The organism is Sphingobacterium bovisgrunnientis (assembly GCF_009829085.1).
Taxonomy (GTDB): domain Bacteria; phylum Bacteroidota; class Bacteroidia; order Sphingobacteriales; family Sphingobacteriaceae; genus Sphingobacterium; species Sphingobacterium bovisgrunnientis.
The window spans coordinates 57,672-113,758 of sequence record NZ_WUQY01000008.1 but is presented as its reverse complement, the minus strand read 5'-3'; the positions used below and the strand labels follow the sequence as shown (position 1 = coordinate 113,758).

General features: G+C 35.9%; 55 protein-coding genes and 1 pseudogene (1 of these 56 only partly in view). 19 read left to right on the top strand and 37 right to left on the bottom strand.

Annotation, left to right across the window (positions count from 1 at the left end):
• Positions 1-370 precede the first annotated feature (370 nt).
• From GOQ16_RS06180 to GOQ16_RS06170, 3 genes are all read left to right on the top strand, one after another.
• Positions 371-724: a BlaI/MecI/CopY family transcriptional regulator gene (locus GOQ16_RS06180; protein WP_160068490.1), complete on the top strand. Its 354-nt coding sequence runs from the start codon at positions 371-373 to the stop codon at positions 722-724.
• Positions 725-733: 9 nt separating this feature from the next.
• Complete coding sequence (locus GOQ16_RS06175; RefSeq protein ID WP_160068489.1) at positions 734-2,293, top strand: M56 family metallopeptidase; 1,560 nt, start codon at positions 734-736, stop codon at positions 2,291-2,293.
• 119 nt (positions 2,294-2,412) lie between these two features.
• A complete protein-coding gene (locus GOQ16_RS06170) occupies positions 2,413-3,033 on the top strand; it encodes a trimeric intracellular cation channel family protein (RefSeq protein WP_149915168.1) in 621 nt (206 codons plus the stop codon).
• On the opposite strand, the gene GOQ16_RS06165 is transcribed toward GOQ16_RS06170, so the two are convergent.
• The 7 genes from GOQ16_RS06165 to GOQ16_RS06135 form a co-directional block, all read right to left on the bottom strand.
• Complete coding sequence (locus GOQ16_RS06165; protein WP_160068488.1) at positions 3,028-4,323, bottom strand: UDP-N-acetylmuramoyl-tripeptide--D-alanyl-D-alanine ligase; 1,296 nt, start codon at positions 4,321-4,323, stop codon at positions 3,028-3,030. The two genes, GOQ16_RS06170 and GOQ16_RS06165, sit on opposite strands and share 6 nt — an antisense overlap.
• Before the next feature lie 77 nt (positions 4,324-4,400).
• Entirely contained in the window at positions 4,401-5,231 is an 831-nt protein-coding gene (locus GOQ16_RS06160; RefSeq protein ID WP_160068487.1) for an SMP-30/gluconolactonase/LRE family protein, read from the bottom strand.
• Positions 5,232-5,284: 53 nt separating this feature from the next.
• Positions 5,285-6,028 carry an acyl-[acyl-carrier-protein] thioesterase gene (locus GOQ16_RS06155; protein ID WP_160068486.1) on the bottom strand — a complete coding sequence of 248 codons (744 nt, stop codon included), beginning with the start codon at positions 6,026-6,028 and terminating at the stop codon, positions 5,285-5,287.
• 13 nt (positions 6,029-6,041) lie between these two features.
• Entirely contained in the window at positions 6,042-6,629 is a 588-nt protein-coding gene (locus GOQ16_RS06150) for an LOG family protein (protein WP_160068485.1), read from the bottom strand.
• A gap of 75 nt (positions 6,630-6,704) precedes the next feature.
• Positions 6,705-9,116, bottom strand: coding sequence for a TonB-dependent receptor domain-containing protein (locus tag GOQ16_RS06145; RefSeq protein ID WP_160068484.1), 2,412 nt, complete (start codon positions 9,114-9,116; stop codon positions 6,705-6,707).
• A gap of 196 nt (positions 9,117-9,312) precedes the next feature.
• Positions 9,313-11,076, bottom strand: a complete 1,764-nt coding sequence (locus GOQ16_RS06140) for a PspC domain-containing protein (RefSeq protein ID WP_160068483.1) — start codon at positions 11,074-11,076, stop codon at positions 9,313-9,315.
• A 17-nt stretch (positions 11,077-11,093) separates the two neighbouring features.
• On the bottom strand, positions 11,094-11,438 hold the full coding sequence (locus GOQ16_RS06135) for a PadR family transcriptional regulator (protein ID WP_160068482.1): 345 nt from the start codon (positions 11,436-11,438) through the stop codon (positions 11,094-11,096).
• A 166-nt stretch (positions 11,439-11,604) separates the two neighbouring features.
• Here GOQ16_RS06135 and GOQ16_RS06130 point away from each other — a divergent pair, with 166 nt between their 5' ends.
• Positions 11,605-11,994 (top strand): VanZ family protein, encoded by a 390-nt coding sequence (locus GOQ16_RS06130; protein ID WP_160068481.1) that lies wholly within the window; start codon positions 11,605-11,607, stop codon positions 11,992-11,994.
• A 110-nt stretch (positions 11,995-12,104) separates the two neighbouring features.
• Here the strand turns inward: GOQ16_RS06130 and GOQ16_RS18125 are convergent.
• Both GOQ16_RS18125 and rlmN read right to left on the bottom strand, forming a co-directional pair.
• Positions 12,105-12,371, bottom strand: a pseudogene (locus GOQ16_RS18125) (ComF family protein); the annotation flags it as partial.
• A 459-nt stretch (positions 12,372-12,830) separates the two neighbouring features.
• The gene (gene rlmN / locus GOQ16_RS06120; RefSeq protein ID WP_149915159.1) at positions 12,831-13,886 is read right to left on the bottom strand and encodes a dual-specificity RNA methyltransferase RlmN; all 1,056 of its coding nucleotides are present in this window, start codon (positions 13,884-13,886) and stop codon (positions 12,831-12,833) included.
• A gap of 152 nt (positions 13,887-14,038) precedes the next feature.
• Between rlmN and GOQ16_RS06115 the strand changes: the two genes are divergently transcribed.
• Positions 14,039-14,863 carry an N-acetylmuramoyl-L-alanine amidase gene (locus tag GOQ16_RS06115; RefSeq protein WP_149915158.1) on the top strand — a complete coding sequence of 275 codons (825 nt, stop codon included), beginning with the start codon at positions 14,039-14,041 and terminating at the stop codon, positions 14,861-14,863.
• Positions 14,864-15,022: 159 nt separating this feature from the next.
• Here GOQ16_RS06115 and rimO read toward each other — a convergent pair whose 3' ends face one another.
• From rimO to rpmB, 5 genes are all read right to left on the bottom strand, one after another.
• Positions 15,023-16,357 carry a 30S ribosomal protein S12 methylthiotransferase RimO gene (gene rimO / locus GOQ16_RS06110; RefSeq protein WP_149914074.1) on the bottom strand — a complete coding sequence of 445 codons (1,335 nt, stop codon included), beginning with the start codon at positions 16,355-16,357 and terminating at the stop codon, positions 15,023-15,025.
• Between the two features lie 119 nt (positions 16,358-16,476).
• Complete coding sequence (gene ftsY / locus GOQ16_RS06105; protein ID WP_149914075.1) at positions 16,477-17,439, bottom strand: signal recognition particle-docking protein FtsY; 963 nt, start codon at positions 17,437-17,439, stop codon at positions 16,477-16,479.
• 145 nt (positions 17,440-17,584) lie between these two features.
• Positions 17,585-17,746 (bottom strand): DUF4295 domain-containing protein, encoded by a 162-nt coding sequence (locus GOQ16_RS06100; protein ID WP_149914076.1) that lies wholly within the window; start codon positions 17,744-17,746, stop codon positions 17,585-17,587.
• Between the two features lie 48 nt (positions 17,747-17,794).
• Positions 17,795-17,977, bottom strand: coding sequence for a 50S ribosomal protein L33 (gene rpmG / locus GOQ16_RS06095; RefSeq protein WP_002998409.1), 183 nt, complete (start codon positions 17,975-17,977; stop codon positions 17,795-17,797).
• A gap of 70 nt (positions 17,978-18,047) precedes the next feature.
• Positions 18,048-18,281, bottom strand: a complete 234-nt coding sequence (gene rpmB / locus GOQ16_RS06090; RefSeq protein WP_149914077.1) for a 50S ribosomal protein L28 — start codon at positions 18,279-18,281, stop codon at positions 18,048-18,050.
• A gap of 307 nt (positions 18,282-18,588) precedes the next feature.
• Here rpmB and recO point away from each other — a divergent pair, with 307 nt between their 5' ends.
• Both recO and GOQ16_RS06080 read left to right on the top strand, forming a co-directional pair.
• A complete protein-coding gene (gene recO, locus GOQ16_RS06085; protein WP_160068479.1) occupies positions 18,589-19,311 on the top strand; it encodes a DNA repair protein RecO in 723 nt (240 codons plus the stop codon).
• A gap of 72 nt (positions 19,312-19,383) precedes the next feature.
• Complete coding sequence (locus tag GOQ16_RS06080) at positions 19,384-19,671, top strand: DUF1129 domain-containing protein (protein WP_160068478.1); 288 nt, start codon at positions 19,384-19,386, stop codon at positions 19,669-19,671.
• A gap of 61 nt (positions 19,672-19,732) precedes the next feature.
• Here GOQ16_RS06080 and GOQ16_RS06075 read toward each other — a convergent pair whose 3' ends face one another.
• Positions 19,733-19,924, bottom strand: a complete 192-nt coding sequence (locus GOQ16_RS06075; RefSeq protein ID WP_149914080.1) for a cold-shock protein — start codon at positions 19,922-19,924, stop codon at positions 19,733-19,735.
• 139 nt (positions 19,925-20,063) lie between these two features.
• Here GOQ16_RS06075 and GOQ16_RS06070 point away from each other — a divergent pair, with 139 nt between their 5' ends.
• The 5 genes from GOQ16_RS06070 (at position 20,064) to gcvT (ending at position 23,556) form a co-directional block, all read left to right on the top strand.
• Positions 20,064-20,777, top strand: a complete 714-nt coding sequence (locus tag GOQ16_RS06070; RefSeq protein ID WP_160068477.1) for an SIMPL domain-containing protein — start codon at positions 20,064-20,066, stop codon at positions 20,775-20,777.
• A 1-nt stretch (position 20,778) separates the two neighbouring features.
• A complete protein-coding gene (locus GOQ16_RS06065; protein WP_438865727.1) occupies positions 20,779-21,267 on the top strand; it encodes a DUF4112 domain-containing protein in 489 nt (162 codons plus the stop codon).
• Positions 21,268-21,291: 24 nt separating this feature from the next.
• Complete coding sequence (locus tag GOQ16_RS06060; RefSeq protein WP_160068475.1) at positions 21,292-21,660, top strand: hypothetical protein; 369 nt, start codon at positions 21,292-21,294, stop codon at positions 21,658-21,660.
• Positions 21,660-22,352, top strand: coding sequence for a pseudouridine synthase (locus GOQ16_RS06055; RefSeq protein WP_160068474.1), 693 nt, complete (start codon positions 21,660-21,662; stop codon positions 22,350-22,352). Before GOQ16_RS06060 ends, GOQ16_RS06055 begins: the two co-directional genes overlap by 1 nt.
• Positions 22,353-22,476: 124 nt before the next feature.
• The gene (gcvT, locus tag GOQ16_RS06050) at positions 22,477-23,556 is read left to right on the top strand and encodes a glycine cleavage system aminomethyltransferase GcvT (RefSeq protein WP_160068498.1); all 1,080 of its coding nucleotides are present in this window, start codon (positions 22,477-22,479) and stop codon (positions 23,554-23,556) included.
• A 42-nt stretch (positions 23,557-23,598) separates the two neighbouring features.
• On the opposite strand, the gene GOQ16_RS06045 is transcribed toward gcvT, so the two are convergent.
• From GOQ16_RS06045 to GOQ16_RS06035, 3 genes are all read right to left on the bottom strand, one after another.
• The gene (locus tag GOQ16_RS06045) at positions 23,599-23,829 is read right to left on the bottom strand and encodes a DUF6358 family protein (protein WP_149914084.1); all 231 of its coding nucleotides are present in this window, start codon (positions 23,827-23,829) and stop codon (positions 23,599-23,601) included.
• Positions 23,829-24,128, bottom strand: a complete 300-nt coding sequence (locus GOQ16_RS06040) for a hypothetical protein (protein WP_160068473.1) — start codon at positions 24,126-24,128, stop codon at positions 23,829-23,831. The genes GOQ16_RS06045 and GOQ16_RS06040 overlap by 1 nt, the downstream gene beginning before the upstream one ends.
• Positions 24,129-24,220: 92 nt before the next feature.
• Positions 24,221-24,535 carry a rhodanese-like domain-containing protein gene (locus GOQ16_RS06035; protein ID WP_149914086.1) on the bottom strand — a complete coding sequence of 105 codons (315 nt, stop codon included), beginning with the start codon at positions 24,533-24,535 and terminating at the stop codon, positions 24,221-24,223.
• 91 nt (positions 24,536-24,626) lie between these two features.
• On the opposite strand from GOQ16_RS06035, the gene GOQ16_RS06030 reads away from it, so the two are divergent.
• A complete protein-coding gene (locus GOQ16_RS06030) occupies positions 24,627-25,928 on the top strand; it encodes a M20/M25/M40 family metallo-hydrolase (protein ID WP_160068472.1) in 1,302 nt (433 codons plus the stop codon).
• 61 nt (positions 25,929-25,989) lie between these two features.
• On the opposite strand, the gene GOQ16_RS06025 is transcribed toward GOQ16_RS06030, so the two are convergent.
• The 12 genes from GOQ16_RS06025 to surE form a co-directional block, all read right to left on the bottom strand.
• Complete coding sequence (locus GOQ16_RS06025; protein ID WP_160068471.1) at positions 25,990-27,222, bottom strand: DUF4998 domain-containing protein; 1,233 nt, start codon at positions 27,220-27,222, stop codon at positions 25,990-25,992.
• 10 nt (positions 27,223-27,232) lie between these two features.
• Complete coding sequence (locus GOQ16_RS06020; RefSeq protein WP_160068470.1) at positions 27,233-28,435, bottom strand: DUF5000 domain-containing lipoprotein; 1,203 nt, start codon at positions 28,433-28,435, stop codon at positions 27,233-27,235.
• A 17-nt stretch (positions 28,436-28,452) separates the two neighbouring features.
• On the bottom strand, positions 28,453-30,417 hold the full coding sequence (locus GOQ16_RS06015) for a RagB/SusD family nutrient uptake outer membrane protein (protein ID WP_204987430.1): 1,965 nt from the start codon (positions 30,415-30,417) through the stop codon (positions 28,453-28,455).
• A gap of 17 nt (positions 30,418-30,434) precedes the next feature.
• On the bottom strand, positions 30,435-33,650 hold the full coding sequence (locus tag GOQ16_RS06010; RefSeq protein ID WP_160068469.1) for a SusC/RagA family TonB-linked outer membrane protein: 3,216 nt from the start codon (positions 33,648-33,650) through the stop codon (positions 30,435-30,437).
• A 454-nt stretch (positions 33,651-34,104) separates the two neighbouring features.
• Positions 34,105-34,590, bottom strand: coding sequence for a GNAT family N-acetyltransferase (locus GOQ16_RS06005; RefSeq protein ID WP_160068468.1), 486 nt, complete (start codon positions 34,588-34,590; stop codon positions 34,105-34,107).
• A gap of 1 nt (position 34,591) precedes the next feature.
• Positions 34,592-35,152 carry a thiamine pyrophosphokinase gene (locus tag GOQ16_RS06000; RefSeq protein WP_160068467.1) on the bottom strand — a complete coding sequence of 187 codons (561 nt, stop codon included), beginning with the start codon at positions 35,150-35,152 and terminating at the stop codon, positions 34,592-34,594.
• A 6-nt stretch (positions 35,153-35,158) separates the two neighbouring features.
• Complete coding sequence (locus GOQ16_RS05995) at positions 35,159-36,349, bottom strand: M20 metallopeptidase family protein (protein WP_160068466.1); 1,191 nt, start codon at positions 36,347-36,349, stop codon at positions 35,159-35,161.
• Between the two features lie 12 nt (positions 36,350-36,361).
• Entirely contained in the window at positions 36,362-36,820 is a 459-nt protein-coding gene (locus GOQ16_RS05990; protein ID WP_223225206.1) for an SPOR domain-containing protein, read from the bottom strand.
• 38 nt (positions 36,821-36,858) lie between these two features.
• Positions 36,859-40,140: a preprotein translocase subunit SecA gene (gene secA / locus GOQ16_RS05985; RefSeq protein WP_160068465.1), complete on the bottom strand. Its 3,282-nt coding sequence runs from the start codon at positions 40,138-40,140 to the stop codon at positions 36,859-36,861.
• 123 nt (positions 40,141-40,263) lie between these two features.
• On the bottom strand, positions 40,264-41,139 hold the full coding sequence (locus tag GOQ16_RS05980; protein WP_160068464.1) for a menaquinone biosynthesis family protein: 876 nt from the start codon (positions 41,137-41,139) through the stop codon (positions 40,264-40,266).
• A gap of 85 nt (positions 41,140-41,224) precedes the next feature.
• Positions 41,225-41,488, bottom strand: coding sequence for a hypothetical protein (locus GOQ16_RS05975; protein WP_160068463.1), 264 nt, complete (start codon positions 41,486-41,488; stop codon positions 41,225-41,227).
• On the bottom strand, positions 41,488-42,267 hold the full coding sequence (gene surE / locus GOQ16_RS05970) for a 5'/3'-nucleotidase SurE (protein WP_160068462.1): 780 nt from the start codon (positions 42,265-42,267) through the stop codon (positions 41,488-41,490). The genes GOQ16_RS05975 and surE overlap by 1 nt, the downstream gene beginning before the upstream one ends.
• A gap of 616 nt (positions 42,268-42,883) precedes the next feature.
• Between surE and GOQ16_RS05965 the strand changes: the two genes are divergently transcribed.
• Entirely contained in the window at positions 42,884-46,159 is a 3,276-nt protein-coding gene (locus GOQ16_RS05965; protein ID WP_240140968.1) for a SusC/RagA family TonB-linked outer membrane protein, read from the top strand.
• A gap of 70 nt (positions 46,160-46,229) precedes the next feature.
• Positions 46,230-48,134, top strand: coding sequence for a RagB/SusD family nutrient uptake outer membrane protein (locus GOQ16_RS05960; RefSeq protein WP_160068461.1), 1,905 nt, complete (start codon positions 46,230-46,232; stop codon positions 48,132-48,134).
• Positions 48,135-48,182: 48 nt separating this feature from the next.
• On the opposite strand, the gene GOQ16_RS05955 is transcribed toward GOQ16_RS05960, so the two are convergent.
• Positions 48,183-48,371, bottom strand: coding sequence for a CsbD family protein (locus tag GOQ16_RS05955; RefSeq protein WP_160068460.1), 189 nt, complete (start codon positions 48,369-48,371; stop codon positions 48,183-48,185).
• A gap of 171 nt (positions 48,372-48,542) precedes the next feature.
• Here GOQ16_RS05955 and kduI point away from each other — a divergent pair, with 171 nt between their 5' ends.
• From kduI to GOQ16_RS05940, 3 genes are read left to right on the top strand one after another with little or no spacing between them, the layout of a single operon-like run.
• Positions 48,543-49,388, top strand: a complete 846-nt coding sequence (kduI, locus tag GOQ16_RS05950; RefSeq protein WP_160068495.1) for a 5-dehydro-4-deoxy-D-glucuronate isomerase — start codon at positions 48,543-48,545, stop codon at positions 49,386-49,388.
• The gene (locus GOQ16_RS05945; RefSeq protein WP_160068459.1) at positions 49,388-50,509 is read left to right on the top strand and encodes a BT3233 family polysaccharide utilization protein; all 1,122 of its coding nucleotides are present in this window, start codon (positions 49,388-49,390) and stop codon (positions 50,507-50,509) included. Before kduI ends, GOQ16_RS05945 begins: the two co-directional genes overlap by 1 nt.
• A 2-nt stretch (positions 50,510-50,511) precedes the next feature.
• On the top strand, positions 50,512-51,282 hold the full coding sequence (locus GOQ16_RS05940) for an SDR family oxidoreductase (protein ID WP_160068458.1): 771 nt from the start codon (positions 50,512-50,514) through the stop codon (positions 51,280-51,282).
• A 33-nt stretch (positions 51,283-51,315) separates the two neighbouring features.
• Here the strand turns inward: GOQ16_RS05940 and nadD are convergent, their stop codons facing one another.
• The 6 genes from nadD to dnaN are packed head-to-tail and all read right to left on the bottom strand — an operon-like array spanning position 51,316 to position 55,865.
• Positions 51,316-51,897: a nicotinate (nicotinamide) nucleotide adenylyltransferase gene (gene nadD, locus GOQ16_RS05935; RefSeq protein WP_160068457.1), complete on the bottom strand. Its 582-nt coding sequence runs from the start codon at positions 51,895-51,897 to the stop codon at positions 51,316-51,318.
• Positions 51,897-52,466 (bottom strand): guanylate kinase, encoded by a 570-nt coding sequence (gene gmk / locus GOQ16_RS05930; protein ID WP_160068456.1) that lies wholly within the window; start codon positions 52,464-52,466, stop codon positions 51,897-51,899. The genes nadD and gmk overlap by 1 nt, the downstream gene beginning before the upstream one ends.
• A 5-nt stretch (positions 52,467-52,471) precedes the next feature.
• Positions 52,472-53,347, bottom strand: a complete 876-nt coding sequence (locus GOQ16_RS05925; protein ID WP_160068455.1) for a YicC/YloC family endoribonuclease — start codon at positions 53,345-53,347, stop codon at positions 52,472-52,474.
• Positions 53,348-53,398: 51 nt separating this feature from the next.
• A complete protein-coding gene (locus tag GOQ16_RS05920; protein WP_160068454.1) occupies positions 53,399-54,040 on the bottom strand; it encodes a DedA family protein in 642 nt (213 codons plus the stop codon).
• 27 nt (positions 54,041-54,067) lie between these two features.
• Positions 54,068-54,727: a DedA family protein gene (locus tag GOQ16_RS05915; protein ID WP_149913374.1), complete on the bottom strand. Its 660-nt coding sequence runs from the start codon at positions 54,725-54,727 to the stop codon at positions 54,068-54,070.
• A gap of 13 nt (positions 54,728-54,740) precedes the next feature.
• On the bottom strand, positions 54,741-55,865 hold the full coding sequence (gene dnaN, locus GOQ16_RS05910) for a DNA polymerase III subunit beta (RefSeq protein ID WP_160068453.1): 1,125 nt from the start codon (positions 55,863-55,865) through the stop codon (positions 54,741-54,743).
• A gap of 124 nt (positions 55,866-55,989) precedes the next feature.
• On the opposite strand from dnaN, the gene GOQ16_RS05905 reads away from it, so the two are divergent.
• On the top strand, positions 55,990-56,087 hold the 5' end (the start) of the coding sequence (locus GOQ16_RS05905; RefSeq protein WP_160068452.1) for a DNA polymerase III subunit. 1,048 nt of this gene lie beyond the right edge of the window; only the first 98 of its 1,146 coding nucleotides appear in the window; its start codon is at positions 55,990-55,992; its stop codon lies beyond the right edge, outside the window.

Genomic DNA, 56,087 nt, shown 5'->3' with positions numbered 1-56,087 from the left:
TTCCGTCGGGACTGCAAAGGTAGAAACTTTATTTTAATCCGCAAATTTTATTTGAAGATTTTTTCTTTTTTGTTTTTCCCGATTTCTCAGTTTAAACAGTCTCTAACCTCGTATTTCATTGCTGTTACCAGCGTTCCTCCCTTGCGGAGTGGTGCAAAGATAGAAACATTTATACATCACTTCAAAGCTTTAGCGCGAATTCTTTTTCCAATTTGAGTTAAGTCGCTGGAAGATTGAGGGATAAAATCATAAGAAGAATATAAAATTCTGCCTAATGTTAAATTTTACTAAAAATGCATTAATTATTTTTAAAATACGAAACCCTTCGTATATTTGATGTACGAAAAGATTCGTAGTTAAAGCAGCGATTATGAAACCGACAGAAAGTGAGTTGGAGATATTACAAGTACTATGGGACAGGCAACCATGCTCCGTAAGAGAGGTTCATGAATCCCTGAAAAGAAAAGATATAGGTTATACAACTACATTGAAATTGATGCAAATCATGCTTGAGAAGAAACTAGTAACTCGAGACACCAGTTTAAAAAGTCATTTATATAGCACGGCTATCAATAAAGAAGCTATAGAGCATCAATACCTTAATCGCATGATTGAAACCATTTATAATGGCAACACCTCGAGATTAATCATGCAAGTACTCGGTAATCATAAATCAAGTAAGGAAGAAATTGAATTGATAAAAAAGTATTTAGATAACTTATAAACCAATACTATGGAAAATATTTTTCAATTATTAATCAATGCTATGGGCTGGAGCATGGTTCACTCCCTATGGCAAGGCGCATCTTTATATATTATACTGTATGGGTTATTCCTTATATTTTATAATTGGAGTCCAGACACCAAGTACAAAGTTGCATATTTTTTTCAAAGTCTAATTTTTATTAGTTTCATCACAACATTTGTAAAAACTTTCAATATTTCAACAGGTGTAATCTTGCCAAATAGCACTTCACAAGAAGTGTTTTATAGTTATATTGACAAATTGCAAAACTCAAATTGGTCAATTACAAAACTCTTTCCTTACATGGTAATAATATATACCATAGGAATAATAGTACAAACATTCCTTTGCATCAAGAGCTTCGACTGGCTTAAGAAAATTAAACAAACAAGTTCACAGATAATTCCTACGGAATGGTTAAACATACTAGAAGAAATTAAGAACAACCACAACATATCTCCGAAAGTTCGCCTATTAACTTCACCTAAAATAGAAAGCCCAATAACCATCGGCTTTTTGAAACCTTTAATCATTTTTCCAACAGCATACATTAATAGTATTTCGACCGAAGAAGCGGAAGCCATTTTATTACATGAAATAGCTCATATTAGAAGACATGATTATCTCTTCAACATCATACTCATTAGTATTGAAACTACCTTGTTTTTTAATCCTTTTATTTGGCTTGTAAGTAGACATATTAAAGTCGAAAGAGAGCAGTCCTGTGATGATTTTGTAACTACACATATTCCTAACCCAATTATATATGCAAAGACATTATTGCATGTAGAAGTATTAAGAAATGCACACCAAACATCCCAAGCATTAGCATTGTCGGGAGACAATAAGTACGATTTATTAAATAGAATCAAAAGAATAAACAAACAAATTATGGAATCCAAATATACATCCTATAAACAGCAATTAGGAGTTATAATATGCGCATCCTTAACATTCATCTTTATTGCTTGGGCTAACCCTAATAATAAACAAAATCAACAGGTGGCAATCAATGAAATCGTGATTACGAAAATAGAAAATATCGAAACTATTGATACCACAATAGCTAGAGCAGAACAAAGGTCAATGCCAGTAAAAAAGAAAACACTATTAAAAGATACTTCTACGATTATTGTCCATGAATTTGAAAATAATGAAGAAATTAAGCCCAACAAGCATATTGAATCAGTAGAAAAATTACTTAATTCAAAAAACTTCAAAATAATTATAGCGAATATTGAAGAAGGAGCTAATGCCATTGAAAGGAAATTAAACTCCACAGAATGGAAGGACAAAATGACTAAAATAGAGCTTAAAACTCAAGTAAGCTTAGATGAATATTATAATTCTGAAGAGTGGAAAGACAAAATGGCACAAATAGAGATTAATACGCAAAAAATACTTGAGGAAAAATTTAATTCTCCTGAATGGAAAGATAAAATGGCTAAAATCGAAATTAAAACGCAAAAAATTCTAGAAGAAACTTTTAATTCCCTAGAATGGAAAAAAAAGATTCAAGACTTGGAAAAACTACATAACTCTAACTAAGTCAAAATGCACATAAAAAAGTACATTTCTGACATTAAAAGAAAGCCGAATCTACCGAATTAGATTCGGCTTTCTTTTAATGTTGATTTTATGTATTATTGTTCCTCAAGATAACCGATATGAATATCATTTATGCTATTGACCTTTTAGGAACTATGGTTTTTGCTATTTCTGGCGCGATGGCAGGGCATAGAAAGGGTATTGATATATTCGGTTCTACTTTCATGGCATTTGTAACAGCTATTGGCGGAGGATCATTGCGTGACATATTCTTAAATATTCGACCTGTCTGGGTAGAAGATGGCAATTATCTCTTGGCTATATTCGTTGGTGTCTTTATTTCAGTTATTGCGAACAAACAACTTTACAGCCTAGCTAAAACATTAACCTTATTTGATGCGATAGGTATTGGCTTCTTCACGGTAGTTGGAACACAAAAATCCTTAGATTATGAATCCAGCAGTATTGCAGCCATCATGTTAGGAATGTTTTCTGCAGCTATGGGCGGTGTGATTCGCGATGTATTGATAAATGAAACCCCTCTTATTTTACGAAAAGAAATATATGCTTCTGCTTGCCTGTCGGGCGCATTACTTTTTGTGTTACTTAACTATTGGAATGTTGACAACGGCTGGAATGCCTTCATAAGTGCTTCACTCGTTTTCTTGATCCGTATAGTATCGGTAAAACACAATCTTTCCTTACCGGTTGTCGAAATGAAAAAAGATGAAGGGTTATAATACTTCCAACAATTTTTCAAAAGCCATTCCGCGTGAAGCTTTCAATAGGATAAAACTATCGTTGATTTCAGCAACCGCAGCTTTAGCTTCATCAGTAGTCTGATAAAACTCAGTAGAATCATCGCGGTGGAGATAAAATTCTTTGCCAACAAATATCAATCTTTCAAAACCAAGAGTTTTTGCTTTTTGAACCAAAGCTTTGTGCTCTTCAAAAGACTCATTTCCCAACTCAAACATATCCCCCAAAACCACCACTTTGTGGTCTGCGGTCAACACCTTCATATTGTCCAATGCAGCCGCCATACTACTCGCATTAGCGTTGTAAAAATCCGCCACAATCATGTTTCGTGATGTTTGGGTAATCTGCGAACGGTTATTTTTAGGTACATACGACGCTATTCCTTCATTGATCTTAATAGGATTCATCCCAAATTCAAGACCAATGGCAATTGCAGCTAATATATTTTCGGTATTGTACGAGCCTGTTAGATGCGTATAAACTTCATAAGATTCAGATTTATCACCTTCTTTCCAAGCGATAGAGAGGTAAGGGTTGGCCATTAAAAGTTTACCTACGATGTTATTTGTTTCCGAGAAACCATATGTAATCACCTTTGTAAAATGACGTTGTGCAGCCATTTCTACTAAATGAGCATTATCTGCTTGTAGAAATAAAGTTCCTTTGTTTACAGATAGAAGATCATAAAGCTCACCTTTTGTTTTTTTAACTCCGTCAAAAGATCCAAAACCTTCTAAGTGCGCTTTTCCAACATTGGTAATAAAACCATGTGTCGGACGTGCGATATTCGCCAAAAACTCAATTTCACCAACATGATTTGCTCCCATTTCTATGATTGCTATTTCGTAAGAATCGTCTATGGACAACAACGTCAAAGGCACGCCAATGTGGTTATTTAAATTACCTTGCGTGGCATAAGCACGAAACTGTTGCGATAAAACCGAATAAACCAACTCTTTTGAAGTTGTCTTACCATTTGTTCCTGTAATTCCAACCACAGGAATAGCTAATTTTTGGCGGTGATACAACGCCAAATCTTGCAACGTCTTTAAAACGTCTTCAACTAAAATATATTGATCGCCGTTAACAAACACTTCTTCATCCACTACGACATAAGCTGCGCCATGCTCCAAAGCTTGAGAAGCAAATGCATTTCCATTAAAGCTTGCACCTTTCAGCGCAAAGAAAATACTTTTTTCTTTAATATTGCGTGTATCAGTAGAAATTACAGGATATTGCTTATAGATGTCGTAAAGAGTCTCAATTTGCATAACAACAAAATTTTAGTACGACAAATGTAGTAATCTTCTGTCCTTGTGTAAATAAAAAAAGGAGCATTGCTCCTTTTTTATTTCAATTTATATGCGACAACGCTATTGCTGTTAAATGTAGGGATATAGAGAATACTTTCTTTTTGGTTATAACCCAGATCTGCGGTATTCATTTTGCCTTGTACATCAAGCATCTTTTGAATCTCTCCATTCGCTTTCACATAATAAACAAGACCAACCCAGCAGGTAACAATATAATCTCCATTTCCAACTGGTTCCAAACCGTCACCACCTTGATCAAAGCCTTTTGTGAAAACTGTTACTTTTTTGTTGGCGTCAATAGACCAAAATTCTTTTCCAGCAAGGGCCAAAAGTTTACCACCTTCCGCTTTCAATCCATTCACTGAGGGAACATTGTCCAAATACAACGAAGCTTTACCATTTCGCAATTGAAAAATCTTATTTTCTCTCGTATCCGAAATGTAAACGATACCCGAATCATCCACTGTTACATCATTCAAAAAAGTCGATCCTTCCACTGGAATCTCATCAATGACATTACCAGTAACCACATCTACGACTATCACATCCGTAATATCAGCAATGTATAATAATCCCTTATGAATTGCTAATCCTTTCGGTGCATTCAATCCAGTAACCCAAGTTGCATTTTTGATTGAACCATCGGTATTCAATAGCGCAACTCCTCCTTTACCGTCTTTCTCACTACCAGATCCATCAATCAGTGAAACAAATAAAACATTGTCCTGTGGGTAATACAAAACCGATTCTGGTGTTGGAAGCTGTTCTTTAGATTCCCAAATAACTGCTATTTTCTTCTCCTGCGCATTTGTCAATTGAACGCCTAAAACAGCAAAAAAGATAAGCAATACATTAATTTTAATCATGATTTGTTTTTTATTGGTTGATTAATTGTAAATATATGAATTTCAAAAGAATCCTAAGACTCTAATTCAAAAACACAAGCGAAGCAAATTTGTTCACCCTTAACGATTTTAAAAACAATTTTGTTGTCAAAACTTCCTTTTTGAATGGAAATAGTATCGTTGAAACTTAACTCTTTGATGAAGTTGAGGTCAATTGCTCGTATCTTGTTTATTAATATCAAGCTTGGATCTACATAATTAATGCACCATTCCAGATACTTCGTGTTATTCACATGATTCACGATATCTAAATCCGAAAATTGTACGACTTGTGTATAAATTTCCGATACTTCAAATGAAAGATCGATACGCTGATTCGCAAGTTCTGTAGCATGTTGATTTGGATATTGTTCTATATATGACGTATCAAATGGCAACATGTCCGGTCTTCTGGTTTTAATATTGAAGATTGCCCATAATGAGGTAACAGCTAACAGCTTCTTGCCTTCACGTGAAACTTCAAAATCCCGCGTTGATTTAAACCCTTTTAATTCCTGAATCCAAGTCTTCACCTCTACATCTTGCGAAAATCTAGGCAATTCTTCAATCTCAATGCGCATACGATTCATTACCCAAGACTGATCGTACAGGGATAAATCATCAAAACCAACAGCACCCAAGTCAGCATGTTCCGCCGCTGTCAATTGCAGTATGTTTGCTAATTCGGGAAATTTTATAGCGCCATTGGGGTAACATTGGGAAAAATAAACTTCCCACTTTTTGTGGTGTATTGACTTGAAGTCTTTAGATAATGGCATAGCTCTTCTCCTTTTAACTATTTTCTTTGTTCAGCCATTTTGGTACATCGGGCGATACATAGGCATTCATTTTCTGCACTAATTCTTCGATATTATCTGCAACCAAAAGCATTTCTTCATTTTGCTTATTCAAAAGCCCGACCTCAACCATATTGTGTATAAAAGCAATCAAATGATCATAAAAGCCATTAATATTTAGCAAGCCTACAGGCTTTTGATGCAATCCTAATTGTGCCCAAGTAATCATTTCGAACAATTCCTCCAAGGTCCCGTACCCTCCAGGAAGTGCTATTATTGCTTCACTCAAGTCATTCATCATCATTTTGCGCTGATGCATATTCTCAACTGCAATCAATTCAGTGACGCTAAAATGGCCAATCTCTTTACTATTCAGAAAATGCGGAATAACACCAATGACTTTGCCGTTATTCTCCAGCGCACCATCAGCAACAGACCCCATTAATCCTACTCGACCGCCTCCGTACACCAAAGTAATATTCTGCTTCGCTAGATATTCGCCTACGCCATATGCTTTTTGCATCCATACCGCATCAAAGCCTGGGCTCGACGCACAAAAAACCACTATACTTTTGAATTTCATAATACAAAACTAAATAAAAAAGACCGCAGACATTTTCAGTCTACGGTCATCTTTAAGAATGGCAAGGCCTTCTTTTTACAAAGCTCTTTCTTTCTCTTCGCTGCTGTCATTGACCCTGCGAATAGATTGCTTTAGATTGCCAAACTTGTAAGTCAACGTAAGTCTTACCGTTTGACTATCGCGGTATTGATATATTCTAGAATTAAATTCCTTGAATTCTGTAAACACATTATTGTGGTTGGTATGGAATATATCCGTTACAGCTAATTTTAATGAGGTCCGTTCGTCTTTCAAATTGTATGTAGCGCCAATATCTGTACCCCAACGTCGTTGAATTTTATACATATTGTAGATGAAAGGTGAATTATAACGTAAAGACATTTCGCCAGACAATTGTTTACTAAATCTGAAATTGTTGTTCATATTCGCTTGGATAAATGCAGACCCCAAATTCACATCATATCCCGATATTGGCCCTTTAAAGTGCATATAGATTCCTGTGATATTATTGAACATCGTCCAAACCTTGCCTATGCGATAAGGAATACTCAAGTTGATATATGAGGTAGTTTGTTCACCCAAATTCTCACGTGTAATCCACGTAGTTTTTAATACGGTGTCTTGGCCAAGGCTTTCTGTCATTGCACCTTTGGTGATATCATGACCTAATGCAATATTAAAACGCTTATATAAAGTATAGTTTAATGCAAATCCATCTGTATACTGTGGGTTCAAATACGGATTACCTTTATTGTATGTTCTTTTGTCCACATAATATTCAAAAGGATTCAAATTTCTGTAATTTGGACGAGAAACCTTACGCGAATAACTCAATGCAAAGACGTGGTTTTCATGCGCATTATAGGACAATGAAGCGGATGGAAATAAGTCAAAATAATCGCGCTTTACTTGTTTATTTTGCGTAATAGAATGACCATCTGAGATTGTATATTCACCCCTTAAGCCCGCTTTGATTCCCCATTTTTTGATATTGGTATTATAATCAAAATAACCCGCTAAAATCTGTTCTTCGTAATTAAATATATTTGAGCGGTTTGTGTTATTTTGCCAATTTGAACCTACAAGATTTTTGAAGTTAACATCATTATCAGACTGCACATTGCTATACTTTACGCCTGTTTCTATGTTTCCCTTTCCTAATTTTTGCGTGTAATCTAATTTCGCTGCCAAGATTTTAATGTCTACACCGAATGTACTTCTCTCAAATTCCGGAGCGTACATTAATGTTTCGCCATCGCCAAAATAAGAAAAGTACCCATAATTCAAGATCGAATTGGTCTTGAAAGTACTATAATCAACATCTGCTGTCAATTTCTTACCCGTAGTATCAATCACGAACTCATTGTTTATATTCACCGAATAGCGATTGAATTTTTCATCATTATTATTGTCTGAAACCATTATTGAATCCACCGAACTATTAGGACGAGACATCAATGTAGTCCCTGGAGTCAGTTGATCTTCCTTATTATTTGCGCCATTAAATTGAATCATAAAGGTATTACGCGCAGATGTTTTTTGCTCAAAGCCCACTTTGTAATTATGAGTTTTTTCGGCATTTTGGAATACAGATGACTGATCAAAGTATGTATCTGCCAATTTATTGGGTATAATTCGCGTAATGCGAATATTCTCGTTATAATTATTATCCGTATAAGAATAGTTTGTGAAGAATGTAGAGTTATTCTTTTTATAATTTACATTGAAGGACGAATTGCCACGTAATTTCTCTCCCACAGCTCCACTTGCAATGAAAGATCCATTGAAGCCTTCCAAACGATTTTTCTTCATCACGATATTGATAACTCCGCCTGATCCCTCCGCGTCATCTTTAGCCGAACGTGTAGTAGATAATTCAATACTTTTAATCTGAGCGCCATCCGTACTTTTCAATAATGTAGCCAGTTGTTCGCCGGTCAAATAAGTCTGACGACCGTCTATGGTAACATTTACGCCTTGTTGACCCATCAACGAAATATTGTCATCTTTATCTACATCTACACCAGGAGCTCTTTTCAATACTTCTAAAGCATTATTGCCCGCGCTGATAGAAGAATTTTCTACGTTCATGACCAACTTACCATTAGTATGTTGTATTTGTGGCAATTGACCTTGTACAGTAACCGCTTCCAACTCTTTAGTCAAAACTTGTAAAATGATATCATCTATGCTAACAGAATTTTCTGCGGTTTGAAACGCTGAAGATTCACCCTTCGCATAGCCTACAGCTGTGGCTTCAATTCTAAAAGTTCCTACAGGAAAACCCGATAGCTTAAATTGTCCTTTGTCATTGGTGACAGTAGATTTGATAAATCCGCGATTTGGCTCAGTAACAAGATACACTGAAGCATTGGCTATGGGCGCATTATCCGCATTCTTGATGTAGCCAGTAATAGTCTTTTGTTGCGCTACAGCGAGTTGCATACAAAGTATCATGCTACCTAAAAGTTGTAAAAGTAATTTCATGTGTGTGGTTAGCTTCTGTAAAATATTCTTCTTATTTCTCCCAAAATTAGACCGAAAAAGGACATAGAAGAATGCGTATTAGATTAACAGAAGAAGTTATTCGGTGAAATAGTAATATTGGTCGGTAAAAAATTTGTCGCCTTCCATTTTTATTAAAAGGCGACAAATAATCGTTTTTTATTTTTGATATAGAAAATTAATTCACAGTGACAGTTACACGCTCTGCAATTTCCTTTGCTTCTTTTTCAATTTTACGTGCATGCTCTTCTGCTTCTTTAGCATGTTGTTCTGCCTTTCTAACCAATTCCTCTACCGTACTTTCTGTTTCAGTTTTCTTGCTGATAGGCAGAAATCTTGGGGTACACTGCAAACCAGTTCTGCCCATTATCCATTCTGTAGCTTTGATTTCTTCATCCGAATCATACGCTTGTTGGCAATCCCAATTTGAAATGTTTCGCAGTTTATAACTAATAGAATTATCTACCACCACACGCGATCCGACAGGCAAATAGAGTGTAGCCGATACAGATTGATCTCTGTATTTTCTATTTGGGTTGATACCAAAATGCGAATTAAAAACTATTTTTTCGTCTGTCTGATTAGCCAAATAACTAATTTCAGCAGCATTTGTAGTCGCGACTTGATATGTTTTTCCACGCGCAAAATAATTGTATTGAATATAAGGTTTTGCCAAAGAATCTATACTTTCAAAACTTATGCTTATATCATTGCGTAATGCATATTCTAAATCTTCTCCGTTCAGTTCAATTTTAAATTTTTTACCTTCTTTATCTGCTGCAGAAGCTTCTATCAGACGAACATCCTTTTCTGTAATATAATACACTTTACGCTCACTTAAAGGCCTTTCTACTTTTATGGTGCTGGATTCTTTGAATTCCTGCGCACCTATAAAACTGAAAAATATTACTGCAATAATGGAAGAAATCCATGTTGCCCACAAGGCCAACGAGAAATAATGATTCATCGGTTGTGTCTTAAATAACAGACGGACCATTAATTGAAATAAAGCTAAGAATGGAATAGCGATCGCCAAAGTTCCGGCTACTAAGGCTACGATTGCTTGCGGTGTATTCAAAAATTCTGTTCCTGGAAAAACCATTTCACGTTGATAGCCCAATATGCCTGTGATGAATCCAATACAAGCGATGGCTAGACCGAAAATTGTCAAAGCACAGAACACCAAAATCAAGAAGCCAATTAGTCTTCCGAACCCTCTGCCCACTCGTGATACACCATTCCCTACAGCAGCAGTTCCTTTCGAAAATTCTCTTTTCACTTTAGAAATATGAGGGTTCAAGCCTTGGATTTCTTCATCAAAACTCTTTTTAAAATTCTGCAATGTTGGTGACTCCCCTTTCATTGCCATTTTGTCGGCACGAGAAACCGCCTTTGGCATCACCACCCACAGAATCAAATATAACATAATCCCAGAACCGCCAAATAGAAAGAAACACACAAAAATCACGCGCATCCATTTCGTTTCCATATTGAAATAGGCTCCCAAACCACTACATACGCCACCAAAAATTTTATCATCTGGATTACGCATCAATTTTTTCTCCGAAAAACTTGCACTTGCATATTGAGCGGTTGCATGCTCTGATGTAGATTGCTCACCAGCAGATTCGTTTTCCGTAGAATCAAAACTTGGTTGGTCTATCAATTCTTCTTCTTCGCCTTCAAAGTCACTAACCTTCCCCATCTGGCTAATGACATGATTCACATCATCCATTGAAATGACTTCCTTACGTCCAACCTGAATTTTCTCGGAGAACATTTCAGCAATACGATTTTCGATATCTTGAAGAATCTCTTGGCTGTCTGAAGATTTTCCAAAATGTCTTTTGATATCAATCATGTAAGAACGCAATGTTTCGTAAGCCTCTTCTTCAATGTGAAAGACGATACTATTTATATTGATGATGATAGTTTTATTCATGGTATTAGATTTTTGTATTAATTGTTAGATTCTTTTCTACCTTGCAAGGATGTTTCTACCGCATAGACTAATTCTTTCCACGTATTGTCTAGTCTTTGCAATACTTCAAGACCTTCGGCTGTAATTTGATAATATTTTCGAGGAGGACCTGACGTTGATTCTTGCCAATTGTAACTCAACAAGCCGTTATTTTTTAGTCGAGTAAGCAATGGGTACAATGTCCCCTCCACCACTAACAGCTGTGCGCGTTTTAATTCCGCAATTATATCCGATGCATATATTTCACCTTTCGAAATAATCGAGAGAATACAGTATTCTAGTATCCCTTTTCGCATCTGCGTTTGTGTATTTTCCGCTATCATAACAATACAAAGTTATATCCTTTGGATGGTACTTTGCAATACATAGTAGTATATAAAATTATAATACATTGATTTTCAGTAAAATAATTTTTAACGTGACTCTATTTAACTACAAATAGTTGTTAAGAATTAGGATTTCTTATTGATTTATAACACTTTTGCGTCGATGAAATATTTTTTTAGCTATATCTGGGCTATAGTATGGGGTATTATTATGCTAATACTCCTATTGATGCCCTCAAATGATTTACCTGATCTTAAGCCCTATTATATTTTTCCTGGTGTAGATAAAGTCGTGCATATCGGAATTTTCTATATTTTGGCTTTGTTATTATACTGGGAATCAGCAATGAAGTCCAAGTGGAAAGGCAACAAATGGGTCACTGTAGCAAAGGTAGTCGTGAGTACAGTAATTTTTGCTTTCTTAACAGAAGAAGCGCAGCGACACGTCTCGAGTCGTACTGCAGACATGTTTGATATTTACGCTGATTGTATAGGAATTGGAATGGCAACATTCTCATTCTTAATTTTATATAGAAAAGAAAAAGAAGCATGAAAAAATGGTTAATATTTGCGGCGATGTTACTTGTTGTAGCATCGGGAATACAGTCTTGTGGTGTAAATAACTGTGGATGCCCTAAACCGTACACACCAAAAAGAAGATAATTAGGCTCTTGCGATAGTAGCGATCGATACTGTTGCGCCACTCGCAATTAGTAAACTGGCTGCCTCGCAAATCGTAGCGCTAGTGGTTAATACGTCATCCACCAAAAGGATATGTCTCCCCTGTAAAGTCTCTTTAGAGTTTAACGCAAACACATTTTTGACATTATAATAGCGTTCTGTTCTCGTTTTCTGTGTCTGGCTTACAGACAGGACTTCTCGCAGAATTATGTCCTCCCTTAATGGAATATTCAATCCTAAACTTAGTCCTTTAGCAAATTCTCCCGCCTGGTTATATCCTCGTTTTCTAAGTTACGACCTGTGAAGTGGAACGGGAATTATATAATCAACATCCTGTTTTACGCTCGTGATTTTATTCGCATACAATTTTCCGAGAAAAACGCCAATTTCAGGTTGGTTTTTATACTTCAGTTTATGTAATAATGTTTCTTATCGAGATGGTTTTGCTAAATGTAGCATGGAAAAAGCATGGTTAAATTCTATCTTTCCCCACAATTGACGCGCTGTTCCATTCTTATCATCCAGGTGAAAATCCGTAAAAGGGAGGTGATAAAGACATTTAGTACATAACATTTCTTCGGGCACGAATAGATTCGCCTCGCAAGCCATACATAGCCGAGGAAATAGCAAATGCAAAAAACCGTTGAAATAATACCTTCAACAACATAAGAGAATACAATTAGTTCGTATTCTTTAAGTTAAGAAAAATTAATTGGATTCTTCTTTGATAGCTAATTGACCACAAGCGGCATCAATATCTTTACCACGGCTTCGGCGCACATTCGTTATAACCCCTTGACTACGCAGGTAATTCGCGAATGCGTCAATCTTATCGGCTTCAGCATTTTCGAAATCAGCCAAAGAAATAGGGTTATATTCGATGATATTTACCTTACAAGGTACATTTTTACAGAATTTTGCCAACTCTTTTGCATCTTGAATTTCATCATTGAAATTATCAAAGACAATGTATTCGAAGGTAATTGGATTTTTTGTTTTAGAATAATAATAACGCAGTGCTTCCGCTAATGCCTTTAATGAATTTTGCTCATTGATAGGCATGATTTCATTACGTTTCTCATCGTTGGCAGCGTGCAAAGACAACGCTAGATTAAAACGGACTTCATCGTCACCTAATTTTTTAATCATTTTCGCTATACCAGCTGTAGATACGGTTATACGTTTGGCTGCCATATTCAATCCATCGGGAGAAGTAATTCTCTCAATAGATTTCATCATGCCAGAATAGTTTAGCAAAGGCTCACCCATTCCCATATAGACAATATTGCTTAATGGAATACCGTAATTATCTTTAGCTTGCTTATCAATCAAGACGACTTGATCGTAAATTTCATCAGCATTGAGATTACGCTTTCGATCCATGTAACCTGTTGCGCAGAATTTACAAGTCAAACTACAGCCCACTTGAGAACTCACACAAGCTGTCATTCGATCTGGCGTTGGAATAAGTACACCCTCTATAATATTGCCATCGTATAAAACAAAACTGCTTTTTATGGTCTTATCGGAAGATACTTGAGATTGCTTTACTTGCACATAATTGATAATAAAATTCGATTTCAACTTATCTCGCAAAGCTTTACTCAGATTACTCATTTGTTCAAAATCTGTTACTGATTTTTGCCAAAGCCACTCATAGATTTGTTTTGCACGAAAAGCTTGCTCTCCCATTTCTACCAACTTCTCTTTGATCTGATCAAGGGAAAGACTACGTATATCTATCAATTTTGTTGCTGTATTCACAGCACAAAGATAGGTAAATTTTTTTTCTGCTAAATCTCACTATATGAGTATAACATTCATATGACGCACAATTAGTTAATCTCTTTGTCACTCTGTGATTAAATCAATTTGACATATCTTCGTTATATTGCATCTATAATCTATTTAAAACAATGAAAAAAGCACATTTTATCCCTTTCATAATTGCGGCAGCACTGATTACATCATGCGGTGGCGGCAAATACGCGGCGACAGAAAAAGTTAACAAGAAGAAAGCCAAAGAATTTGCGGAATTATACCGAGAAGCTCCCGTTACGAGTCAATTAGAAAAGATTAATGCATCGGATAAAGAGTGGATTGGTTCTATCAATTTCGGAACGAGAAAACCAAATTATGTAATGATTCATCATACAGCGCAAGATTCCTTAGCACAAACGGTAAAGACATTCCATAGCGCACGTGCAGGTGTAAGTTCGCACTATGTTATTGGGCGTAATGGTAAGATAGTACAAATGGTAAATGACCTATACCGCGGTCATCATGCTGGTGCAGGTAAATGGGGTAACGACACCGATTTAAATTCTTCATCCATAGGAATTGAATTGGACAATAATGGAACTACAGATCCTTGGCCCGATGTACAGATTGATGCCTTGATAAGCTTATTGGCCTACTTAAAAGATTCATACAAAATACCACAAGCAAACTTTATAGGACACATGGATTATGCGCCTACACGCAAAAATGATCCTTCACGATTCCCTTGGAAAAAGCTATCAGACGCTGGATTTGGGTATTGGTATGACGATTACTTAGAAACACCTCCAGCGAATTTTGATGTACGTTTAGCGCTACGTGTAATAGGGTACGATGTAAAAAATCTTGACGCTGCGATCAAAGGTTTCAAACACCATTACATCCAAAAGGAAGCCAATACAGCGAATTTAAATGAGCAGGATTTAAAAATTTTATATTCTATTTTTAAGAAGTTTTTGTGATATCAAATATGCATTTTGTGTTTAATATGCTTTATAAATTAGTAGGAAAAATTACTTTTTAATAACCATTGCCTTTGCGTAATATAATTCGATGCCTCATTAATGGTGTCCAAAATACTATTTAGGACACCGCTAATTACATCGGATTGCTTATATTTTCTATTTCAATATAGTCCCGTACAAGTCAAAATCTTCTGCTCTATTTACTTTCACCTGAACAAAATCACCTATACGCACATAATTTTCTTTAGCATTTAATACAACCTCATTATCCACTTCTGGAGAGTCGAATTCTGTACGTCCGATGAAATAATCTCCATCCACTCTATCTACCAACACTTTGAATTCTTTACCAACTTTAGTTTGGTTGATATCATATGAAATTCCCTGTTGCACTTCCATAATAGCTTCTACGCGCTCTTGTTTTACATCTTCAGGAACATCATCTACCAATGTGTGTGCATGTGTTTTCTCTTCGTGTGAATATGTAAAACACCCTAGACGATCAAATCGGGTTTCTTCAACCCATTCTAACATTTCATTAAAATCGTGTTCTGTTTCTCCTGGATAACCACAAATCAATGTTGTACGCAAAGCAATATCCGGTACTTTATCTCGAATTTTGTTTACTAAGTCAATTTGCTTTTGTTTGGTTGTACCACGGCGCATTGATGTCAACATATTATCGGTAATATGTTGTAATGGCATATCCAAATAATTACAGATATTACTACGTTCATTCATAGCATCCAAAATGTCCATTGGAAAACCTGAAGGATATGCATATTGCAAACGAATCCATTCGATACCGTCGACATCCGATAAATGACGCATCAAATCCGAAAGATTACGTTTACCGTAAATATCTAAACCATAATAAGTTAAATCTTGTGCAATAAGAATTAATTCTTTCGTTCCATTAGACGCCAAGAATTTTGCTTCTTTTACTAAATCATCAATAGATTTAGATACATGCTTACCACGCATCAATGGAATTGCACAAAATGAACACGGACGATTACATCCTTCCGCTATCTTGAAATAAGAAAAATGAGAAGGCGTAGTCAGTAAACGTTCCCCCAATAATTCGTGACGGTAATCCGCACCAATAGTAGATAATAATTCGGGCAAATCATTCGTGCCGAAATAAGCATCTACATTAGGAATCTCCGATTGCAATTCTGGTTTGTAACGCTCAGAAAGACAACCTGTCACAATTACTTTATTTACCTTACCTTGATCTTTTAGCTCTGAAAACTGTAAAATAGTATCAATTGATTCTTGCTTGGCATTATCAATAAATCCACAAGTATTGATAACCACTATATCATTCGCTTGGATATTATTTGATTCGTGAACAACGTCAATTTGATTACCTTTCAACTGACCCATTAATACTTCCGAATCATGTATATTTTTCGAACATCCTAAAGTCACCACATTCACTCGTGGCTTCACCATCACTGGTTCGAATTTACTATGCTTTGTTTTCATTATTATGATTGAGTTGGATGAAACATGGATTATGATTCCATCGCAATTATTTTCTTTATTGATAAAAAGAAACCTTTATAAGGTTATAAAGGCTACTTGCTTGATGCAGAAATAAAATTTTATTTAAATAAGGATTCGACAAACTCTCTTTTATTAAAGAGCTGCAAATCGCCGATCTTCTCACCTACACCAATATATTTTACAGGAATCTTGAATTGATCCGAAATACCAATGACTACACCACCTTTGGCTGTACCATCTAATTTTGTCAAAGCTAACGCATTGACATCTGTCGCTTGGGTAAATTGTGTACATTGCTCGATAGCGTTTTGTCCAGTCGAAGCATCTAACACCAACAAAATCTCATGCGGAGCGCCAGGAACGACTTTTTGCATGACATTTTTTATTTTTCCAAGCTCATTCATTAATCCGACTTTATTATGCAAACGACCAGCTGTATCGATAATTGCAACATCGTCACCATTGGAAACCGCAGACTGAATCGTGTCAAAAGCAACTGAAGCTGGATCTGATCCCATTGCTTGCGCAACCACACGTACACCTACACGCTCTCCCCACAATTGTATCTGATCGACAGCTGCAGCTCTAAAGGTATCTGCTGCACCCAATACTACTTTATTACCTGCTTCTTTCAGCTGATGCGCTAACTTACCAATAGTCGTAGTCTTACCAACACCGTTCACGCCTACCACCATAATAACATAGGGCTTATGATCCCCGTATTTAAAGCTCTCGAAATCATTGCTGTTATTTTCAGCTAATAAAGCTTGTATTTCCTCTTTCAGTAATCGGTTTAGTTCATCGGTACCGACATACTTATCACGTGCAACACGCTCTTGAATTCGTTCCACAATTTTCAAAGTCGTCGTCACACCCACATCGGATGTAACCAATACTTCTTCTAGATTATCCAACACATCATCATCAATGGTAGATTTACCAACGACTGCCTTTGTAATCTTTGAAAAGAAACCTTCTTTAGTTTTCTCCAAACTCTTATCCAAAGCCTCTTGAGCCTCTGGTGCTTCTTGTTTCTTCTTGAAAAAATCAAATAAACCCATGAAATACTGGTGATAAGTAATGCTTAAAAATCAAGCCCAAATATACTGAAATCTTGCCATACTAAAAAAGCCCTTTCGGTGAGTATACCAAAACGGCTTTCAGTTTTTTTAAAGGAAAACTTTAAAAAAGGAATATCTTGATTGCTTATTTTGAAGCTGCTGCAACAACATCTTTTACGTTGTCGTTGTGTACCATACTTTCTTTGAAAGTATAAGCTCCAGTTTTAGCAGATTTTGCAGTGATAATAACTTTAGTAAATTCTTTACCACCACCTTTTTGTAATGATGCTACCGCTTTCTTTGCCATGGTATATTTTTTTTAAGATGGACAACTCTCGTTAATCCATTAAGTTAATTACTTAATTTCTTTGTGAACAGTTACTTTTCTCAATACAGGGTTGAATTTTTTCAATTCTAAACGCTCTGTTGTGTTCTTTTTGTTCTTAGTAGTGATGTAACGTGACATCCCTGGAAGACCACTTTCTTTGTGCTCAGTACATTCTAAGATAACTTGTACTCTATTTCCTTTTTTAGCCATTGTTTTACTTTATTTTAGTCCTCACGGACTAATAGTTCATGAATATCTTTAATTAACAGGCGAATATCTATTAAACGTATCCTTTTTTGATAAATTTACTGATAACAGAAGAAATTCCGTTTTTGTTAATCGTTTTAATTGCAGACGCTGACACTTTTAAAGTGATCCAACGATCTTCTTCAGGAATGTAAAAACGCTTAGTATGTAAATTTGGGTAAAACTTACGCTTAGTTTTAACGTTCGAGTGAGATACGTTATTACCTGTTAATGCCGTTTTGCCTGTTAAATCACAAATTCTTGACATGATATTTATTTTTAATGTTGTCTATTTAGTACACCAATTCTCTTTTGCACTCTCTGCAAAGAGTTTGCAAATATCTAAATTTCTTTTGGAACTTACAACAATATGGCGAGAATTATTTTTAAAAATAATACAAAAAGTGCAGGAAGAAGCAAATGTAGAGCTTTTCTAATTCATCTCCCACCCTACACTCTAAAATAGTTTTCAACAATTCACATTGGTTATAAAAAAATACTAGTATTTCACGTCCTGGATAAAATTTACTTACTTAGTGATTTATCACATATTAAAATTCCTTAGCTAACTTTAGATGTTGCATAAAACAAGAGCGATAGCACTTAAGATTACGAACTATTCAGAAAATAGTGTGGTCGCACAACTTTTCACAGAAGAGTTTGGAATTCAGTCATATTTGATTAACGGAGCAAGAAAGCCAAAAGCAAAAATTCATGTTAACATGCTTCAACCGCTTCATCTTTTGGATATGGTGGTTTATTATAAAGACACTGGTAGTTTACAGCGCATAAAGGAAGCCACCTCTACTCCTATGCTTCAGCAAATTCCATTAAATATCGCAAAAAGTTCTGTAGCTATTTTTCTGAACGAAATATTATACAAAGTGTTAAAACAGCAACAACCCGATTCCCAACTTTTCAGTTTCATACAACAGTCTATTTTATGGTTGGATCAGACAAATAAGCCGATTAATAATTTTCATCTCTGTTTTTTGATGAAGCTAAGTCGGTTCTTGGGCTATATGCCAACAGCATCAGACAAAGCTTTACCTTATTTTGATTTGGTGGACGGTGTTTTTACTAATTTTGCACCCGCACATACATATTCACTTCAGCAACCACATACACATATGTTTCACGCGATATTGAATATATCATACGAAGATTCTCATTTGATACAAATGAAGCATGAAGATCGCATATATCTTTTATCACAAATCATCAACTTCTATAAGTTACATACAGAAAATTTTGGCTCAGTGAATTCATTGCAAATTCTGGAAGAAATATTTCACTAAATTTTAGCAGTTCAAAAAAAATATTATTTTTGGTTAAAAAAAAACATATTATTTAACCTAAAAAACTAAATTATGAATCCATTTGAACAAGAAAATTCAGGTTTTCCCACCTTAATTAATGAAAAACCCCTAAGCGTAAAAGATTGGGTAATTACATTAATAATTGTCGCTATACCACTCGTTGGAATTATTATGTTGCTTGTGTGGGCTTTTGACGATAATGGAAATGTCAACAAAAAGAATTTTGCCAAAGGTTCTTTAATCGTAATGTTGATTATGATTGTTATTTCAATAATCTTCTATATTACAATATTCGCTGCCTTTATAGGAGCAATGGGCGGATTATCACAATATCAATAATACAAAAAAGCTCGAAATCTAAGATTTCGAGCTTTTTTACAATAAATATATTTAGAATCTATTAGATAACTTTTACATTTACCGCATTAAGACCTTTACGGCCTTGTTCAACTTCGTAAGAAACGTCATCGCCTTCACGAACTTTGTCGATTAGTCCTGAAACGTGAACAAAAATTTCACTTTCACCTGACGCTGGTACTATGAAACCAAAACCTTTAGTTTCATTAAAAAATTTTACTTTACCTTCTTGCATTACTGTATTATATTTTAATTTATCCTAAAGATAAGATTTAAAAAATATTTTACAAGATTATTTTTAGGCTAATCTTAAACATTGTGGCATTTTCTTTGTCTATGCGTTATATGTAGAAAATATTAATTTCAAACGATTTATGAAAAAATTATTGACAATCGCATTTTTATTAGGAACTATAATAATGACAAACGCCCAATCCGCTAATATAGAATCTTTTCGCAAAGTAGCTACTAAAGGATATGCCGAAAAAGAAGTAACTCCAGATATTATTTACCTCTCAATTTCATTGAAAGAGTTTTATATGGATGGCAATATGAAAAAGAAAGTTTTCATTGAGACCATAGAAAAACAATTATTTGATGCAGCAATGGCAAATGGTGTTAAGAAAGAAGATTTTACAGTTCAAAATATCTACAGCTATAATTATCAAAATAAGAAAAAGAACAACGAATTGCTACAATCACGTCAGTACCGTATTAAGGTTACGAATTTGAATGGCCTACACACAATGCTTGATAAGGTAGATCCTCAAGGATTGGAAAGCACTTCAATATCAGGATACGATCATACGCAAAAGCGTGAGTTGGAAAAAGAATTGAAGACTGCTGCGGTGAAAGATGCACGTCAAAATGCAGAAATATTAGCTGCTGCAGACGGAGGGTCTGTTGGTAAAGTATTGGTAATTAATGACAATAGCAACTTCAACTTTGCAGAACTGATGCCGCAACCACGCATGTACGCAAAAACGGCTATGATGGATAGTGCAGGAGCAGAGTCAAACGAATTGTCGTTAGATATTCGTCCAATTAAATTGACTTGTTATATTGACGGTGTCTTTGAATTAAAATAAATTGGAACAATTAAATAATCAGCCTCAACAAAAAAGAGAAAGGGAATTTGCTTGGATAGAGCGAATGTCTAATCTATTGGACAATAAATTTAGCATTGGAGGGTTCAAGTTCGGCTTGGATCCTCTTTTGAATTTGATACCTTATGCTGGACAATTCATAGCTTTTGCCACTTCACTATCACTTGTTGTTATCATGCTTCGCAATGGCGCAGGGTCCAAGGTTGCCGTCAAAATGCTTCTTAACGTGATGTTAGATGCAATTTTGGGCGCAATACCTTTAATTGGTTATGTATTCGATTTTTTCAATAAGGCAAATAAAAAGAATGTTAAACTTCTGAAGGACCATTATTTCGAAGGTAAACATCAGGGTAGTGCGCGAGGATTATTGATAACTCTATTTATTATTATAGTACTTTTGTGTGTCGGAATATTTTACCTGATGTGGGTGTTAGCCGAATGGCTATTTTCGGTTTTAGGAAGTATATTCTAATATTACATTTTTATTTAAATCAAGATGTCGAAAACACGAATATTTGCGCTATTTCTTTTTGGAATAATGATCACAGCTATCTTAACAAATCCTAAAAAAGAAGAGCTAGAATATGTAGTCAAAGAGAAAGCCAAATCGCTTCTAGCAGATCAACTTAAATACGAGAATCAAGATGCTGTACAGCTAGGCATGACCTTGTTTGGAGATAGAGTCGTTCGAGAATTTGTTCAGAATAACGTGATTATTTCGAATTACTATTTATTCTCTTTGGTAAAAATAAGATGGCAAGGCGAGGACACGCCAATAGGGGGTGGAGCATTCACGAAAGTGTGGCTCAGTCCTGAGATTGATAAGAAGGCAGATGAAATAGTAGGGGTTCTTAAAAATCTATAATGCTTGACATACTCTACCGCGATGAATATCTTATTGCCATAAATAAGCCACATGGTCTTTTAGTACATCGATCTTCAATTGCCAATGATGCTTCTGAATTTGCGCTGCAACTCCTAAGGGATCAAATCGGACAGCCCGTTTATCCCGCGCATCGTTTGGATCGTAAAACGGGTGGTATTCTTTTATTTTCTTTGGATAAAGAGACTGATAAAAAAACGCAACCACTTTTTCAGGACAAAAAAATGGATAAGCGCTACTTGGCGGTTCTACGCGGATACTGTCCCGAAGAAGGAATTATTGATTATCCTTTACTGAAAGAAAATGGCACAGCACAAGATGCTATCACACATTATAAGCGATTAGCGACAGCGGAGATTGATGTTCCACAGGGAAAATTTCCCACATCCCGCTATTCTCTGGTCGAGGCAAATCCCGAGACAGGTCGTATGCACCAATTGCGTCGTCATTTCGCGCATATCATGTATCCAATAATAGGGGATAGGCCACATGGATGTAATAAGCAAAACAAGTTGTGGAAAGAGAAATTTGAAATGGACACTATGTTGCTACATGCCTCTGCATTGACATTTATTCACCCTTGGACTGAAGAAAAAATTGAAATTAAAGCTGATATGAATTCAGAATTTAAAAGAGTGTTAGAAATACTAGGATTGCAAACGGTTGCGAAATAACAAACGACGAATAATTTTCGTTTTTGCCACCAAATATCTAGTATATTTATCATAATATTAAAAACAAGCCGTAAAATCCCAACATATTAGCTATTTTTGCAAAAACTTTTTATACCATTTGATGATGAAAAATACAGCTTTAACAGACCATCATATTTCTTTAGGAGCAAAGATGGTTCCTTTCGCAGGATTTAATATGCCCGTACAATATTCTGGTATCAATGACGAACACGAAACTGTACGTACAGCTGTGGGCGTATTTGATGTAAGTCATATGGGCGAATTTATTTTGAAAGGTGAAAAAGCATTAGACTTAATACAAAAGGTATCTTCTAATGATGCTTCAAAATTATACGACGGTAAAGTTCAATATGGGTATTTGCCTAATGAAACTGGTGGTATAGTAGATGATTTTTTGACATACAAAATCGACGATATTACGTATTTATTAGTAGTAAATGCTTCTAATATTGAGAAAGACTGGAATTGGATCAGCAAATACAACACGAACGGCGTAGAAATGAAAGATATCTCAGATGAGACTTCATTATTTGCTGTACAAGGACCAAAAGCTGCGGATGCTTTGCAAAGTTTAACATCGATTGAGTTGGCTTCTATGGAGTATTACTCGTTCGCTAAAGGCACATTTGCTGGCGTAGATAATGTGATCGTATCTGCAACAGGTTATACAGGTGCTGGAGGTTTTGAAATCTATGTAGCGAATAAAGACGCAAAAAAAGTATGGGATGCGATTTTTGAAGCTGGTGCTGCCTTTGGTATTAAACCAATTGGTTTAGGTGCACGCGATACTTTACGTTTGGAAATGGGATTCTGTCTATATGGCAATGATATTGACGATACGACTTCTCCACTAGCTGCTGGTCTTGGTTGGGTTACTAAATTCACAAAAGACTTTGTGAATAGTGAAAACTTAAAAGCTGAAAAAGAAAACGGAACGGCTCAAAAATTAGTAGGTTTCGAAATGATCGATAGAGGTATTGCTCGTCACGATTACGAAATCGTAGATGCTGAGGGTAATGTGATCGGTCGTGTGACTTCAGGTACGCAATCGCCAACATTGAAAAAATCAATCGGTCTTGGATATGTAGATAATGCTTTTTCTAAAGCTGGTACAGAAATTTACATAAACATACGTAACCAAAAAATAAAAGCGGAAGTGAGAAAAGGTCCTTTTGTAAAATAACATTAGATCTTTACAGCATAAAAAAGGGTTAATCGATGTCGATTAACCCTTTTTGCTTTTCTTAGCCGCAGATTGCTGTTCTTGTTGTTTTTTGATGTAATCTGTTTTTACATGTTTTAATAGAACTACTTTCAAGTAAATCAACACAACCGAAACTGCGATTGCAATCCCTAGAATAAGCATATTACCACTTTGGTAAGCAGAAATACCACTCATCACCAAAAAGATAATCCCTAGATTCAGCAAAAGATTTAGTACAAATTGTTTTTTCATTATTTTATATTTTGATCCAAAACGACCCTTTTACGAAGTAAAAAGAAATAAACTAGCCCTGCGAATATATTCAATAGGATGATAAAAATAATCAATAACAACCGTTCTGAATTCGCAATACGACCCGACAACATGATTTCACGAATAGTAAGAAAAATCCATATAAGCGACACCAACAGCGCAAAACTAAATAGGATAGGAGCTATGCTAACTTTCAGCAGGAATAATACGATAGCACCTATGTAAAATATCAGACTAAAATAGAATGCTTGAGTTGTTTGCTGATACAAATTTTTCATACCTACAAAGGTACAAATAATGCATTGTACTCCTTAAACTAAAAAAGAGGCATTGATAAATGCCTCCTTGTACCTCTTTGTATATTCAGCTATTAATACACGTCCAATTCTGGATCAATTTCGTCTCTCCAAGCCAAGATACCTCCTTGCAAATTTGCAAGATTCGTGTATCCTTGTTGCTCCAAAAGCATCACCGCTTGTGCACTGCGCTTTCCTGAACGGCATTGGATGATCACAGGAATATCTTTTGCTACCTTCTCAGACTCAATTAGTATTCCAGCAAGTGGAATATTTAGTCCATTTAGGTTTGATACTTCATATTCAAAAGGCTCGCGAACATCAATTAATTGAAATTCTTCGTTGCGATCCATCATATCTTTTAATTCTAGAACTGTAACTTCTTTCATGTCTTTTGATTTTATAACCAAATATAATAGTTATGCTTTATTTCAGTGAATTATCGACTCTTATTTATTAATTTCATTAAAATTTTACACTATGAATAGATCAATACTACTATCTGTGATTTTTGCACTTATAGGTTTCAATTTAGTAGCACAGCAATCTTCAACACAAATTGTTGACAAAAACTATGTACAAAGGCTTCTAAACACCTTAGCTTCAGACGAAATGGGTGGACGTCATGCCTTTAGTCCACATATTGCTAAGGCAGCAGATTTTATTGCAGAAGAATTTCGTCAAATAGGATTACAACCTTATGCCGAGCCAAATTTTCGACAGACATTTCATATGAATAAAATTTCTAGAATCTCTTCTAAAGTCGTATTTGATAATAAAGAATTGAATGCAGATGAGTTTTTAATAATGGGAAATGATCCGAAGATAGAATGGAATGAGAAATCAAATATTACAATAAAGCACATTCGTAAAGAAGACGATTTTTCAAGCACATTTAGAAAGTTTGCTCAAGGAAATGAAGATGTAATTGTGTTAGTAGATTCTTCGTATAAATCGTACATTGCTCGATTCAATAAAATATATTCGAGAGAAACTGTAATTGGAGAGAATCAACCAAAAGGAGCAACAAAACTATTTGTTTTAGAGAGTCAACTCCCTAAAATGTATACTGTTATTAGTGAAAATGAAACTAAAAAAATAGATTTTTTTAATGTTGCTGCAGTGATTCCTGGAAAATCAAAACCCAATGAATATGTCGTGTTTTCTGCACACTATGATCATATCGGGATTATTCAAGCCGATGGTCAAGACTCTATCGCCAATGGAGCTGATGACGACGCCTCAGGAACTTCTGCAATGATTAGTTTAGCGAGATATTATAAAGAACGAGACAACAATGAGAGAACGCTTATTTTTGTCGCTTTCACAGCTGAAGAAGTGGGGATGTACGGCTCTAAATACTTTTCGAATAACATCAATGCGGACAGCGTCGTAGCTATGATTAATATTGAAATGATTGGTAAAGATTCTAAATTTGGACCAAATACATTGTACTTGACAGGCTATGATCGTTCGAATCTCGGTGAATTAATGCAACAAAACTTAAAAAATACAGCATTCATATTCCATCCAGATCCTTATCCAAAACAAAATCTATTTTACAGAAGTGATAATGCTGTATTGGCAGCTTTGGGTGTGCCTGCGCATACTTTCTCAACCTCGCAAATTGATAAAGATACCTATTACCATACGGTAAAAGATGAAGTAAGCACATTGGACATTGATAATATCACCTCCAGTATAGAAGCCATAGCCTTAGGCGCGGAAGGAATCGTGAATGGCAAACAAACACCAAGCAGAGTTGAAAAATTGAAAGATTAATTGTAAAATAAAGAACCTCCAAGCTTTTCGCTTGGAGGTCTCCATCATTTAACACTGGTATTTATTGAACAATTACAATTTGTTTTAATCTAACAGCATTTATACGCCAAAAAGTACCATCTCCAGCACCTTTGTTAGGTACATTTCCTACAAAACCTAGAGCTACTTGCTTCGCTTCCATAAGGCTAAACTTTAACCCATGTGTCCCTGGAGAACTAGTTTTAAGGAACCCTAATGCTGTAGAAACATTCTCTGTATTAGGAATTTCTGTTTCTAGGGCTGCAACAGTATAAAAATCTCCGCCTATAGTGCAATCTGGAATATCCATTTCAAACGTATAATGCCCAGCTGGTAATGTGACTATCTGATATATCTTACCATTTACAATACTTGACATATTATCTTCAGACCAACCTGCTTCCATCGCTAAAAATGGACCGCCAAACCAATTATCTACACCTCCAAAATAATTGGATCCATCTCTAAAGTTTCTAACAGCAGTATTCGTGATCCAATCCGATGGTATACCCCATCGTCCTGACACGGAAGATGTAGCAACCGGATTTGTGTAATTTTTTAAATATTCCGCAGTTACATCCTTTGCTAATCCAAGCTCATAAAATGCAGTGTAAAAAGTGTCAATACTTGTTTTTTGGGGCAAGTACAGTGTTCTATATGATACTGTTTTTGCAGTACTTGCTAAATCCACAATACTTGTTGTCATATCGTCGACTTTAACAATAATACTTTTTGTAGTCCCATTATTCGCTATATACCGCACTTCGGTTCCTATAGGTCCTGCTGACATATCCATTTCTTGCCAATCTATTAATGCTGTATTATTATTCTCAATAACAGCATTTGATGTCAATCGATTTGTTAAACCTGCAGAATACCTAGGTCCATACGCTCTACCAATAGCAGGCACAGCTATAGATCTATTGCCTTCGTCATCAATTGTAAACAATTCCAAACTTACAATTCCCTCAGGCATAGCGATGTATTGCTCAATAACGCTGTTGTGTCCAATATCTAACTGTAACGAATCCTTTCCATCATTCCATTTAATTAAAGCTTTCTTAATTTTTGGATCAGGTTTTACTTCAGCAGTAATCTTAATACGTTCATTTCCAGACAGCACTTTTACCGAATCTAGCTTTCCAACATAAACTATTTCACCTTCTTCGATATACTGTTTGAATTCATCCCATTTGGCACAGGAAGAAAATGTCGAAATAAGTATTAGCACGAATACTAACCTTATTATTGTATGTGTTCTATTTATCTTAATCATAACTTCTTTTCTATAAAGCAGAACCGTATACTTTTATTTCATTAATACTTTGAGCTGTACCTCCAGCAAAATTTTCAAGACATCTAATTCGAATATATCTTACCCTAGGTGCATTTAAATCTGCCTCCCAATTGAAACCTGCTGCAGCTGTAGCTTGATCTTCGGCGCTATCAGTGCCATAGGGTAAACCGGACGGCTTAACTACTTCATAACTCCCCATTAATACCCAAGAGGCGTCCAATGCCCCATTAAGATTTGGATTATTAGAACCATAAATTTCAAATCTTTTCATCGTAGTCAAATAATAAAATCGTGTACCCTCAGGAAAAGGTCGGATCCAGAAACGACTTATTTTGGCTGATACCCCCATATCAAAGGTAATCATGTGGGGTTGGTCACCACCATTTATTTGATGTGTGAAACTTACATTAGGCCAGCCTAATAGTCCATCCCAAGCATACTCCAACCTTGCGCCGTTCGTTACTTGAGGAGCATCGCCCGGTAATACAAAACCTCTAAATTTGCTTGGGTCCATTTGCTCTTCAAATATGGGCCTCACTTTGGTATAGATGGTATCTGAATTATTTCCCCAATTGTCACGTACATAAATTGCAAACTCGTGATCCAAAGTATCTAAGCCTCGGATTTTAGAAACTATACTATCTGTCTTTGTATATACTGATTTTTGATTATCACGTTCGTACTCATTGAATACATTTTTCTTCATTACTATAATGGCAACATTATCACGTGAAGGATTTTTTGCAGTAAGATTATATCCTCCAAATGCATTTGTAACTTCTAATGATTTGAAAACCTTTACGAAAGGTGCTTCGAGGGGCTTTATTTTCACAATTACTGGATCAGATAAAACTTCATTGCGACTTACCGCAAAAAGTTTTACTTCGTGCTCTTCCGTATCAGCAAAACCAGCAACTAATATTGTGTCCTTATAAATAGATGCTTTAACTTCTATTTCTTGACCTGTATTAATTGTATAGATCGCTTTTACGTACATTAAATTAGTCGAGCTAGGCAAATCATAAACAATTTGTGCTTTCCCTTCTTGGTTTATGACACGAATGTTCGACACCGCTCCTGGTTTCTCATTTTCATTACCAATAGGCTCTCTGTATTCAATTTGCTTGGTACATGCAAAGGCAATTAATGCACTCAGCATGACTAGAAATATGTTTATTCTAATTGATTTCATACATTTATTTTTTTTGATTACCAACCTGGATTTTCTACTAGTAATGGATTACGTCTGATTTCATGATTTCCAATTGGCCATAGGTAATCACGCGGTGCTATAAATGTCTGATTAAATACATTCCGTTCCACATTGTATCCTGCAGCAGTTTTTGATGTTATAGTAAACCCTGTAATATCTTGATTCAAATATTCAGCTGCCAATTTCCAACGTCGTAGATCCCAAAATCGCTGTCCCTCAAAAGCCAATTCATTTAATCGCTCACGTTGAATAATTTCACGTAAACCATCTTGTGATTGAAATTTACTTGGCGACTTTGAGAAATTGGTCCAGGATGATACTACTCCCGCCAGCCCAGCTCTTTCCCTAACTTTATCTAGATAAGCAATAGCCTCTGAAGAACCTCCATTGACTTCATTAAGAGCCTCAGCATAGCTCAAATACAATTCAGCTAGACGTATTTCTGGCCAAGGATATGCTTTCCATGTTGGGGCATTTGTAGAATTAGTTGTTGATTCCCAATGAACAAGCTTCTTTATGAAATAACCTGTTTCATTCCAGTTTGTGAAGTGACCTACTCCTGAACGCTCTGCATTTTTTGCTTGAACATACATTCCATTTTCATCTGATCCACCAGTAACACCATCTTTCATATACCAACGACCTCCATCAAAGCCTAAGCTGGCATAAAAACGTGGTTCACGATCATAATTCAACCTTGCAGTAACATAGCCTGGCTCAATATAAAATCGTTCAGACGTTATTGCTGTCCGTGTGCTCATGTAATTTGAAAAATCTAATGTTTTATCCTCTTCTATAGGCACTCCATTTTTTGTATAAAATTGTTTAGCAACTTTAATTGGTGCCGCCCATACTCCCTGCAATTGGAATCTATCTACATTACTTCCCCTTGCTAATGGAGGCATACACAATGCTTCATTTACAAAATAGCTATTGGAAAGGCCCCAAACCACCTCATCACCCCAACGCTCTGTAACAGCATTACGAATATTTAATTGTGTCTTTGTCTGTGTACTTAGATTGTACCTATCATTGGTGTAGGTATATAATTTCACACTGTTCGCTTCAGCAATGTCTATAGCCGCCTTAGCAGCATCTCTGGCCTTTTCCCATTTAGTAGCATCATAGGTTGTACTAACTAAGCTAATACCATCTTTATCAACTAAATCAATGTAGTCTGTATTACCATTGAACAGTGGTGAAGCTGCTAATTGCCATACCCGTGATTTGATAGCTAAAGCTATTGGTTTGGTAATTCTCCCCAATTCTGTATTTTCATCTGTAATACGTTCAGGCAGTTTTTCGATGGCCTGATCTAAAAGATTGGATATAAAATTTACGACGTCATCTACATGCATCCTTTTGTAATACAAATCTTCAGGTTCTGATGATTCAGAAGCATTTACATCCACGATAGGAATTGGTCCATACATACGCAACATGTAGAAATGATAGTATGCCTTTAAAAATTCTACTTCACCAATCCATCTTTGACGCTCAAAGCTGTTCAAATCAGGTGCTACGTTTTCTTCTTGTATTGTTTCCAAGAAGATGTTACAATGTCTAATAGCTTGCCAAATACGTAAATAATTAAATCGGCCATCACCACCTTTCAAGTCCCCCCCCCATTCATTAAAATATGGTCGCCCTTTATTTTGCATACCTTGCGCTATTCTAAAAGCGGGATGCCAATGTGCTTGATCATTTTGTGGCAACCAAATTTCATCCCCAGACATCATACCTACATTAAACCACCCGTCACCATTTTCTGGCAGATAAGAATAGCAAGTAAATAAGTATTTTTCAGCTTCTATTCTTAATTTGAAAGCGTGCTCTATTACAGATACATTATCAGGAACAATGTCCAAAAACTTAGAACAAGAATTAAATAACATTGAAAATGAAACACATACCATTGAAACGCCAACTTTAGCATTCCCCTTTATTTCCTTTATTTTCATGATTTCCACGTTATAGGTTATAAATTAATTTGAATACCTAGGTTGTAAACGGACTGTAATGGATATCCTAATCCATTACCTCTCATTTCTACATCCCAAAGTTTGAAGTCACTCAACAAAAACAAATTCGAGCCAGATAAATACACACGCGCGTTTTTGATTTTGAATTTTTCTAATGACTTGATGTTATAACCAATATCAATACTCTTCAACCTCAAAAATCCTCCATTGCGCATCCACCATGTAGATGTTTGATTATTTGGACCTACTCTCCAAGTACTTAGTCTTGGCCACATAGCATACACATCTTGATTACTTTCTGACCAATAATCATCTGCTATGACTTTTAATAAACCGGTTTGGTATCCTGGTATTCCTGTATCTGGATGTGTATAATTATAAAATGGCTGTATTTGATTTGAATTTATAAAAAACGAATATTGAGCCGCTCCTTGGAAGAAAAACCCGAAATCAAAATTTTTAAATCCAAAACTAGAACCAAAACCAAATAAAATCTCAGGTTCCGTTGGATAACCGATAGCCACCTTATCGTCATCATCTATTATACCATCATGTGTGATATCTCTATATTTTATATCTCCAGCTAATAAACCCAAGTCTCCAAATTGGGTAGGAGAATTGGCAACCTCTTCGTTATCTATAAATAAACGCTCAGCTACATAACCCCAAGCTTGATTAATTGAATATCCCTTACGAGTTAAGTGAGATAGATTATCAGAATATGGTAATTCGTCGACTTTCACTATTTCTGTAGTGGCATATGTAAACGTTCCACGTGCATCCATCCAGAAGTTTTGAGAGAAATTTTTTCTATAATTTAAAGACAAATCTAATCCCTTAGAATTTACACGCCCATAATTCGACCAAGGGCTCGCCATTAAACCTGAAGCATTATCAATACCAGAAACAGGTTGTAAAATATTTGATCGCTTTTGTTGAAATACATCAACAATAAGATCTAGTTTGTTCGCTATACTAATGTCTGCACCTAAATTTAATTGTTTAGATAATTCCCAGGTAATATTTTGATTTGCATACCTAGAAATAGATACACCAGGTCTAGAATAACGAGCAGCCCCATCATCACGTCCAAATACGGAACCATAATCTCCATTATTTAAATTAACATTTGATAAGTAGAAAAATCGATCTCGGCTATTCCCTATTGCATCATTACCCACTAATCCATATGTACCCCTTATTTTGAAATTGCTAATAACGGATTTCAAAGGTTCGAAAAATGATTCTTCTGATACTCTATAACCTATTCCAAATGAAGGAAATATACCCCAACGATGATTGGAATCAAATCGTTCAGAACCATTATAACCAAAATTAAACTCTGCTAAATAACGATCTTTGAAGCCGTATGTAAAACGACCTGAAATCCCAGCATTACGACTAGGAAGAGTTTCAATAAGCAAATTATTTCCAGTTACGGATTCAAAACTTGAAATGTATGACACAAGCATACCACTTACAGCATGATTTTCTGCAAAAATCCTACTGTAATTAATTGTTCCTTCCAACCATATTCGAGAATCTACTTCACTTGGGGGGGTATCATAACCTAAATACTCCGTTCCTGTAGGTAATAATGCGTTTGTAGAACCATCATTTAAGGCCTTTAAATTATAGGAACCATCTTGCGAATTAATTATTGACTCGTAATAAAATGGCGTATAATTTCTGCTAGCACTTGAGTACGCATATCTTCTTAAATAGCCCATAGCACGTGCTGAAAGTCCTTCAGTAATGCCATTCAAATCTTGTTTGATCTCGATCTGAGGTTGCAAATTTGAAGTTTTATACGCTTGATATCCTTTCACCATCTCCGCATAAGGATTCATATACATGGATGAACCTATTGTTAAATCTGTATTACGTGTCTGACTAGAACCAAACAATGGATGTTCAATAAATGGAAGTTTTGACGCGGGGTATATGGCAGGAAAAATTACAGGATTGGCATTCATCGCATTATCAAATGTACGCGCACCACCCCCGATAGGTCCACTATAGTCATCAAATTGACCATACATTCTTACTATAGCTGTGGTACTTTTTGTGACACTGAAATCCACATTTACACGTAATGAGTAATTATTTAGTTTGATATTACTGTTAAAATTATTAATAGGCTCAACATTTAAAACGCCATTATCACGATTGAACGTTCCTGCGATATAATACCTACCTCTAGGCGTACCTCCTGAAATATTTAAATTATAGCCTTGATTATTGGTATAGTCCTTAATTAACATGGAAACCCAATCATTACTCGGAAAAAGATATGGGTCGTCACCGTCGATTGTACTAAAAATTTTGTTTTGAGTATATGGCTCTATACCATTTGGAGTTCTCGATAAAGCTGCCTCATTAGCCATTCGCATATAGGTAATATTGTCAGCGAATTTCAAATTTTTAGTATTTGAGGATAATCTATTTTCAGCTCTGAAATTGAATTTAGGTGCGCCATCCATACCCATTTTAGTATTGATAAGAATTACACCATTTGCACCACGAGCACCATACACAGAAGCTGCTGCCGCATCCTTTAAAACCGAAAAATCAGAAATATCGTCAGGCTGTAGACGAGCCATATCAGTTGGAGATGATTCAATTCCATCTATTAAGATTAATGGATCTTGTTTTCCTGTACCAAATGTAGAAAGTCCGCGAATGTAAAAAGTGGAATTATCTGTTCCTAGACCGGGTTCACCGCTGCTTTGAAAAGCAATCATACCAGCCACCCGACCAGCCAAAGCATTCGTAAGATTTGAAGAAGCTGTTTTTAGCTCCTTAACATTCACAGTGGTAATAGCACTCACCAAACTTGCTTTCTTTTGCGTTCCACCAAAACCTGTTACTGTCACTTCTTCAATCTCAGACTCAATCTTTTCTAAGAAAATGTCTAATAGAATCTCATTGTTTGAGTTTATAGATTGATTCGCAAGATTAATAGTGGCTGTTTTAAACCCCACCGATTGAAAGTCCACTTGGGCTTCTTTTTTAGAATTAAATTCAAAACGCCCAAATCCATCAGATGATAATGTCAATGTCGTCGCTCCTCTCACTTTAATAGATACACTGGGTATCCCTCCCGTTGTATCTCGTATCACACCTTTGACCTTTATGTCTTGTGCAATACTATTTAGTGTTGAGATCGCGCTTAAGATAATTGTGATAAATATAAGTCGTAATCCATTCATTAGAAATGTTTTTATAATTGGTAATTAAAATGATAAAGAAAGGAATGAGTAGAAAACCTTGTTTCCCTGCTCAAGAAAGTCTTTTAGCTGTAGTTCATAATTAATCTTTTCAAAAACTTTTCTCGCTATTTTAATACTGATTAGTAATACCTAATTTGTATTGTACTATTTAGTATTCTACACAGGCGATACGAATATCTAATCTCGAGCAACTATAATTAGTGTTAAATTGACACTTATTGTGTTAAACAAAAATTCCTAGGCATAATTCAACCAAGACAGCTGCATAGAACTAAATAATTGTTAAAATGACACTTATTGATTTAAGCGTTTTATTTTATGTTTACAATCAGTAGAAATACCTTTTAAAAAAAGTTTTATGTTATTGTTTATAATTTGGTTAATAATCTAATGTAGAGATTATATTTAAAACTTCAAAATTTTTGTAACAATATTATAGACGTATTTCCATAACGTAATCGTCCAATATATAATCAAAATAGGGGATATCGATTTCATGGACAACGGTAAAGCCCATCTTTAAATAGAAATAATAAGCCTTATTTCCACGGTTAACGTTTAATTGTACTCTATTTATGTTTTTTGATTTAGCTTCTGCTATTGCAAAAGAAATTAATTCTTTACCAAACCCTTTACCTTGAGTTTGCGGTAATAAATACAGCTTTTCTATGCGTAATATATCCTCAACCCTATCCTTCAAAGCTATAAACCCAATAGGTTTTTCTTTATCAAAAGCTAGATAAAAGTCTTGATCGGTTTGCATGCTCTCCTGAAGAGCCTGAACCGAGTAACTTCTTTCCAACATAAATTTCATTTGATCATCAGATAATATACCTGTATAAGTTGGGTAATAAATCTGATGAGCTAATCGATGAATGATTTCTGCTTCCGCTAAATTTGCCCGACGAATACTAAACATGTTATATTTCTTCTCCAACAAAAACAAAATTATCGGTATTCATTTCTAACACAACAAAACCATCGTGCTCCACTGCAAAAACATTATCTTGCAAAAACTTCAACCCATTAAATGATTTGATTTCAGAGACGTTGATATACATTTTTTGCCCTTTTACTTTCCATTTCTCATAGTGAGATTGGATCAAGACATAGCGAATCCCTTCCACGAAAGCAACAATATTTATGTGATGTGCATATTCTAAGAAAGAAGCCTCTAAGGACATAGAAAAAATATTAACGGCTTTGTAATTATTGGCAATCAAATAATCCAAGCTGTCTCTTAAGAAAGTTGTCTTTGGGGTAATCAGCTTTATTTCTTCTTGCGAAGAATCGATAGCATGTGCATATAGAAAGTCAACCTTTGTATCTTCAGCCAAAAAGAAATCTATGTTATCCTCCGTTGTGATAATTGTCGGCGACCATTCCAAAATTTGCCCCAAATATTCCTCCGACAAGGCATGAAAATTTTCTACCAATAAAGCAGGTTCCTGATTTTCACGAACAATATGGTGCGATGACATGAAACTTTATTTTGTAAGTTTTGAAATAGCGATATAAGACATTAAACCGATACTTAATTCTAAAGCATCTTCATCAATATCAAATGTCGGCGTATGAACCGCAGATTGGATACCTTTTGATTGATTTCCTGTCCCTAGACGATAGAAACATGCATTCGCAACTTGGGAATAGTATGAAAAATCTTCTGCCGCAGGCCATAAATCCAATTCAACTACATTCTCCTCTCCCAAATATTCTACCGCAGCTTTACGCGCTAAGGCTGTTGTCGCTGGCTCATTTACCAGATAAGGATAGCCCTTTCTCACTTCAAAATCACAGGTAGCATCCATACTTTCAGCTATTCCGACAGCAATTTTTACCATCTTCTCGTGTGCCTGAGCCCGCCATTCTTCATTGAATGTACGGAAAGTTCCTTCCAAATACACTTCATCTGGAATGATATTCGTTGCACCATTGCCAATGATTTTTCCCCACGATAGAACCGTAGGAATACGAGGGTCTGCAAAGCGGCTTACCACTTGTTGTAATGCTGATATTATCTGCGCTGTAATCGCAATTGGGTCTATATTTTGATGCGGCTGCGCACCGTGACCACCCTTGCCACGCACTGTCATAAACAATTCGTCACACGAAGCCATGTATTGACCTGAGCGAAATCCAACTTTACCAACTTCTATAAAGGGCATGACATGCTGCCCGAAAACAGCCTGAGGCGTAGGATTCTCCAAAACACCTTCCTTAATCATTATCGAAGCACCGCCTGGCAATCTTTCTTCTCCCGGCTGAAATATTAATTTTATTTGACCGCCGAATTGGGATCTCAACTCGTTCAATATTTTGGCAACCCCCAGCAACGACGATGTGTGCACATCATGTCCGCAAGCATGCATTACGCCTACATTTTGAGAACCATATGAGCGTCCTTCTACCTCTGTAATAGGCAAAGCATCCATGTCTGCGCGCAAAGCAATTACTTTGTCTGAGGGCAAATCACCTGTAATCAAGCCGACTACACCCGTATTTGCCATAGATTGATAGGGTATTCCTAATTTACCTAATGATGCTTTTACAAATGCGGAAGTATTGTGTTCTTCGAAAGAAAGTTCAGGATTACGATGAAGGTGGCGACGAATTTCTACCGTCTCAGAAAAGAATTCCTTTGCCAACTGTTGAATCTTACTCTTAATATTGGCCATAATGTAAGTTGATTATTCCCAGACCCAAATATCTTCTTGGAAAACAAAGACACTTCTGTATTGGGAACGGATAGTATTCATAAATTCGTTTGCTTGCGCTCTACTTCTAAAATCACCTACTTTGACCCTATAATTAGGTTCTGAATACGAAATATAAGTATCCATATCAGCATATTGATTTTTGAATCGAGCCTGAATAGCATATGCTTCGCTACGATTAGATCCAGCATAAATCTGCACCCTAAAGCCTTTTCGCTTCACTCGCGTAGCTTTTGCCTTATCAACAACTTTTGTTCCTAAGCTAATAAGACGAGGTGTTGTAGGATTGATTTCATGAGCTGCTCTAAAATTCTGCAACAAGGTAATGAGTGAATCCTTTTGAATCTCCAACCCATTATTATCTTGTCCTTTAGCCTGTATAAAAAACAAGCAAACAGCACCTAATAAAATCAATCCCTTTTTGTACAACATCTCTGTTTTTTACTCTTTTATCTTAAAATTGTCCCGACTTATTTACCGTGACAATTCTTATATTTCAATCCTGAACCACAAGGACATTCGTCATTTCTGCCGACAGTTTGCTCTTTGCGGATAGGTTGTGTTACTGCTATATCTTCTTCAGAAACTCCTGTCGGAGAATCCAAATCTTCTTTAATTTCTTTCAAATTTAACGGTTGTGCAGGGATTGGCTTAGCCTCTTCAATATTTTGAGGTTGTTGCTGACCTGGTATATCCGCTTTGAACAAGAAACTCACAATATCCTTATTCATAGAAGCCAACATCGTTTTAAACAAGTTGAAAGCTTCCATTTTATAAATAATGATTGGGTCTTTTTGCTCATAAACAGCATTCTGAACTGACTGTTTTAAGTCATCCATTTCGCGTAAATGCTCTTTCCAAGCTTCATCAATTAAAGCAAGAACTATGCCTTTTTCAAAAGATCTAAAAACATCTGCTCCTTCGGATTCTACCGCTTTTTTCAAGTTTGTAGAAACTTGAATACCACGAATTCCATCTGAAAAAGGAACGACGATATTTTCTACCATTTCACCACGATCAGCTAAAACATTTTTCAACACTGGTAATGTTTGCGCTGCTACGTTTTTAGCTTTATTTTGATAATGTGTAAATATCTGCGTGAACAGTTTCTCCGTCAATGCATCAGCACTTGAAGACGTAAATTCTTCTGCTGTGATCGCTGGGTCCACAGAGAAAATGCGAATTACTTCAATTTGGAATTCATCAAATGAACCATCTTCTTTCGATGCGATTACAATATCTTCAACTACATCGTAAATAGTATTGTTCAAATCTACATCCAGACGCTCACCAAATAAAGCATTCTTACGTTTTGTATAGATCACATTACGTTGCGAGTTCATCACATCATCATATTCTAACAAACGCTTACGAATACCAAAGTTATTTTCTTCGACTTTACGTTGCGCACGTTCTATAGATTTTGTCAACATACTATGTTGCATCACTTCGCCATCTTCTACACCCATCTTCACCATGATGTTGGAAATACGCTCTGATGCAAATAAACGCATCAATGGATCTTCTAACGAAACGAAGAATTGAGACGACCCTGGATCACCTTGACGACCTGCACGACCACGTAACTGACGGTCAACACGGCGAGATTCGTGACGCTCAGTACCGATGATCGCTAAACCACCAGCTTTGATTACTTCCTCTGTCAATTTAATATCCGTACCACGACCAGCCATGTTAGTCGCAATAGTCACTTGACCTGGTTGACCAGCTTCAGCAACAATCTCTGCCTCACGTTGGTGTAATTTCGCGTTCAACACGTTGTGTTTGATACCACGTAATTTCAACATACGGCTCAATAACTCCGAAATCTCAACCGAAGTCGTACCAACTAACACCGGACGACCAGCTTCAGTCAATGTTTGAATCTCTTGAGCTACTGCATTATATTTCTCACGTGCTGTACGGTAAATATAATCTTGCTTGTCTTCGCGAGAAATACCTCTATTTGTAGGGATATCCACTACGTCTAGCTTGTAAATTTCCCAAAGCTCACCAGCCTCTGTAGATGCTGTACCCGTCATACCTGCTAACTTGTGGTACATACGGAAGTAGTTTTGCAACGTAACAGTAGCATATGTTTGTGTAGCGTCTTCTACTTTTACATTTTCTTTCGCCTCAATAGCTTGGTGAAGACCATCCGAATAACGACGACCGTCCATAATACGACCCGTCTGCTCATCTACAATCTTAACCTTGCCCTCGTCAACGATATATTGATCATCAATTTCGAATAGCGTATACGCTTTCAATAATTGATTGATCGAGTGAATACGTTCCGCTTTCACTGAGTAATCGCGCAACAACTCATCCTTGCGAGCTGCTTTTTCTTCTAATGGTGCATCCGAATTTTCAATCTCAGCAATTTCACTACCTACATCTGGTAAAATGAAGAAGCTTGGATCTTCGCCTTGTGCAGTGATAAGTTCAATACCTTTTTCTGTCAATTCCACTTGGTTGTTTTTCTCGTCAATAACAAAGAAAAGCTCTTTGTCCGCTTTTGGCATTTGACGATTTTGCTCAGCCATGTAGAAGTTTTCTACTTTTTGTAAAATTTGACGGTGGTTATTTTCACTTAAGAATTTAATCAACGCTTTATTTTTAGGTAAACCTCTGTACGCACGAATTAAAGCTAACCCACCTTTTTCTGGATCTGTATCACCCGAAAGAATTGCTTTTTTAGCTTCATTAAATACTGTATTTACATACGCTTTTTGTGCATTTACTAATCTTTCAATACGTGGTTTTAATTGATAAAACTCGTGTTGGTCACCCATTGGAATAGGACCAGAGATAATCAAAGGTGTACGCGCGTCATCGATCAACACCGAATCCACCTCATCGATCATTGCAAAGTGCAATTTACGTTGTACCATCGCATCTGGCGTTTGCGTCATATTATCACGCAAATAATCGAAACCAAATTCGTTGTTTGTACCGTAAACAATGTCTGACTTGTATGCTTTACGACGTTGCGGAGAATTTGGCTGATGTTTATCAATACAGTCTACCGATAGTCCGTGGAATTCGAACAATGGCGCATTCCACTCGGAGTCACGCTTTGCTAAGTAATCATTCACCGTTACGATGTGAACGCCTTGACCAGACAATGCATTTAAATAAGTAGGTAGTGTTCCAACTAAAGTTTTACCCTCACCCGTCATCATCTCGGCAATTTTACCTTGATGCAATACTATACCACCGATTAGCTGTACATCATAGTGAACCATATTCCATGTCACCTCGTTACCAGCAGCCAACCATTTGTTAGCCCACTGCGATTTTTCTCCAACGATTGTTACATTTGGCTTGCGCGCAGCTAATTCTCTATCAAAGTCAGTAGCTGTTACTTCCAATACTGGATTTTCAGTAAAACGACGTGCAGTCTCTTTTACAACAGCAAAAGCTTCAGGTAAGATATCCGCTAATACCTCCTCAAGCTTTTTATCACGATCTTTATTTAATTTATCTATTTTCTCGTAAACCTCTGTTTTTTCTGAAATATCTACAGCAATATCATCTGCTTTAGTTTTCAATTCAGCGATTTCGGCGTCAATTTCTTTTAAATATTCCTTGATACGGCTTTTGAATTCAATTGTTTTAGCACGAAGCTCGTCATGTGACAAATTGGTTAGCTTGCTATATTCCCCCTTAATCTTTTCAACTATCGGTTGTATAGATTTGATATCACGTTCTGACTTGCTACCAAATAATTTACTTAAGAATTTTAACATAATTTTATTTTATCTCTTTTCACATGCTCAAAATTGAATCCAAACTCTTATACAGGACATTTTGGCACTAGTCGGGCAAATTTAATTATTCGAAATGATAACTTTCAATGTTACAGTAGATTTTTAATCATTTCCTATTAAAAATATATTTTTTTCGGTTTTAGGTACAATATTTAAGTCCTGCGCTTTACTAAACATGGACTCTATTGCTATTCTACCCAAATTCCCCAAATGAATAGAATATTGATTTACATACAATTCAATATGTTTATACATGACCGATTCATCCATTTCTTGGGCATGAGAACGTATGTAGTCAATTCCTGATTTTGGATTTGCAAATGCATATTCTACACTTTGACGGATTAAGCGATTTACTTTTTCTTTTATTTCTATCGGTAAATTTCTTTGTATGACAATACCGCCCAAAGGAATCGGACTTTCTGTCGTCCTTTCCCAGAAATCTCCAAGATCAATTACCTTAAAAAATCCTTTTTCTTGATAAGTAAAGCGATTTTCATGTATAATTAATCCCAAATCAATATCTCCGCTCAATAAAGCCGATTCAATATTTGAGAAAACTAAAATTTCTTTATTTTGCAAACCCGGATAAACCAAACCCAATAAGAAATTTGCTGTTGTATATTTTCCAGGAATACCTATTTTAAGATGTTGAAATTCTTCAGGAAGATTTTGTCCTGCGTAAGAAGAAAGCTTTTCGGCTAATTCTTGATTTTTTGTTATTAATAACGGACCTACGCCAAATCCCAAAGCAGAACCAGCATCCAACAACTCGTAATCTTTTACTGCATAAGCAAAAGCATGATAACTTAGTTTGGTAATTGCTAACTCTTTATTAAAAGCTTTTTGGTTTAAAGTTTCGACATCATGATACTCTACGTCGAAATCCAAACCTTCTGTATCGATTTTATGATGAATCAGCGCATCGAAAATAAACGTATCATTGGGACAAGGTGAAAAACCTAAACTTAATTTCATCGTATTATACTTTATATTTTGTCATTCCGTCGATAGGATGAATCCTATTAAAAATTTCTATACCGTGCTCAGGATAAATAGAATCTTAAATTTTCAACTTCGTTGCGACAATCAAAAACAGCATCGCTAAGAAGGTAATTAAAACTACTCCTTTAGATTGTGAGACCTTACCTGCACGATACCCGAAGCGAACAATAATTAAATTAATAACCACCGCTAGGACATAAAAAGCGATAGGTTTATCAGGAAAAAAGGATTGTTGTAGTGTCGTATAGGTCATAACTAAATAGGCAACAAGTGGTGCTAATGCACCAATAACAACTCCTGCTAACAAAGAATCTTTTTGCATTATTTCACATCAAAAGACCAAGAATTCAATTCAGGAATAGCATGATGTGCCGTCATGTCGAATTGCGTCGGCACAATGGAGGCATAACCATTATTTATGGCGTGCACATCCGTATCTTCGCCACGATCCACCCAATCATAGCGACCTGTCATCCAGTAATAATCACGGTGATGCGGATCTACACGATATTCAAACTCTTCCACCCAATTGCCATTCGCTTGTCTACAGATTTTGACACCTTGTATACCTGTTTCAATATGCGGAAAGTTTACATTCAATAATGTTCCTTTTGGTAATCCATTTTTCAAGACCTGCTCAGCAATACTAGATACATACGAACGCGTGTGCGAAAAATCAGCAGCATGAGAAAAATCATCCAGTGAAAAACCTATTGATGGAATACCTTCAATAGCACCTTCAACCGCAGCAGACATCGTCCCAGAATACAATACATTGATTGAATAATTCAAACCATGATTGATTCCAGATACACATAGGTCAGGTTTCTTATCTTTGAAGATGCGATCTACTGCTAACTTTACACAGTCAACAGGAGTGCCCGAGCATTTGTACATTTCTATGCCGTCGTACAGTTCGATTTTATCTAGACGTAATGGTTTTCCAATTGTAATCGCGTGGCCCATTCCAGATTGTGGCCCATCAGGAGCTACCACTACCACATTGCCCAACTTTTGCATTTCTTCTAGCAACACCTTTATTCCTGGTGCTGTTATCCCATCATCGTTGACAACTAAGATTGTCGGTTTTTCATTTGCCATAGTGTAAAGTTAGGGAATAAATATAATTTGTTATTTCTGGAATAATATAATTGATCAATTTAATACTTTTTAAAAAATATAAAAGATAATGCTCATATTACTTTTAACCTAAGAGTAATAGTTTGATATGTAATATCATAGTCCTTTAATCAATAGTTCTCAACATTATTAACCTTGCTATTAAATACGAGATCATTATTGTAATCCATTAAAAATTTGTTACAAACGAATTTGACATTAAATTTTATAAAATTTACCCTATCTATTCTTATGTTTTATTAATAATACGCTTAATAGTTTTAGCCTAATACTAATCATCAATTGATTAAATTAAATTTAACCCCCTTTCCTACAGGAATATAACAAAAAACACGATTTATTTTCAAACAAAACATTAACTATTTCGTTTCCAATATGTGGAAGACAGTTAAATCTAACAACTAAAAAACCTATGAAACCGAAGAAAACATTTAATTTTTATATTAATTATTACATCGTATAACGAAAATTAAAATTTAATTTTCTATATTTATCTATTGAAATCAAAAAATCTAAACAATAAGATTGATAATAATCAATCTTGATAATCAATTTAATTTAAACTTTTAATTACTTTATGATGACTTATTTAAATCCACCTGAAGGATTTAAAAGGTTTGTATGGATTTCTGGCGCTGTCATGTGTTGCTTACTATCAGCAACAAATAATGGCTATGCGAATTCCAATGAATCTTTAAAAACCCTTTCTCAGCAAGAAACAATCAATGTTAAGGGCGTAGTTAGAAATCTAACAACAAATCAACCTATTGCTGGAGTAACCGTCTCCATCTCCGGTACATCTATTGCTACCACTACAAATATAAACGGTCAATACGAACTTAAAAGTGTGCCTAAAAATGGGCAAATAACATTTTCTATGATAGGTATGACTCCATTAACAGAGAATGTAGATGGACGACTGACTATCAACGCTAATCTAAACTCGGAAAGTGAAAATATTGACGAAGTTATTGTTGTCGGTTATGGAACGCAGAAAAAATCAGTTGTTTCAGGAGCAGTAACTGCAGTAAAAGGAGATGAACTAGCAAAATCATCATCAGTTAATTTGTCTAACGGACTAGCAGGTAGACTTCCAGGAGTAACTGCTATGCAAAGCAGTGGAGAACCAGGATATGATGGATCAAACATTCGAATTCGTGGTATCAATTCATTAGCGGGTGGTAACTCTAGCCCTCTTATCGTAATTGATGGTGTGCCAAGTAGAGCGGGGGGAATTGACCGTATCAATCCTAACGATATAGAAAGTGTTTCGGTATTAAAAGATGCATCTGCTGCAATTTATGGTTCTCGAGCCGGTAATGGTGTAATTTTGATAACTACTAAACAAGGTAAATCAGGTAAGCCACAGCTTTCATATGATGCATTTTATGGTCTTCAGCGTCCAACAAGAACCCCAAAAATGGCAGGATCACCAGAGTATGCTGAAATATTAAATGAACTTAGAGTTTTTGGTACAGACCTTGATCCGCAATATTGGGATGCTGCGTGGAATGGCTTAAAAACAACAGGTTCATATATCAGAACTGATAAAGATGGGACTATTAATGCTGCATTCACCCCGGATGAAATTGAAAAATTTAAGGACGGCTCTGATCCATATAGGTATCCGAATACAGACTGGTTTGATGAAGTAATGAAAAACTGGTCTCCACAACAAAGACATAATATTCAAATCAATGGTGGCGGGGAGAATACCACATATTTAGCGTCTTTAGGTTATACAAATCAAGATGCGTTCTATAAAAAGTCCGCCACATATTATAACCAATATGATTTAAGGTTAAATATTGAGAGTAAAATCAATGATTACCTTACGGCGACAATTAACATACTCGGAAGAGAAGAAGATCGTAACTTTCCTACAGTTGGTGCAGGTGATATTTTTAGATTTTTAATGCGTGGTCGACCTAATGAGCCTGCTTTTTGGCCAAATGGCGAACCTGGTCCAGCAATTGAGTATGGATATAACCCAGTAGTTTCCACGACAGACCTAACGGGTTTCAATAAAACTATTGATGATTATTTACAAACAACGGGTAAAATTGATTTCAAAATTCCTGGTGTAGAAGGTTTGAAAGTAACAGGATCGGCTGCTTTGGATAAATCTTGGAAAAGAGGTAAAAACTGGCGTACACCATGGACATTATATAGTTGGGACAAATCCACTTTACTGGATGATGGAACCCCAAGTCTGACGGGATCAATAAGTTCTCCCTTTACTGATGCACGATTATCAGAGACAATGGCAAACCGATTAGGCATAAACCTTACGGGAATGGTCACATATGATAAAGTAATTAACGATAACCATACTCTTTCACTTTTGGCTGGTGTTACCAGAGAAACAGATAAAAGCAGTGGTTTTAATGCATTTAGGCGTTATTTCTTATCAACATTAATTCCTGAATTATCATTTGGTGAAAATAAAGAACAAACAATTGGTGTTAATGATATATTCACTCGTGCTAGGCTAAGTTATTTTGGAAGGGCCAATTATAATTACCAAGAAAAATACCTGGCTGAATTCTTGTGGCGTGTGGATGGATCTTATATCTTTCCTGAAGATAGAAGATTTGGTTTCTTTCCAGGAGTATCAGTTGGTTGGGTATTATCGAAAGAAGACTTCTTCCGTGACAATGTGCAATTTATAAACAACTTAAAAATCAGAGGTTCTTGGGGTCAAATGGGAGCTGAGGCTTATTATAATGATGCTTTACAGGAATTTAAATTCTTTACGTTAATGAATACAGGTTCTGGAGTATTCAATGATGAAGTCGTAAAAACACTTTGGGAGGCTAACGTACCGAACGAAAATTTCACTTGGGAAGTGGCAAATAATACCAACGTAGGACTTGATGCAACTTTCCTGAATAATAAGTTCACGTTTACATTTGATTATTTTTATAACCAAAGATCTAATATTCTTGCTCAAAGACTAGCGTCTGTACCAGAGAGTACAGGAATTCCCTCAGCAAATTTGCCCCCAGAAAATATTGGAAAAGTTAAAAATGCAGGTTATGAGTTTAGTTTAAATTACCAAAATAACATTAATGATTTCACATTTGGAGTCGGTTTAAATGGTGGATATGCTAAAAATAAAGTTATATTCTTTGATGAAATCCCCGGAGCTCCAGAATGGCAACGCGCTACAGGAAGAGTTACTGGTGCATGGTTGTTGTATCAATATGATGGTGTATTTAAGGATATAGCAGCAGTAAATGCAAATACATTAGATTATAGCGCAGTAACAGGGGGTGCAGATTTAAGGCCAGGAGATATGAAATTTGTTGATTACAACAATGATGGTAAAATAAATGGTGATGATTTAGTACGTATGGACAAAAATAGCACCCCTACTTTTACTGGAGGTTTAAATCTAAACGCTGCATACAAAGGTTTTGATTTAACAGTCTTGATGCAAGGTGCTACAGGTGGTTTACAAATGATTGGAATTACCGAATCTGGTGATATAGGCAATTACCTTGATTGGTCTTATCAGAATCGTTGGAGTATAGATAACCCAAGTGATGTATACCCACGTTTGAGTAACAGAAATACGGCATATTATCAAGATGGAAGTAAAGCCCTAAACAATACATACTGGGTGAAAAACAACAATTATTTAAGGTTAAAAAATATTGAGCTTGGCTATACAATAAATCCGGAAATTATCAATAAAATCGGAGTAAAAGGATTAAGAGTATATATGAATGGTATCAACTTATTCACATTTGACAAAATAAAAATATGGGATCCTGAATCAACCAATAACAGTGGTCAATATTATCCTCAGGCCAAAGTCATCAATTTCGGATTAAAGGCAACCCTCTAATAGTTAACCTATAAATTTATTAAAGATGAAAAACACAAATTTAAGCGAAATATTTAGGAGGTTAAAATTGATGAAAATACAATCATCTATTAACTCCAAATCAGCTATATATACAAGAAAACTGTTTGTTGCGACAGCAACAGTTTTAGCACTGCAATCGTGCAATACTGATTTTATGAATGTAACTCCACCAAACCAATTGGTGGCGGATATAGTATGGAATGATGCACTCACTGCTCAAGCCTATATAAATGATATTTATAATGGATTTGAACAAGGAGGGTTTAGCGAACAAATGTTAGCTTCAGTCTCCGATGAAGCAATGTTTACACATCCAGGGCGAGGAATTGATATAGTTAATAGTGGAGCCTCGAATCCTACTTCACTTGGATGGGTACACGGCACTTGGGCATGGGGAAGAATGTATATATACATCAGATTTTGTAATGTAGCTATTCAACAACTAAACAGTGCAGATAACAAAATCACAGATCAAGATTTAAAAGAAAAAATGCTTGGTCAAGTACACTTTTTGAGAGCATATTACTATCAGCAACTATTACGCTATTATGGCGGTGTGCCACTAGTTGATAAAGTGTATACCATTACAGACGATATGAATTTGGCAAGAAATACATATGAAGAATGTGTGAATTTTATTATTAAAGACTGTGAAGAAGCATATCGATTCTTGAACGGAAAAAGTATGGATAAAGGTCGTGCTACGGCATTAGCGGCTCTAGCCTTGAAGTCTCGAGTATTATTATACGCAGCTAGTGATCAACATGTTTCAACTAAATTAAAAGCAAAAGTAAGTACAATTGGTGATGACATGATGCCAATATTAGCTTATACATCTGGTAATCAACAAGAGCGTTATAGAGCGGCTCAAACCGCTGCTAAGGCTGTAATGGATGCATCTTTAGGTTATAAATTGGATTTAATTGCTCCTGTAAGCCCAACAGAAGGACAGAATAATTACAAAAGTATAGCAATGGCGGGCGGAAGTAAAGCTCCTGGCATAGACCCAGCTGCTGCTTCGGAATTAATATACGCGAAATACTTTATTGCTGATGCAAATTATACCCATGGCCTTCATAACGGACCTAATGGTTATAAAAATTGGGCAGGAAATACGCCTATAGGTTTATTGGTGGATGATTATGAAATGATAGACGGTACACCATTTAGCTGGGATAATGCTACGCACAAAGCAAATCCTTATCAAAATAGAGATCCGCGTTTATATGCAACCATTTTATACGATGGAGCTGGATGGAAACCAAGAGATAAAGTTTCTGGAAATATTGACCCTGCTAATCAAATCCAAACTGGAACTTATGACATTCTTGAAGGAGGTACAGTGAAAACCATTCCCGGTATTGATACAAGAGGAGGTAGTATTGAAAGTTGGAATGGTAGCTGGACAGGATATTATTACCATAAGTTTATAGACCCAGATCCAAATATTGTCGACGCTAATAATTTCCAACTAGTTCCTTGGCCTTTCTTTAGGTATACAGAAGCGGTATTAAATTATGTAGAAGCTAGTATTGAATTAGGCGAAACTACTGTAGCTAGAGATTGGTTAAATAAAATAAGATTCAGAGCGGGTATGCCTGCGATTACGACAACAGATCAAAATCAATTAAGACAGATCTATAGACACGAACGTAGAATTGAGATGGCTTACGAGGAGCAGCGTTATCACGATGTGCGCAGGTGGTTAATAGCAGCAGAGACAGTTGGTCGTAAAGTGACATATATCAAGGTAACTGGAAAATTCAAGCCAGGTAAAACGATGACTGCACCTTATCGTCATGACCCTACTGTATATGATTATACGTATACTCCTGTAGTTGACAACTCACAAGAGAATAGATCTTGGAACAATAATTTATATTTCAGGCCTTTGCACAGAGATGAATTAAACAAGAATAATTTATTAAAACAAAATCCTGGATATACACAGTAAATAATAACCCCCTCCATTTTGGAGGGGGTTATTATTGATATTCGTAAATTAACCTAAAACTTTTAACCAGTCTACGACTTCTTCACGAGCTTTACCTAATTTTTGTTGAAGGCGACCCAATAATTCATCGTCCTTACCTTCTTCGTATTTCAAGTCATCATCTGTAAGTTCAGCATATTCTTGCTTTACTTTACCTTTCCATTCATTCCACTTTCCTTTTAAATCTAACTTATCCATAGTTGTTTGTTTTAGTGTTTTTGAATTATCTTATTAAAAGAACAACACAAACGAACACTTATTTGTCACAAATCTGTTACGAAATCGTTGCAAATGCTGGATTTAGAAATGGTATTGGTTTTCTTCAAAGTAAAGGTCTAATTTTAAAGTAATAACCAAGATTAAAAAATAATTAGTATGACATTCGAATCTAGATATGCTATTGGTCCTAATGAGTATAAAAATTTGGACACAAAAGGACTTCGCGATAATTTTCTAATTGAAAAATTATTTACCGAAGATGACATTCATTTTGTGTATACCCACTATGACCGTTATATGGCGGGAGGAGCTTTTCCTGTAAATAAAAAAGTAAAATTAGAAACCATAGAACCGCTTTTAAAAGAGCCTTATTTCTTATCTAGACGTGAATTAGGAATTATAAATGTAGGCGGTAGTGGTCAGGTGGAGGTAGATGGAGAAGTTTATGAATTGAAAAACAAAGAAGCCCTTTACATAGGAAAAGGCGCTAAAGAAGTTTTTTTTAGCAGCGAAAATTCACAATCACCCGCAAAGTTTTATCTAAACTCGACTCCAGCGCACCACAATTATCCCACAAAAAAAGTAACAAAAGCAGAAGCGAACAAATTAGAATTAGGCACATTAGAAACTGCCAATCACCGTACAATTAACCAAATGCTGTTGCATACTGTGATACAAACTTGTCAGTTGCAAATGGGTATGACAGAATTGAAAACTGGTTCTGTGTGGAATACGATGCCTTCGCATACACATGATCGCCGCATGGAAGTGTATTTCTATTTTGAAGTACCAGAAGGGCAGGCTGTTTCACATTTTATGGGCCCTGTGGATGAAACACGCCACATTTGGATGCATAACGAGCAAGCAGTAATCTCGCCACCATGGTCTATTCACTCAGGTGCTGGTACAAGTAATTATACCTTTATTTGGGGTATGGCTGGCGAAAATATGGATTACGACGACATGGACAAATCTGCAATTACAGACTTGAAATAATGAAAAAGTTAATTTGTTATATCGCATTTTCGACTGCACTTGTCGGTTCTGCTGTTGCCCAAAAGAAGATTGTCATATCTAATCCTTCGGATGAAAACAGAGTAGAATTGATAAGTATTCCATTCTCCAAATTCAGTAAACATTTTGGCGTAGATACGGTATTCACTGTTAAGGACAAATCATCCGGAAAGATCTATTTGCATCAATTGGAGAAATTGGGAACAAATAAAGCGCAGAATGTGCTTATTCAAATCCCTATTTCTTCCGAAGGAAAGCTTGATCTGATTGTCTCAAAAGATAAAGCGCCAGCATTTGCATCTAAAACTTATGCGCGCTATGTTCCTGAACGAAAAGATGATTACGCTTGGGAAAATGATGTCGTGGCTTTTCGCATGTACGGCAAAGCACTGGAAGGTACTTCAGAAGATGCACAAGGAATGGATTATTGGGCAAAGCGCACTGAAAATTTAGTGATCAACAGATGGTATAAAGGAGATGATTACCACAAAGACCACGGTGAGGGATTAGATTATTATTCTGTAGGGCAGACTTTAGGTGCGGGAGACATTGCATTATACCACAACAATACGATTCAGTTTACGAAGCATTATAGAACGCACCAAATATTGGATAACGGTCCATTACGCACAACATTTAAGCTTGGCTTTGAACCGCAAACTATCGAAGGTCAAGAAATTTCTTTTAGCAAAACAATAAGCATTGATGCGGGGCAGAATTTTAATAAAATTGTCATCGATTTCAATAACAAACAAGCAAACAAAACTCCAGTTGTAGTCGGTTTAGCAAAAAGAAATGAAAGCAAGCCAGAGGTAGAATTTGATAAAGAAGATAAAACTTTGGTGTACTGGGAACCTAACATTAATAATGCAGGTCGTACCGGAACGGCTTTAATTCTTACCAATCAAAAAGCACAATATATCGATTCGCATGAAAAGCAATTTTTAGTGAAAACAGAAATTACCAATAACAAACCTTTTGTTTATTACAATGGTGCTGCTTGGGATAAAGCCGGAAAAATTACTTCTTTTGATCAATGGGAAGATGCGGTGGAAGATTATGCTGAACAAATTCGTAAACCCTTAAAAGTAAAATTGAAATAATCATGTCTATTATAAATTCTTTTGACCTTAGCGGAAAAGTCGCGATCGTGACTGGATGCAAAAGAGGAATCGGAAAAGCTTTAGCAGAAGCTTTAGCGGAAGCTGGCGCAGATATTATTGGTGTTTCGGCAACCTTAGAACTTGAGGGTTCTGTTGTACAGAAATCCATTGAAGGTTTAGGTCGCAAATTCTATGCGTATCAATGTGATTTTTCAAAAAGAGATTCTTTATACGCCTTTATAGCACAAGTAAAAAAACATCATCCTGTGATTGACATATTATTCAACAACGCTGGAAATATTTTACGCAAACCTGCGGCTGAACATCCAGACGAATATTGGGATGAAATCATAGAAATCAATCAAAATGCACAATTCATTTTGACGCGCGAAATTGGAAGAGACATGATTTCACGTGGAAATGGAAAAATTGTTTTTACAGCTTCATTGTTAACATTCCAAGGCGGTATCACAGTTCCTGGTTACGCAGCGTCTAAAGGCGCTATTGGTTCATTGACCAAAGCATTTGCCAACGAATGGGCATCCAAAGGTGTTAATGTCAATGCCATTGCACCAGGTTATATTGCAACAGATAATACAGAAGCTTTACGTGATGACCCTGAACGCTCAGCGTCGATTTTAGGTCGTATTCCGGCAGGTCGATGGGGAGAACCCGAGGACTTCAAAGGGCCAGCTGTATTCTTAGCTTCCAAAGCTTCAGACTATGTACACGGCACGATTCTGACCGTCGATGGTGGCTGGATGGGCAGATAAACAAAAGACTTAGCCGAAGCTAAGTCTTTTGTTTTATAAATATAATCCCTTTTTGTCGATAAATTCTACCACCTTATCTGGTGTTAAAAACTTAATATTTTTATTTTCTTTAATCGCTTTGCGAACGAATGTGGAAGATAATTCCATCACAGGTGTATCTGTCAATGTCACCGAAGGATGATTTTTTAAGTCTCCACCATCATATCCAGGTCTAGGATACACGATGATGCGGTAATCACGAAGTATAATATCTGCATTTTTCCATTTTAGCAAACCTGCTAGATTATCTTCTCCCATTATCAAGACAAAATCCTTATTCGGATATTTCTCTTGCAAATAAACCAGCGTATCGATAGTGTAAGATGGTTGGGGTAAGTTGAACTCAATATTGCTTGCACGTAGTTTTTCTAAACCTTCAATAGCCAAATTGACCATCTCGAGCCTATCGTACATATTTCCCAAAGACTTCTTCTCTTTGAAAGGATTTTGAGGGGATACTACAAACCAAACTTCATCGAGTTCGGTAAAATTAGCCATATAATTGGCAATGATTAAGTGCCCTATATGAATAGGATTAAACGAGCCAAAAAATAAACCAATTTTCTTATTTGCCATTATTTTAATAGAAAATCTAACACCAATTTTTCAGCCTCAGCTTTAGCTTCTTCTAGCTCAAAATTGTTTAATATAACATCAAATTTATAAGCGAAGCTTAATTCATGTTCAGCCTTCGCATAGCGTTCTTGCAGCTTCTCTTCCGAATCCGTACCTCTACCCGCTAAACGCTCTTTCAAAACTTCCAAAGAGGGTGGATTTACAAAAATAGCCAGGGCTTGTTCTGGAAATTTAGAACGAAGGCGCAAACCTCCAACCACATCGATATCAAAGATTACGTGCTTGCCTAAAGCCCAAATACGTTCTACTTCCGAACGCAATGTGCCATAATATGTACCTGCATAAACCTCTTCAAATTCGATGAACTCTTGCTTAGCTACTTTGTGTAGAAACTCTTCTTGAGATATGAAGTAATAATCTTTACCATCTACTTCCTCACCACGAGGAGCACGCGTACTGGCTGAAATAGAGAACTCAAACTTGTCACTATACTTACTTAGCAAATGTCTTACAATAGTTGTTTTACCAGCCCCAGAAGGAGCCGAAAAGATGATTAGCTTTCCGCTCATGTTTCTTATAGTACGTTTAGTAGTTGTTCTTTGATTTTTTCTAATTCTTCTTTCATACGAACGACGATTTGCTGTATGTCCGCATTATTTGCTTTGGATCCCAATGTATTAATCTCACGACCCATCTCTTGCGAAATGAAACCTAATTTTTTACCATTAGAATCTTCCGAATTCAACGCCTTGATAAAGTAATTACAATGGCTTTTTAACCTTACTTTTTCTTCAGTGATATCCAATTTATCGATATAAAAAACAATCTCTTGTTCGAATCTATTCTTATCAATATTCTCTTTACCTACAGCATCTTCCATATATTGATTTAGGCGTTCGCGAATCAAAGGAATACGATCACCTTCTACAGATTCTACCTCCGCCATATAAGCCAAGATTAGGTGCACACGTTTTTCTAAATCACCTTTCAAAACTTTGCCTTCGTCTGCACGAAATGCATTGAATTTCGCTACAGCATTATAAAAGGCATCCAGCAACACTTTGCCTTCTTCTTCATCGACTTCATCATCATTCGTCGAAATTACCTCTGGCATATTCAAAGCCAAGCTAAATAGGGAAGCTGTTTCTTCACCTACTTCCGAAGCAATATCTTTTAATTGATTGTAATACTTCTTGAGTAATTCCGCATTGATCGAGGACGCTTTTGCTGTTTGATCGGTGTATTCTGATGAAATCATAACATTGACTTTGCCACGCTCGATAAGCTTACTGCATTCGCCACGAAGCGTCAATTCTTTATCGGATACGACTTTGGGAAGACGTATACTTAGCTCCAAAAATTTAGAATTAAGTGATTTTATTTCGACAGTGTATTTGACCTTCGCATTCTCTTGCGTGCCAACACCATAGCCAGTCATTGATTTTATCATATGCAAAGGTAGGAAATCTATGACTAAAAGTAAATAATTTACGAATAGGCTTTATTTGGAGTTTCTAGCTCTAAAATATTCCACAATTGGTGGCACTAAAGAAATTCCAATTATAGCTAATACGACTATTGAAAAATTCTTCTGAATAAACTGAATTTGGCCAAAGAAATAGCCAGCGAAAAGGAATAATGAAACCCAAATAACTCCTCCGATAATATTGTATTTGCCAAAATGACTATAACTCATTTTACTGATACCAGCTACAAAAGGAGCGAATGTTCTTACTATTGGTACAAATCGTGCATAGATAATCGTTTTGCTACCATGCTTAGCATAGAAGTTATGCGTCTTTTCTAAATAGGATGGTTTGAATACTTTAGCATTCTCTTTGAATACACGACCGCCAAAGTGCTTACCGATTTCATAATTCACAAAATCACCAATAATAGCCGCAGCTATTAACAACAGCAACATGATCATTATATGCAAATCCGTTTCTGGTTTTGCTAGTAATGCGCCCATCGCAAATAACACAGAATCGCCAGGTAGAAAGGGTGTCACAACCAAACCAGTCTCAGCAAAGATGATCAAGAACAATATTAAGTATGTCCAATATTGGTAATCATTCACAATACTTACCAAATGCACATCAATATGAAGTATAAAATCGAGTAAGCTGTTGATAATTTCCATAGTGTAATAAAACAAAAAAGGAAGCTATTAGGCTTCCTTCTTATTAAAAAATTTCTCTTTTATGACTTCATACACAATCGGCAGTACGGACAGCACAATAATTGCTAATACGACTTGTGAGAAGTTATCACGTATAAATGGGATATTACCTAAAAAATAACCCGCTAATGTAAGTCCAACAACCCAAAGAATCGCACCCACTACGTTATAGGTAATGAATGTACCATAATTCATACGGCCAATACCACCAACAAAAGGAGCTAACGTACGTACAATTGGAACAAAACGAGCGATAACAATAGTTTTGCTACCGTATTTCTCATAAAAAGAATGTGTTTTTTCAATTTGCGCATCGGTAACCATTTGTTTACCAAATAGCTTAAACTTCGTAATACGCATACCAAAGTTCTTTCCAATCGAATAATTAAGCGAATCTCCCGCAATAGCCGCAATAAGCAATAAGCCAATTAACAACCAAACATTCAATTCATTTGGTTGAGCTGCCAACATTCCTGCAGCAAACAACAACGAGTCACCTGGCAGAAAGGGCATAACGACTACCCCAGTTTCCACGAAAATGATCAGAAACAAAATAAGGTAAGTCCAATATTTATAATCATTCACAATCTGAATCAAATGATCATCAATGTGAAGAACAAAATCTATCAAAGAATATATTAAATCCAAAACGAGCTAAAGATTAATTGTAGTTATTCAACATTACAGGCATCACCAACATCAAGATCTCTTCATTGTCTGCTTTCACAGCTGGCACCAAAAGACCTGCACGATTAGGACTACTCATTTCCAACACCACCTCTTCACAGTTCAAATTGTTCAACATTTCAACTAAAAACTTTGCGTTGAAACCGATTTCCATATCGTCACCTTCAAATTGACAGCTCAATCTTTCGTGTGCCTCATTCGAGAAATCTAAATCTTCTGCCGAAATATGTAATTCCGAACCATTGATTTTCAAACGTACTTGATGCGTTGTCTTGTTTGCAAAAATCACTACACGACGTAGAATGTTTAAGAACAACGAACGATCTACAGTTAATTTATTTGGATTTACTTGAGGAATTACCGCTTCATAATCTGGGTAACGCTCATCTACAAGACGACAAATCAAATTGATGCTTCCGAATTGGAAGAATGCATTTGTATTATTATATTCAATAGAAACCGAAGTATCATCCGAAGGCAAAGAAGATTTCAGTAAAGTCAACGCTTTCTTTGGAAGAATAATTGATGTTGATTTCTCTGCACCTACATCTGTACGACGATATCTAACTAATCTATGCGCATCCGTCGATACAAATGTGATATTTTGTTCATTCAATTGAACCAACACACCTGACATCGCAGGACGTAATTCATCATTACTTACCGCAAAAATTGTTTTATTAATCGCTTCAGACAAAATAGAAGAAGCCAATTTTACTGTAGAAACATTATCTACAACAGGAATTTTTGGAAAATCATCCGCATTTTCGCCACTCAATTTGTATTTACCGTCACCTGCACTAATCTCAATAGCTAATGTTTTGGTATCTACAGAAAAAGCCACCGGCTGATCGGGTAACGTTTTTAACGTATCGATCAAAATTTTGGATGGCATCGCTACTCGACCTTCTTCTTTTGCTTCTATTGGCAAAGAAGTAACCATACTTGTTTGTAAATCTGTAGCTGATATAGTCAGCATATTGTCTTTGATTTCAAACAAGAAGTTTTCCAAAATTGGAAGAACAGTGCTACTACTCGAAGCGCCACTGATGGCTTGAAGTTGTTTTAATAAGACTGAAGTGGATACAATGAATCTCATGCTTTTTGCGATATTTTACTTGTATGCAATATTACGTAATTTATATCTAAAATTCGAATCTCTAGCCATCACAAGACTATTATTTATACAATTTTAATTTTAGTACATTTGTGTTGAAATTTTTATGCAATTCAAGGAAATAATAGGACATCAAGAGGTCAAAAATCATCTGCTAAATTCGGTTAAAAATAACCGAGTGAGTCATGCGCAGTTATTTTTAGG

Excerpts from the sequence above, each read along its gene's own strand:
- GOQ16_RS06160 (WP_160068487.1), bottom strand. The coding sequence starts at position 5,231 with ATGATTAAAATTAATGTATTGCTTATCTTTTTTGCTGTTTTAGGCGTT.
- secA (WP_160068465.1), bottom strand. The coding sequence starts at position 40,140 with ATGTTAAAATTCTTAAGTAAATTATTTGGTAGCAAGTCAGAACGTGAT.
- GOQ16_RS05965 (WP_240140968.1), top strand. The coding sequence starts at position 42,884 with ATGATGACTTATTTAAATCCACCTGAAGGATTTAAAAGGTTTGTATGG.
- GOQ16_RS06115 (WP_149915158.1), top strand. The coding sequence starts at position 14,039 with ATGAAAAAAGCACATTTTATCCCTTTCATAATTGCGGCAGCACTGATT.
- rimO (WP_149914074.1), bottom strand. The coding sequence starts at position 16,357 with ATGAAAACAAAGCATAGTAAATTCGAACCAGTGATGGTGAAGCCACGA.
- GOQ16_RS06060 (WP_160068475.1), top strand. The coding sequence starts at position 21,292 with ATGTCGAAAACACGAATATTTGCGCTATTTCTTTTTGGAATAATGATC.
- GOQ16_RS05960 (WP_160068461.1), top strand. The coding sequence starts at position 46,230 with ATGAAAATACAATCATCTATTAACTCCAAATCAGCTATATATACAAGA.
- GOQ16_RS06070 (WP_160068477.1), top strand. The coding sequence starts at position 20,064 with ATGAAAAAATTATTGACAATCGCATTTTTATTAGGAACTATAATAATG.
- surE (WP_160068462.1), bottom strand. The coding sequence starts at position 42,267 with ATGGCAAATGAAAAACCGACAATCTTAGTTGTCAACGATGATGGGATA.
- GOQ16_RS06040 (WP_160068473.1), bottom strand. The coding sequence starts at position 24,128 with ATGAAAAATTTGTATCAGCAAACAACTCAAGCATTCTATTTTAGTCTG.
- GOQ16_RS06010 (WP_160068469.1), bottom strand. The coding sequence starts at position 33,650 with ATGAATGGATTACGACTTATATTTATCACAATTATCTTAAGCGCGATC.
- GOQ16_RS05940 (WP_160068458.1), top strand. The coding sequence starts at position 50,512 with ATGTCTATTATAAATTCTTTTGACCTTAGCGGAAAAGTCGCGATCGTG.
- GOQ16_RS06015 (WP_204987430.1), bottom strand. The coding sequence starts at position 30,417 with ATGAAAATAAAGGAAATAAAGGGGAATGCTAAAGTTGGCGTTTCAATG.
- ftsY (WP_149914075.1), bottom strand. The coding sequence starts at position 17,439 with ATGGGTTTATTTGATTTTTTCAAGAAGAAACAAGAAGCACCAGAGGCT.
- GOQ16_RS06005 (WP_160068468.1), bottom strand. The coding sequence starts at position 34,590 with ATGTTTAGTATTCGTCGGGCAAATTTAGCGGAAGCAGAAATCATTCAT.
- GOQ16_RS06140 (WP_160068483.1), bottom strand. The coding sequence starts at position 11,076 with ATGAATAAAACTATCATCATCAATATAAATAGTATCGTCTTTCACATT.
- gcvT (WP_160068498.1), top strand. The coding sequence starts at position 22,477 with ATGAAAAATACAGCTTTAACAGACCATCATATTTCTTTAGGAGCAAAG.
- gmk (WP_160068456.1), bottom strand. The coding sequence starts at position 52,466 with ATGAGCGGAAAGCTAATCATCTTTTCGGCTCCTTCTGGGGCTGGTAAA.
- GOQ16_RS06080 (WP_160068478.1), top strand. The coding sequence starts at position 19,384 with ATGAATCCATTTGAACAAGAAAATTCAGGTTTTCCCACCTTAATTAAT.
- recO (WP_160068479.1), top strand. The coding sequence starts at position 18,589 with ATGTTGCATAAAACAAGAGCGATAGCACTTAAGATTACGAACTATTCA.
- GOQ16_RS05995 (WP_160068466.1), bottom strand. The coding sequence starts at position 36,349 with ATGGCCAATATTAAGAGTAAGATTCAACAGTTGGCAAAGGAATTCTTT.
- rpmG (WP_002998409.1), bottom strand. The coding sequence starts at position 17,977 with ATGGCTAAAAAAGGAAATAGAGTACAAGTTATCTTAGAATGTACTGAG.
- GOQ16_RS06100 (WP_149914076.1), bottom strand. The coding sequence starts at position 17,746 with ATGGCAAAGAAAGCGGTAGCATCATTACAAAAAGGTGGTGGTAAAGAA.
- GOQ16_RS05975 (WP_160068463.1), bottom strand. The coding sequence starts at position 41,488 with ATGCAAAAAGATTCTTTGTTAGCAGGAGTTGTTATTGGTGCATTAGCA.
- GOQ16_RS06020 (WP_160068470.1), bottom strand. The coding sequence starts at position 28,435 with ATGAAATCAATTAGAATAAACATATTTCTAGTCATGCTGAGTGCATTA.
- GOQ16_RS06155 (WP_160068486.1), bottom strand. The coding sequence starts at position 6,028 with ATGCCATTATCTAAAGACTTCAAGTCAATACACCACAAAAAGTGGGAA.
- GOQ16_RS05920 (WP_160068454.1), bottom strand. The coding sequence starts at position 54,040 with ATGGAAATTATCAACAGCTTACTCGATTTTATACTTCATATTGATGTG.
- rpmB (WP_149914077.1), bottom strand. The coding sequence starts at position 18,281 with ATGTCAAGAATTTGTGATTTAACAGGCAAAACGGCATTAACAGGTAAT.
- GOQ16_RS06130 (WP_160068481.1), top strand. The coding sequence starts at position 11,605 with ATGAAATATTTTTTTAGCTATATCTGGGCTATAGTATGGGGTATTATT.
- GOQ16_RS06170 (WP_149915168.1), top strand. The coding sequence starts at position 2,413 with ATGAATATCATTTATGCTATTGACCTTTTAGGAACTATGGTTTTTGCT.
- GOQ16_RS06175 (WP_160068489.1), top strand. The coding sequence starts at position 734 with ATGGAAAATATTTTTCAATTATTAATCAATGCTATGGGCTGGAGCATG.
- GOQ16_RS06045 (WP_149914084.1), bottom strand. The coding sequence starts at position 23,829 with ATGAAAAAACAATTTGTACTAAATCTTTTGCTGAATCTAGGGATTATC.
- nadD (WP_160068457.1), bottom strand. The coding sequence starts at position 51,897 with ATGGCAAATAAGAAAATTGGTTTATTTTTTGGCTCGTTTAATCCTATT.
- GOQ16_RS06150 (WP_160068485.1), bottom strand. The coding sequence starts at position 6,629 with ATGAAATTCAAAAGTATAGTGGTTTTTTGTGCGTCGAGCCCAGGCTTT.
- GOQ16_RS06025 (WP_160068471.1), bottom strand. The coding sequence starts at position 27,222 with ATGATTAAGATAAATAGAACACATACAATAATAAGGTTAGTATTCGTG.
- GOQ16_RS05980 (WP_160068464.1), bottom strand. The coding sequence starts at position 41,139 with ATGAAATTAAGTTTAGGTTTTTCACCTTGTCCCAATGATACGTTTATT.
- GOQ16_RS05945 (WP_160068459.1), top strand. The coding sequence starts at position 49,388 with ATGAAAAAGTTAATTTGTTATATCGCATTTTCGACTGCACTTGTCGGT.
- GOQ16_RS05990 (WP_223225206.1), bottom strand. The coding sequence starts at position 36,820 with ATGTTGTACAAAAAGGGATTGATTTTATTAGGTGCTGTTTGCTTGTTT.
- GOQ16_RS06035 (WP_149914086.1), bottom strand. The coding sequence starts at position 24,535 with ATGAAAGAAGTTACAGTTCTAGAATTAAAAGATATGATGGATCGCAAC.
- dnaN (WP_160068453.1), bottom strand. The coding sequence starts at position 55,865 with ATGAGATTCATTGTATCCACTTCAGTCTTATTAAAACAACTTCAAGCC.
- GOQ16_RS06145 (WP_160068484.1), bottom strand. The coding sequence starts at position 9,116 with ATGAAATTACTTTTACAACTTTTAGGTAGCATGATACTTTGTATGCAA.
- GOQ16_RS06165 (WP_160068488.1), bottom strand. The coding sequence starts at position 4,323 with ATGCAAATTGAGACTCTTTACGACATCTATAAGCAATATCCTGTAATT.
- GOQ16_RS06055 (WP_160068474.1), top strand. The coding sequence starts at position 21,660 with ATGCTTGACATACTCTACCGCGATGAATATCTTATTGCCATAAATAAG.
- GOQ16_RS06000 (WP_160068467.1), bottom strand. The coding sequence starts at position 35,152 with ATGTCATCGCACCATATTGTTCGTGAAAATCAGGAACCTGCTTTATTG.
- GOQ16_RS05955 (WP_160068460.1), bottom strand. The coding sequence starts at position 48,371 with ATGGATAAGTTAGATTTAAAAGGAAAGTGGAATGAATGGAAAGGTAAA.
- GOQ16_RS05925 (WP_160068455.1), bottom strand. The coding sequence starts at position 53,347 with ATGATAAAATCAATGACTGGCTATGGTGTTGGCACGCAAGAGAATGCG.
- GOQ16_RS06180 (WP_160068490.1), top strand. The coding sequence starts at position 371 with ATGAAACCGACAGAAAGTGAGTTGGAGATATTACAAGTACTATGGGAC.
- GOQ16_RS06030 (WP_160068472.1), top strand. The coding sequence starts at position 24,627 with ATGAATAGATCAATACTACTATCTGTGATTTTTGCACTTATAGGTTTC.
- GOQ16_RS06075 (WP_149914080.1), bottom strand. The coding sequence starts at position 19,924 with ATGCAAGAAGGTAAAGTAAAATTTTTTAATGAAACTAAAGGTTTTGGT.
- GOQ16_RS06135 (WP_160068482.1), bottom strand. The coding sequence starts at position 11,438 with ATGATAGCGGAAAATACACAAACGCAGATGCGAAAAGGGATACTAGAA.